The sequence below is a fragment of the Mycobacterium sp. ACS4331 genome (genome assembly GCF_001667265.1).
GTDB lineage: Bacteria > Actinomycetota > Actinomycetes > Mycobacteriales > Mycobacteriaceae > Mycobacterium.
Genome location: NZ_LZHW01000102.1, coordinates 57,672 through 115,342 on the forward strand (window position 1 = coordinate 57,672; position 57,671 = coordinate 115,342).

General features: G+C 68.6%; 44 protein-coding genes and 1 pseudogene (1 of these 45 only partly in view). 34 read left to right on the forward strand and 11 right to left on the reverse strand.

Annotated features, from left to right (window positions below):
• The first annotated feature begins 147 nt into the window (after positions 1–147).
• From A5727_RS23675 to A5727_RS23715, 9 genes are all read left to right on the forward strand, one after another.
• Positions 148–747, forward strand: a complete 600-nt coding sequence (locus A5727_RS23675; RefSeq protein WP_068256109.1) for an Rv1476 family membrane protein — start codon at positions 148–150, stop codon at positions 745–747.
• Between the two features lie 210 nt (positions 748–957).
• A complete protein-coding gene (gene ripA / locus A5727_RS23680; RefSeq protein WP_068256111.1) occupies positions 958–2,406 on the forward strand; it encodes an NlpC/P60 family peptidoglycan endopeptidase RipA in 1,449 nt (482 codons plus the stop codon).
• Between the two features lie 16 nt (positions 2,407–2,422).
• A complete protein-coding gene (ripB, locus tag A5727_RS23685) occupies positions 2,423–3,148 on the forward strand; it encodes an NlpC/P60 family peptidoglycan endopeptidase RipB (protein ID WP_068256114.1) in 726 nt (241 codons plus the stop codon).
• Between the two features lie 171 nt (positions 3,149–3,319).
• A complete protein-coding gene (moxR1, locus tag A5727_RS23690; protein ID WP_068256117.1) occupies positions 3,320–4,450 on the forward strand; it encodes a chaperone MoxR1 in 1,131 nt (376 codons plus the stop codon).
• On the forward strand, positions 4,447–5,391 hold the full coding sequence (locus tag A5727_RS23695; RefSeq protein WP_068256120.1) for a DUF58 domain-containing protein: 945 nt from the start codon (positions 4,447–4,449) through the stop codon (positions 5,389–5,391). Before moxR1 ends, A5727_RS23695 begins: the two co-directional genes overlap by 4 nt.
• 46 nt (positions 5,392–5,437) lie before the next feature.
• Entirely contained in the window at positions 5,438–6,445 is a 1,008-nt protein-coding gene (locus tag A5727_RS23700; RefSeq protein WP_068256124.1) for a VWA domain-containing protein, read from the forward strand.
• Between the two features lie 98 nt (positions 6,446–6,543).
• Positions 6,544–7,308 (forward strand): 3-oxoacyl-ACP reductase FabG1, encoded by a 765-nt coding sequence (gene fabG1 / locus A5727_RS23705; RefSeq protein WP_068256127.1) that lies wholly within the window; start codon positions 6,544–6,546, stop codon positions 7,306–7,308.
• A 49-nt stretch (positions 7,309–7,357) separates the two neighbouring features.
• Complete coding sequence (gene inhA, locus A5727_RS23710) at positions 7,358–8,167, forward strand: NADH-dependent enoyl-ACP reductase InhA (protein WP_068256130.1); 810 nt, start codon at positions 7,358–7,360, stop codon at positions 8,165–8,167.
• Positions 8,168–8,175: 8 nt separating this feature from the next.
• Positions 8,176–9,231: a ferrochelatase gene (locus A5727_RS23715; protein WP_068256133.1), complete on the forward strand. Its 1,056-nt coding sequence runs from the start codon at positions 8,176–8,178 to the stop codon at positions 9,229–9,231.
• On the opposite strand, the gene A5727_RS23720 is transcribed toward A5727_RS23715, so the two are convergent.
• Complete coding sequence (locus tag A5727_RS23720) at positions 9,197–10,060, reverse strand: Rv1486c family protein (RefSeq protein ID WP_068256136.1); 864 nt, start codon at positions 10,058–10,060, stop codon at positions 9,197–9,199. The two genes, A5727_RS23715 and A5727_RS23720, sit on opposite strands and share 35 nt — an antisense overlap.
• Positions 10,061–10,151: 91 nt before the next feature.
• Here A5727_RS23720 and A5727_RS23725 point away from each other — a divergent pair, with 91 nt between their 5' ends.
• The 4 genes from A5727_RS23725 to A5727_RS23740 are packed head-to-tail and all read left to right on the forward strand — an operon-like array spanning position 10,152 to position 13,040.
• Entirely contained in the window at positions 10,152–10,586 is a 435-nt protein-coding gene (locus A5727_RS23725) for an NfeD family protein (RefSeq protein WP_068256139.1), read from the forward strand.
• A gap of 12 nt (positions 10,587–10,598) precedes the next feature.
• Entirely contained in the window at positions 10,599–11,792 is a 1,194-nt protein-coding gene (locus A5727_RS23730; RefSeq protein ID WP_068256142.1) for an SPFH domain-containing protein, read from the forward strand.
• Entirely contained in the window at positions 11,789–12,148 is a 360-nt protein-coding gene (locus tag A5727_RS23735) for a DoxX family protein (RefSeq protein ID WP_068256144.1), read from the forward strand. The genes A5727_RS23730 and A5727_RS23735 overlap by 4 nt, the downstream gene beginning before the upstream one ends.
• Positions 12,149–12,179: 31 nt before the next feature.
• Positions 12,180–13,040, forward strand: coding sequence for a patatin-like phospholipase family protein (locus tag A5727_RS23740; RefSeq protein WP_068256149.1), 861 nt, complete (start codon positions 12,180–12,182; stop codon positions 13,038–13,040).
• Here the strand turns inward: A5727_RS23740 and A5727_RS23745 are convergent.
• Positions 12,965–13,738: a TVP38/TMEM64 family protein gene (locus tag A5727_RS23745; RefSeq protein ID WP_082949990.1), complete on the reverse strand. Its 774-nt coding sequence runs from the start codon at positions 13,736–13,738 to the stop codon at positions 12,965–12,967. The genes A5727_RS23740 and A5727_RS23745 overlap by 76 nt on opposite strands.
• Positions 13,739–13,951: 213 nt before the next feature.
• Between A5727_RS23745 and mutA the strand changes: the two genes are divergently transcribed.
• From mutA to A5727_RS23795, 10 genes are all read left to right on the forward strand, one after another.
• Positions 13,952–15,829 carry a methylmalonyl-CoA mutase small subunit gene (gene mutA, locus A5727_RS23750; protein WP_068256152.1) on the forward strand — a complete coding sequence of 626 codons (1,878 nt, stop codon included), beginning with the start codon at positions 13,952–13,954 and terminating at the stop codon, positions 15,827–15,829.
• A gap of 4 nt (positions 15,830–15,833) precedes the next feature.
• On the forward strand, positions 15,834–18,110 hold the full coding sequence (gene scpA, locus A5727_RS23755) for a methylmalonyl-CoA mutase (RefSeq protein WP_068256153.1): 2,277 nt from the start codon (positions 15,834–15,836) through the stop codon (positions 18,108–18,110).
• Positions 18,110–19,096 (forward strand): methylmalonyl Co-A mutase-associated GTPase MeaB, encoded by a 987-nt coding sequence (meaB, locus tag A5727_RS23760; protein ID WP_068256155.1) that lies wholly within the window; start codon positions 18,110–18,112, stop codon positions 19,094–19,096. The genes scpA and meaB overlap by 1 nt, the downstream gene beginning before the upstream one ends.
• A gap of 915 nt (positions 19,097–20,011) precedes the next feature.
• On the forward strand, positions 20,012–26,299 hold the full coding sequence (gene pks2, locus A5727_RS23765) for a sulfolipid-1 biosynthesis phthioceranic/hydroxyphthioceranic acid synthase (RefSeq protein ID WP_068256572.1): 6,288 nt from the start codon (positions 20,012–20,014) through the stop codon (positions 26,297–26,299).
• A gap of 28 nt (positions 26,300–26,327) precedes the next feature.
• Positions 26,328–27,788: a condensation domain-containing protein gene (locus A5727_RS23770; RefSeq protein WP_082949992.1), complete on the forward strand. Its 1,461-nt coding sequence runs from the start codon at positions 26,328–26,330 to the stop codon at positions 27,786–27,788.
• A 19-nt stretch (positions 27,789–27,807) separates the two neighbouring features.
• Positions 27,808–29,232, forward strand: a complete 1,425-nt coding sequence (locus A5727_RS23775) for a condensation domain-containing protein (RefSeq protein WP_068256160.1) — start codon at positions 27,808–27,810, stop codon at positions 29,230–29,232.
• Positions 29,225–30,607, forward strand: coding sequence for a non-ribosomal peptide synthetase family protein (locus tag A5727_RS23780; protein ID WP_231992205.1), 1,383 nt, complete (start codon positions 29,225–29,227; stop codon positions 30,605–30,607). Before A5727_RS23775 ends, A5727_RS23780 begins: the two co-directional genes overlap by 8 nt.
• Before the next feature lie 91 nt (positions 30,608–30,698).
• The gene (locus A5727_RS23785) at positions 30,699–32,465 is read left to right on the forward strand and encodes an AMP-binding protein (protein WP_157521542.1); all 1,767 of its coding nucleotides are present in this window, start codon (positions 30,699–30,701) and stop codon (positions 32,463–32,465) included.
• A 62-nt stretch (positions 32,466–32,527) separates the two neighbouring features.
• Entirely contained in the window at positions 32,528–33,796 is a 1,269-nt protein-coding gene (gene lipL / locus A5727_RS23790; protein ID WP_231992206.1) for an esterase/beta-lactamase LipL, read from the forward strand.
• Positions 33,797–33,828: 32 nt separating this feature from the next.
• Positions 33,829–35,064 (forward strand): Rv1490 family membrane protein, encoded by a 1,236-nt coding sequence (locus A5727_RS23795; RefSeq protein WP_157521543.1) that lies wholly within the window; start codon positions 33,829–33,831, stop codon positions 35,062–35,064.
• Positions 35,065–35,076: 12 nt separating this feature from the next.
• On the opposite strand, the gene A5727_RS23800 is transcribed toward A5727_RS23795, so the two are convergent.
• The 5 genes from A5727_RS23800 to A5727_RS23820 form a co-directional block, all read right to left on the reverse strand.
• Positions 35,077–35,595, reverse strand: a complete 519-nt coding sequence (locus tag A5727_RS23800; RefSeq protein WP_068256174.1) for a hypothetical protein — start codon at positions 35,593–35,595, stop codon at positions 35,077–35,079.
• A gap of 50 nt (positions 35,596–35,645) precedes the next feature.
• Positions 35,646–36,359, reverse strand: a complete 714-nt coding sequence (locus tag A5727_RS23805; RefSeq protein ID WP_068256176.1) for a GAP family protein — start codon at positions 36,357–36,359, stop codon at positions 35,646–35,648.
• A gap of 31 nt (positions 36,360–36,390) precedes the next feature.
• Positions 36,391–39,477 carry an MMPL/RND family transporter gene (locus A5727_RS23810; protein WP_231992207.1) on the reverse strand — a complete coding sequence of 1,029 codons (3,087 nt, stop codon included), beginning with the start codon at positions 39,475–39,477 and terminating at the stop codon, positions 36,391–36,393.
• A 155-nt stretch (positions 39,478–39,632) separates the two neighbouring features.
• Positions 39,633–40,367 carry a hypothetical protein gene (locus tag A5727_RS23815; RefSeq protein ID WP_068256179.1) on the reverse strand — a complete coding sequence of 245 codons (735 nt, stop codon included), beginning with the start codon at positions 40,365–40,367 and terminating at the stop codon, positions 39,633–39,635.
• A gap of 35 nt (positions 40,368–40,402) precedes the next feature.
• A complete protein-coding gene (locus tag A5727_RS23820; RefSeq protein WP_068256182.1) occupies positions 40,403–40,771 on the reverse strand; it encodes a DNA-binding protein in 369 nt (122 codons plus the stop codon).
• Between the two features lie 134 nt (positions 40,772–40,905).
• Here A5727_RS23820 and A5727_RS23825 point away from each other — a divergent pair, with 134 nt between their 5' ends.
• Together A5727_RS23825 and ileS are read left to right on the forward strand one after the other, a co-directional pair.
• On the forward strand, positions 40,906–41,460 hold the full coding sequence (locus tag A5727_RS23825; protein WP_068256185.1) for a hypothetical protein: 555 nt from the start codon (positions 40,906–40,908) through the stop codon (positions 41,458–41,460).
• Between the two features lie 257 nt (positions 41,461–41,717).
• Complete coding sequence (gene ileS, locus A5727_RS23830) at positions 41,718–44,900, forward strand: isoleucine--tRNA ligase (protein ID WP_068256188.1); 3,183 nt, start codon at positions 41,718–41,720, stop codon at positions 44,898–44,900.
• A gap of 3 nt (positions 44,901–44,903) precedes the next feature.
• Here ileS and A5727_RS23835 read toward each other — a convergent pair whose 3' ends face one another.
• On the reverse strand, positions 44,904–45,146 hold the full coding sequence (locus A5727_RS23835) for an RNA-binding S4 domain-containing protein (RefSeq protein WP_068256191.1): 243 nt from the start codon (positions 45,144–45,146) through the stop codon (positions 44,904–44,906).
• Between the two features lie 66 nt (positions 45,147–45,212).
• On the opposite strand from A5727_RS23835, the gene A5727_RS23840 reads away from it, so the two are divergent.
• Positions 45,213–46,538, forward strand: coding sequence for a DNA polymerase IV (locus A5727_RS23840; protein ID WP_068256582.1), 1,326 nt, complete (start codon positions 45,213–45,215; stop codon positions 46,536–46,538).
• Between the two features lie 3 nt (positions 46,539–46,541).
• On the opposite strand, the gene A5727_RS23845 is transcribed toward A5727_RS23840, so the two are convergent.
• A complete protein-coding gene (locus tag A5727_RS23845) occupies positions 46,542–47,444 on the reverse strand; it encodes an asparaginase (protein WP_068256195.1) in 903 nt (300 codons plus the stop codon).
• A gap of 76 nt (positions 47,445–47,520) precedes the next feature.
• Between A5727_RS23845 and lspA the strand changes: the two genes are divergently transcribed.
• The 3 genes from lspA to rarD are packed head-to-tail and all read left to right on the forward strand — an operon-like array spanning position 47,521 to position 50,101.
• Positions 47,521–48,183: a signal peptidase II gene (lspA, locus tag A5727_RS23850; RefSeq protein ID WP_502687708.1), complete on the forward strand. Its 663-nt coding sequence runs from the start codon at positions 47,521–47,523 to the stop codon at positions 48,181–48,183.
• Complete coding sequence (locus A5727_RS23855; protein WP_068256198.1) at positions 48,183–49,109, forward strand: RluA family pseudouridine synthase; 927 nt, start codon at positions 48,183–48,185, stop codon at positions 49,107–49,109. The genes lspA and A5727_RS23855 overlap by 1 nt, the downstream gene beginning before the upstream one ends.
• Positions 49,106–50,101, forward strand: a complete 996-nt coding sequence (gene rarD / locus A5727_RS23860; RefSeq protein ID WP_082949994.1) for an EamA family transporter RarD — start codon at positions 49,106–49,108, stop codon at positions 50,099–50,101. Before A5727_RS23855 ends, rarD begins: the two co-directional genes overlap by 4 nt.
• Here the strand turns inward: rarD and A5727_RS23865 are convergent.
• Positions 49,997–50,353: a hypothetical protein gene (locus A5727_RS23865; protein WP_068256201.1), complete on the reverse strand. Its 357-nt coding sequence runs from the start codon at positions 50,351–50,353 to the stop codon at positions 49,997–49,999. The two genes, rarD and A5727_RS23865, sit on opposite strands and share 105 nt — an antisense overlap.
• 89 nt (positions 50,354–50,442) lie before the next feature.
• Here A5727_RS23865 and A5727_RS23870 point away from each other — a divergent pair, with 89 nt between their 5' ends.
• The 5 genes and pseudogenes from A5727_RS23870 to A5727_RS28270 all read left to right on the forward strand — a co-directional run bounded on the left by A5727_RS23870 (position 50,443) and on the right by A5727_RS28270 (position 57,496).
• Positions 50,443–51,048, forward strand: a complete 606-nt coding sequence (locus A5727_RS23870; RefSeq protein ID WP_068256203.1) for a SecDF P1 head subdomain-containing protein — start codon at positions 50,443–50,445, stop codon at positions 51,046–51,048.
• 115 nt (positions 51,049–51,163) lie between these two features.
• Positions 51,164–54,703 carry a DNA polymerase III subunit alpha gene (dnaE, locus tag A5727_RS23875; RefSeq protein ID WP_068256206.1) on the forward strand — a complete coding sequence of 1,180 codons (3,540 nt, stop codon included), beginning with the start codon at positions 51,164–51,166 and terminating at the stop codon, positions 54,701–54,703.
• A gap of 7 nt (positions 54,704–54,710) precedes the next feature.
• Positions 54,711–55,880, forward strand: a complete 1,170-nt coding sequence (locus A5727_RS23880; protein WP_068256210.1) for an MFS transporter — start codon at positions 54,711–54,713, stop codon at positions 55,878–55,880.
• Positions 55,881–56,082: 202 nt separating this feature from the next.
• Positions 56,083–56,721, forward strand: a pseudogene (locus tag A5727_RS28265) (DUF222 domain-containing protein); the annotation flags it as partial.
• A gap of 436 nt (positions 56,722–57,157) precedes the next feature.
• On the forward strand, positions 57,158–57,496 hold the full coding sequence (locus A5727_RS28270) for a hypothetical protein (RefSeq protein ID WP_068256213.1): 339 nt from the start codon (positions 57,158–57,160) through the stop codon (positions 57,494–57,496).
• 100 nt (positions 57,497–57,596) lie between these two features.
• Here the strand turns inward: A5727_RS28270 and A5727_RS23890 are convergent, their stop codons facing one another.
• Positions 57,597–57,671: the end of a hypothetical protein gene (locus A5727_RS23890; RefSeq protein ID WP_068256589.1), read on the reverse strand. Its footprint extends 156 nt past the window's final position; 75 of the gene's 231 nt are visible here — the last part of the coding sequence; its start codon lies beyond the right edge, outside the window — the gene reads right to left on this strand; the stop codon is at positions 57,597–57,599.

The following is a 57,671-nucleotide window of genomic DNA, read 5'->3' on the forward strand; positions in this document are numbered from 1 at the left end:
AGTTGTCACGCCGACGGGCTGTGTCGGCGCTGTGGACCCAGCCTAACAGTACGCTTGTACTGAATAAGGCTGGGGGTGGTCTCCAGTCTCGTCGCTGCGCGGGCGTGCTGCCACCCCCGATTGGGAACATCGACTACCGTTCCGCACGTGACCGCACCGCACACCGTCCCGCACCTGCCGTCGTTCATCCCCTTCGAGGTGTGCACGACGGTCGATCTGGTCCCGGATCCGCCCGGTGCGGTCGACCAGTGTATGGCCGTGGTGCAGGCGGATGTCGCCAGGGACGGCGTCAGCGCCAGGGGAGTGACCGAGGAGCAGTTCGGCCAGCTGCAGCAGGTGGTCTCTGACGCGCGCGGCGACGGCATCGATCTGAAGATCGTGGTGATCGACGCCAACCCGTACATCGACACTCCGCTTCGCGACATCGCCACCGAGGTGGGTCAGGCCAACCCGGGTTCCACGGTGCTGGCGCTGAGTCCTTCGTTCGCGGGCACCTACAGTCCCACGTTCGACCGGGTGACCCTCGAGGCCGGCGAGGATCTGGCCAAGACCGGCAATCCGGTGCAATCCGCGCAGAATTTCGTGGGCGAGTTGCAAACGCCCGATTTTCCCTGGATGACGCTGACCATCGGGCTCACTGTCGGCGTATTTATCGCCGCAGTCGCGACGCGCCTGCTGCAACGCCGCGCGAGGGCCGCATACGCGCCAAATGTGCAGGCAGGCACCACTTCTGCCGACCCGTCCTGATCGGCAACCGGACTTCTGCCGCGCCAATTCCGCCATTTCCCAAGGTCACTGTTTGGTCACATTCGGCTAATTACATTTCTGTAATTTGTGACTAAAGTTTCATTAGCGACTGCTGTGACGTACGGTGCAGAGGATGCCTATTGATGTAGGTGTGCCTCCAGCGACTGGGGGTGCGGGGGCCGACCGGTTGAGCCGAGGAGACGGAGTCGCATGAGAAGAATGGTGCCTCTGGGGCGAAGGCTGCCCACGAGAGGCGCATCTCCCTTGGTCATTGCGTCGCTGGTGCTGGCGACACCTGGACTGTTCGCGCCGCTGGCCGGCGCGGACCCGGAGTCCAATCCCACCAGCCTCGCCGCGCTGATCGCCGAAGTGGCGGAGGCCAACCAGCGCCTCGACAGCCTGGGCGCGGAGATTCAGGCCCAGCAGGAGAGCGTCAACAAGGCCATCGTCGACGTGCAGACCGCGCGCGACAACGCGGTCGCCGCGCAGCGCAACGTCGAAACCAGCGCCGAGGCCGTGAAGGCGGCGAATGCCGCAATCGCCGACGCGCAGAAGCGTTTCAACAACTTCGCCGCGGCCAGCTATGTCGCCGGCCCGTCGGCCTCCTACCTGTCAGCGGCCACGCCCGAGGACATGATCGCCACGACCACCGTGAGCCGGACGCTGGCCGTCAGCTCCGAACAGGTCATGGCCAGCCTGCAGCGCGCCCGCACCGAGCAGGTGAACAAGGAGTCGATGGCCCGGCTGGCCAAGCAGCAGGCGGATGAGGCCGAAGCCAACGCCAAAGCCAGTCAGGACGGTGCGGTCGAGGCGCTCAAGGCCGCCCAGCAGAAGTTCGGTGACCAGCAGGCTCAGATCACGACGCTGGCCGCGGAGCGGGAAGCGGCCAAGGCCAAGCTCGCCGCCGCGCGGCCGGCACCCAGCGTGGCCGCGGGCCCGGTGGCCTCGGCTGCGCCCGGTGGGACGCCGGACGCCGTCGCCGGCCCCCCGGCGCCGGGCGGGGACTGGGATCGCGCTCCGGGTGCTGCCGCGGCGGTGCCCTACGGTGAGGCCAGCCAGTGGGACACCACGCTGCCGATGGTGCCCAGCGCCTTCGTCTCCGGCGATCCGATCGCGATCATCAACACGGTGCTGCAGATCTCGGCGACGTCGGCGCAGGTCACAGCCGATCTCGGGCGTAAATTCCTGGAGAAGCTCGGCATCCTCAAACCCGCCGACACCGGCATCACCAACGGCGCCATCCCGCAGGTGTACGGGGCGCAGGCCGCCGAGTACGTGATCCGGCGCGCGCAGTCGCAGATGGGCGTGCCGTACTCGTGGGGTGGCGGTAATGCCGCGGGTCCCAGCAGGGGCATCGACTCCGGGGCCAACACCGTGGGCTTCGACTGTTCAGGTCTGGTGCTGTACGCGTTCGCCGGAGTCGGCATCAAGCTGCCGCACTACTCGGGTTCGCAGTACAACATGGGCCGCAAGATCCCGTCGTCGCAGATGCGTCGCGGTGACGTCATCTTCTACGGGCCCGGCGGCAGCCAGCACGTCACGATCTACCTGGGCAACAACCAGATGATCGAAGCGCCCTACACCGGTTCCCACGTCAAGATCTCGCCGGTGCGCACGAGCGGTATGACGCCGTACGTCGTCCGCTACATCGAATACTGACGAAGGACGAGACTCTATGCGTGACAAGCTGTTTCGCCGCATGCGTCCGGTGATGCCGGCGCTCGCAGCGATCCTGCTGTCCTTGGCTCTGCTCGTCGGACTCACCCCGGCCACCTCGGGTCTGGCGGGTGCGGCGCCCGAAGACGGTCAGTGGGATCCCACGCTGCCGAAGCTGCTCAGCGCAGGCGCGCCCGGTGATCCGCTCGCGATCGCCAACGCCTCGCTTGCCGCCACCGCGCAGGCCACCCAGGCCACCATGGATCTGGGCCGCAAGTTCCTGTCCAGCATCGGTCTGGGTGGGCAGCAGCCCACCGGGGTGGCCGCCGGACGCGTGCGGGGGCCACAGGCCATCGAGTACGTGATTCGCCGCGGCGGCACGCAGATGGGTGTTCCCTACTCGTGGGGCGGCGGCAAACCGACCGGGCCGTCGACGGGCGTCGACTCCGGCGCCGGAACCGTCGGGTTCGACTGCTCGGGATTCACCCAGTTCTCCTACGCGGGCGTCGGGGTGCTGATCCCGAAGTACTCCGGGGACCAGTACAACACCGGGCGCAAGGTGCCCCTGTCGCAGGCCAAGCGTGGCGACCTGCTGTTCTGGGGTCCGGGCGGCAGCCAGCACGTCGCGATGTTCCTCGGCGGCGGCCGCATGCTGGAGGCCTCCGGGAGCGCCGGCAAGGTGACCGTCAGCCCCGTCCGGACCGCCGGACTGCAGCCCTACGTGGCCCGCATCATCGAGTCCTGAACACCCGCGCGCCGGTGGGGCACGTCGACGGATCCCGAAGTGCCTGGAATAGTTGACTCCGGGCAACGCACGTGCGCCCTCGGAACGGTCCGGGGAGCGCGTCGAGCCGTGAACGAAGTCGTGCGAAGAAGCTGCGCACCCGGGTGCGCAGGAATGTGGAGGACGTAGTCGATGACATCACCAGCTGGGCCGCCCAACTACTCGTCGGCGCCCGGCGCCCATGCGGCGGCACCTTCGGCGGGCGGTTCCGCGGCCGCGCCGCCGAGCACCAACGGGCTGGCTGCCGAGGTGCACACCATTGAGCGGGCCATCTACGAGGTCAAGCGGATCATCGTGGGGCAGGACCAGCTGGTCGAGCGAATCCTGGTCGGACTGCTGGCCAAGGGTCACGTCCTGCTCGAGGGTGTGCCGGGTGTGGCCAAGACGCTGGCCGTCGAGACGTTCGCCAAGGTGGTCGGCGGCACGTTCGCCCGCATCCAGTTCACCCCCGACCTGGTGCCCACGGACATCATCGGCACCCGCATCTACCGGCAGGGCCGCGAGGAGTTCGACATCGAACTCGGTCCCGTGGTGGTCAACTTCCTGCTCGCCGACGAGATCAACCGCGCACCGGCCAAGGTGCAGTCCGCGCTGCTGGAGGTCATGGCCGAGCGCAAGATCTCGATCGGCGGCAAGACCTACCCGCTGCCCAAGCCCTTCCTGGTGATGGCGACTCAGAACCCGATCGAGAACGAGGGCGTCTATCCGCTGCCCGAGGCGCAGCGCGACCGCTTCCTGTTCAAGATCAACGTCGACTACCCGACGCCCGAGGAGGAGCGCGAGATCATCTACCGGATGGGGGTCACCCCGCCGGAGCCCAAGGCGATCCTCAACCCGGGCGATCTTCTGCGCCTGCAGGAACTGGCGGCCAACAACTTCGTCCATCACGCGCTCGTGGACTACGTCGTCCGCGTCATCACCGCGACCCGTCAGCCCGAGCAGTTCGGTCTGAACGACGTCAAGTCGTGGGTGGCGTTCGGCGCCTCGCCGCGCGCCTCGCTCGGCGTGATCGCCGCGGCCCGCGCGCTGGCCCTGGTCCGCGGCCGTGACTACGTGATTCCGCAGGACGTCATCGAGGTGATCCCGGATGTGCTGCGGCACCGCCTGGTGCTCACCTACGACGCCCTGGCCGACGACATCGCGCCTGAGACCGTGATCAACCGCATCCTGCAGACCGTGGCCCTGCCCCAGGTGAATGCTGTTCCGCAGCAGGGTCATTCGGTGCCCACCGGGGTCGGTGCCGGGGCGGCCAACGGTCGGTGAGCGAGCGAAAGCCCGTCCATCCGCCGTCCTTCGGGCGCGGCGAGATCGGCGATCCGAAACTCTCGGCGGCGCTGCGCACGCTCGAGCTCACCGTCAAGCGCAAGCTCGACGGTGTGCTGCACGGTGACCACCTCGGTCTGATTCCGGGCCCGGGATCGGAACCGGGGGAGTCGCGGCTCTACCAGCCCGGTGACGACGTGCGCCGGATGGACTGGTCGGTGACCGCGCGAACCACGCATCCGCACGTGCGGCAGATGATCGCCGACCGGGAGCTGGAGACCTGGCTCGTGGTCGACATGTCGGCCAGCCTCGACTTCGGCACCACCGGGTGCGAGAAGCGCGACCTGGCGGTCGCCGCGGCCGCGGCGATCACCTACCTCAACAGCGGCGGTGGGAACCGGCTCGGCGCGGTGATCTCCAACGGCGACAAGATGGTTCGGGTTCCGGCTCTGTCCGGACGGATGCACGAACAGACCCTGCTGCGCACCATCGCGACCATGCCCCGGGCACCGCAGGGTGTCCGCGGAGATCTCGCGGCGGCCATCGACGCGCTTCGGCGGCCCGAGCGCCGCCGCGGGATGGCGGTGGTGATCAGCGACTTCCTGGGGCCGATCAACTGGATGCGCCCCCTGCGGGCGATCGCCGCGCGGCACGAGGTGCTCGGCATCGAGGTGCTCGATCCGCGTGACGTCGAACTGCCCGACGTCGGCGATGTGATCCTGCAGGACACCGAATCCGGTGTGACACGCGAGTTCACGATCGACGAGCGCCTGCGCGACGACTTCGAACGCGCCGCGGCCGCGCACCGGCAGGAGGTCGCCCGCACGCTGCGCCGTTGCGGCGCACCGCTGTTGACTCTGCGCACGGACCGCGACTGGATCGCCGACATCGTGCGGTTCGTCGCCTCGCGGCGCCGCGGTGCCCTGGCCGGACAGCAGTGAGGTGGCGGGGCCACACCACAGCCATGAGAAAGAAGACTGAGCGTTTATGACCCTGCCGCTGCTCGGGCCGATGTCGTTGACCGGGTTCTCTCACCCCTGGTTCTTCCTGTTCTTCTTCGTGGTGCTCGGACTGGTCGCGCTCTACGTCGTGGTGCAGTTGGCCCGCGAGAAGCGTGTGCTGCGGTTCGCCAACATGGAACTGCTCGAGACGGTCGCCCCCAAGCGGCCGACCCGGTGGCGCCACCTGCCCGCGATCCTGATGGTGGCGTCGATGGTGCTGTTCACCATCGCCATGGCCGGCCCCACCAACGACGTCCGGATTCCGCGGAACCGCGCCGTGGTCATGCTCGTGATCGACGTCTCGCAGTCGATGCGCGCCACCGACGTCGCACCCAGCCGGCTCGCGGCCGCGCAGGAGGCGGCCAAGCAGTTCGCCGATCAGTTGACGCCCGGCATCAACCTGGGCCTGATCGCCTACGCGGGAACCGCGACCGTCCTGGTGTCGCCGACCACCAACCGCGAGTCCACCAAGAGCGCGATCGACAAGCTTCAGTTGGCCGATCGCACGGCCACGGGTGAGGCGATCTTCACGGCACTGCAGTCCATCGCCACGGTCGGGGCGGTGATCGGTGGTGGTGACGAACCGCCGCCCGCCCGCATCGTGCTGATGTCGGACGGCAAGGAGACGGTGCCGTCCAACCCGGACAACCCCAAGGGAGCGTTCACCGCGGCGCGCACGGCCAAGGACCAGGGAGTGCCGATCTCGACGGTGTCCTTCGGCACGCCGTACGGCTACGTCGAGATCAACGATCAGCGCCAGCCCGTGCCGGTCGATGACGAGATGCTCAAGAAGATCGCGGACCTGTCCGGCGGCAACGCCTACACCGCCTCGAGCCTCGAGCAGCTCAAAGAGGTGTTCACCTCGCTGCAGGAGCAGATCGGCTACGAGACCATCAAGGGCGACGCCAGTGTCGGGTGGCTGCGGCTCGGTGCCCTGATCCTGGCGGCGGCCGCGCTCGCCGCGCTGCTGATCAACCGCCGCCTGCCGGGCTGACCCGCTTCCACCTCCGCGAGCAGACGCAGACTCGCACTCTTTCGCCCACGCGGGGGCGATTTTGTGTCTGCTCGCGCCGAAACGATAGGTTGACGACCATGACCGACACCCAGACCACCGGGGCCGAGGCGGCTCCGAGCGCAGGCAAGCCGGCTTTCGTCTCCCGTTCCGTCCTGGTGACGGGCGGAAACCGGGGCATCGGCCTGGCCATCGCGCGGCGCCTGGCGGCCGACGGGCACAAGGTCGCCGTCACGCACCGCGGGTCCGGTGCCCCCGAGGGCCTGTTCGGGGTCGTGTGCGATGTCACCGACAACGCCGCGGTGGACCGCGCCTTCAAAGAGGTCGAGGAGCACCAGGGTCCGGTGGAGGTGCTGGTGTCCAATGCCGGCATCTCCAAGGACGCCTTCCTCATGCGGATGACCGAGGACCGGTTCGAAGAGGTCATCAACGCCAACCTGACCGGCGCGTTCCGGGTGGCCCAGCGGGCGTCGCGCAGCATGCAGCGCAAGCGCTTCGGCCGGATCATCTTCATCGGGTCGGTGTCGGGGATGTGGGGCATCGGCAACCAGGCCAACTATGCGGCCGCCAAGGCCGGCCTGATCGGCATGGCGCGGTCCATCTCCCGGGAACTCTCGAAGGCCGGCGTCACCGCCAACGTGGTGGCCCCGGGATACATCGACACCGAGATGACGCGCGCGCTCGACGAGCGCATCCAAGAGGGTGCGCTGGAGTTCATCCCCGCCAAACGCGTGGGCACCGCCGAGGAGGTGGCCGGCGTGGTCAGCTTCCTGGCGTCGGAGGACGCCAGCTACATCGCCGGCGCGGTGATCCCGGTCGACGGCGGCATGGGCATGGGTCACTGACCCAAAAGCTTTGGCTTATCCGAACATTCGCTTATAAGGAGTCAGCACAATGGCAGGTCTGCTCGAGGGCAAGCGCATCCTCGTCACCGGCATCATCACGGACTCGTCCATCGCGTTCCACATCGCCAAGCAGGCGCAGGAGGCCGGCGCCGAACTGGTGCTGACCGGCTTCGACCGGCTCAAGCTGATCCAGCGCATCGCCGACCGGCTGCCCAAGCCCGCACCGCTGCTGGAACTCGACGTGCAGAACAACGAGCACCTCGACTCGCTGGCTGGGCGCATCACCGAGGCGATCGGCGAGGGCAACAAGCTCGACGGTGTCGTGCACTCGATCGGGTTCATGCCGCAGACCGGCATGGGTGTCAACCCGTTCTTCGACGCTCCGTACGAGGACGTCGCCAAGGGCATCCACATCTCGGCGTACTCCTACGCCTCGTTGGCCAAGGCCACGCTGCCGGTGATGAACTCCGGCGGCAGCATCGTCGGTATGGACTTCGACCCGACCCGCGCGATGCCCGCCTACAACTGGATGACGGTGGCCAAGAGCGCACTGGAGTCGGTCAACCGGTTCGTCGCCCGTGAGGCCGGCCCGTTCGGGGTCCGCTCGAACCTCGTGGCCGCGGGCCCCATCAGGACGCTCGCGATGAGCGCGATCGTCGGCGGTGCACTGGGTGCCGAGGCGGGCGACCAGATGCGCCTCCTCGAGGAGGGCTGGGATCAGCGCGCACCCGTCGGCTGGAACATGAAGGACCCGACCCCGGTCGCCAAGACCGTGTGCGCCCTGCTGTCGGACTGGCTGCCCGCGACCACCGGCACCATCATCTACGCCGACGGCGGCGCCAGCACCCAGCTTCTCTAGCGCGCGGTATGGAATTCGACGCGATTCTCCTGCTGTCCTTCGGCGGACCCGAAGGGCCCGAACAGGTTCGGCCGTTCCTGGAGAACGTGACGCGAGGTCGCAACATCCCGCCGGAGCGCCTCGACGACGTCGCCGAGCACTACCTGCACTTCGGCGGGGTGTCACCGATCAACGGCATCAACCGCGCCCTGATCGAACAGCTGCGCACCGTGACCGATCTGCCGATCTACTTCGGCAACCGGAACTGGGAGCCCTACGTCGAGGACACCGTCGCCGCGATGCGCGACGACGGCGTCACGCGGGCCGCGGTGTTCGTGACGTCGGCCTGGGGCGGCTACTCCGGATGCACGCAGTACGTCGAGGACATTGCCCGGGCGCGCCGGGCGGCCGGCGACGGTGCGCCCGAGCTGGTCAAACTGCGGCAGTACTTCGACCATCCGCTGTTGGTCGAGATGTTCGCCGACGCCATCGCCGAAGCGCGCCAGACGCTTCCAGAACACCTGCGGGAGTCCGCACGCCTGGTGTTCACGGCGCACTCCATCCCGATCGCGGCCGACGACGCGCGAGGCCCCCGCCTCTACAGTCGGCAGGTCCGCTGTGCGACCGAGTTGGTGGCCGCGGCAGCGGGATACACCGATTACGACCAGGTTTGGCAGTCGCGGTCGGGACCGCCGCACATCCCGTGGCTGGAGCCCGACATCGGCGATCATGTCGCGGCCCTGGCGGAGCAGGGCACCCAGGCGATCATCATCTGCCCGATCGGCTTCGTCGCCGACCACATCGAGGTGGTGTGGGACCTCGACAGCGAAGTGGCCGAGCAGGCCCGTGAACTCGGTGTGGCGCTGGCCCGCGCGACGACGCCCAACGACGACGTCCGGTACGCGCGGCTGGCCGCCGAACTCATCGACGAACTGCGTACCGGAGCCCCGCCACGGCGCGTGCCGCACACCGATTCCGTTGCGGGCTGCGGGATCAGCGTCGACGGTGCACCCTGCGAACCGCCGCACTGCGTGGCGGTCGGCGGTGCGGCTAGGCCTGCCAGGCCGAGTACAGAATCGCGGTGACGGCGGCCAGTCGGGCCTCGCGCACCACGCCGGCCAAGGGCCGCAGCGCATCTGAGGCAAGCTGAATCTCCGACGATGAATTCGCCGCGATCGGCATCAGCCCCGAACTGACCGTGATGATGGCGTCGACGTGCGCGGCGTTCTCCAGGACTCGCAGCGCGCGGCTCGGCGCGTGGTCGGGGGCCCGGTGCACGCCTGCCGCTGCCAGGACCTGCTCGACCATGCCACGCGGATCCTCGACGTCGACGCCCGATCCACCGGCCCGCAACGTGGTCAGTGCGTCGGCGGCCGCACGCACCGCGGAACGCAGCGCGAGTTCGGCCCCGCCGAGGTCGGGGTGTTCGGCCACGGGTGCCGAGGGCAGCGAGTATGCGGTCCAGGTCAGCAGGGGTGGATCAAGGTCGGCCTCGCCGTCGCGCAGCTCGAGTGGGTCACCGCCGAACTCGAATTCGGGTACGAGTCCGATCGGTGCGCCGCGATCCGCCGCGATCACGACGGCCTCGCCGGCGGACATCGCGTCGCGCGCGAAGGTGCTGCCGGCGGGCAGGCCACGCACGTCTCCGGGAACCGGAAGCGCAAGCGACAGCACCGGCCCCTCGGTCCGACGGGCGCCCGCGGCCGCGCGCACGGTCTGCAGCAGAGACACTGCCGTGGCGTTGTCGACGTCCGGCCACGGCAGACCGGTGACCCGCGCCGCCTCGGCGTCATAGGCGGCCACCGAATGCGTTGGCGCCCACAGTGACAACGCGTCGAGGACGTCGTCGGGCGCGGCCCGGCCGGCCAGCCAGGCATTGACCCACAACGTCAGCGACACACTCGGACACCACATGATGTTCGAGAGTGTAATGGCTGGCCGTGCACGTGGCGCGCGGGCTTGAAAGGGACCTCGCAATGACTGCGACACGGGCTATCCTGGCGCTATGCCCGCAGCCCTGATCTGGCTCATCGCAGCTCTCGGGTTGGCCGGTGCCGAGGTGCTGACCGGCGATCTCTTCCTGCTGATGCTCGGCGGAGGAGCGCTGGCCGCGGCGGGCACGAGCGCACTCTTCGGCTGGCCGGTCTGGGCCGACGGCGCGGTGTTCCTCATCGTCTCGGTACTGCTGCTGGTGTTGGTGCGGCCCGCCCTGCGGCGGCGCCTGCAGCCCGGGCACGCGGCGGAGACCGGAATCGAGGCGCTCGAGGGCAAGTCGGCGCTCGTGCTCGATCAGATCACTGCCCATCAGGGCCAGGTCAAGCTTGAGGGCGAGGTCTGGACCGCGCGCCCGCTCAACGGCGGTGACGTCTACAAACCGGGTGACCAGGTCACGGTGATGCGCATCGACGGCGCCACCGCGGTGGTCTGGAAGTCCGACTAGAAGGGGGTTCGCATGGACGGTGCCATTGCCGGACTGGTGCTGCTGGCGGTGCTGGTCATTCTGGCGATCATCATCGTGGCCAAATCCGTGGCGCTGATCCCGCAGGCCGAGGCCGCGGTGATAGAACGCCTGGGCAGATACAGCCGCACGGTCAGCGGCCAGCTGACGCTGCTGGTGCCGTTCATCGACCGCATCAGGGCCCGGGTCGATCTGCGTGAGCGGGTGGTGTCCTTCCCGCCGCAACCCGTCATCACCGAGGACAACCTCACCCTGCACATCGACACCGTGGTGTATTTCCAGGTGACCAACCCGCAGGCCGCGGTGTACGCGATCAGCAACTACATCGTCGGCGTCGAGCAGCTGACCACCACCACGCTGCGCAACGTCGTCGGCGGGATGACCCTCGAGCAGACGCTGACCTCGCGCGATTCGATCAACGCGCAGCTTCGTGGCGTGCTCGACGAGGCCACCGGCAAGTGGGGGCTGCGGGTGGCTCGAGTAGAGCTCAAGGCCATCGATCCGCCGCCGTCGATCCAGGAGTCGATGGAGAAGCAGATGAAGGCCGACCGCGAGAAGCGGGCCATGATCCTGACCGCCGAGGGTGTCCGCGAGTCGTCGATCAAACAGGCCGAGGGACAGAAGCAGTCCCAGATCCTGGCCGCCGAGGGCGCCAAGCAGGCCGCGATCCTGGCCGCCGAAGCCGACCGGCAGTCGCGCATGCTGCGCGCCCAGGGTGAACGCGCCGCGCAGTACCTGCAGGCGCAAGGCCAGGCCAAGGCCATCGAGAAGACCTTCGCCGCGATCAAGGCCGGCCGTCCCACCCCGGAACTGCTGGCCTACCAGTACCTGCAGACCCTGCCGCTGATGGCCAAGGGCGAGGCCAACAAGGTCTGGGTGGTGCCCAGCGACTTCGGTTCGGCGCTGCAGGGCTTCACGAAACTGCTCGGCGCACCGGGGGAGGACGGCGTGTTCCGCTACACGCCGTCGCCGGTCGAGCCCGAGACGGCGCCGGTGGACGACTCCGACGAGGTCGCGGACTGGTTCGACACCAAGACCGATCCGGCGATCGCTCAGGCGGTGGCGAAGGCGGAGGCCGACGCCCGCGAGACCCCTGAACAGACTCCTGGCGCGGCGCTTCCGGGGCCGGGCTTCCCCCAGGCGTCCTCGCTGCCGCCCGCGGGAGCGCATCACAGGGCGCAGCAGTGAGCGCGCTCACCTCGCCGAAGACGTATGGAGTGCTGGCCGCGGTCCAGGCCGCCGACGCGGTCGCGTGTGCGATCCCGCTTGCGGCCATCACCAAAGCACTCGACGACGTCGGGTTGCCGCAGAAGTACCGGCCGATCATCCCGGTCGTGAAGGCGGCCTCCGCCATCGGACTGGCAGCCGTCGGGCGTTACCCGGCGCTGGCACGGCTGACCACGTTCATGCTCACCATCTACTTCACCCTGGCGGTCGGCTCCCACCTGCGTGCCAAGGACTACAGCCCGGGACTGGTCGCGGCCTCGTCGTTCCTCGCGCTGTTCTCGACGCTGACGGTCAGGGGACCCGACACCCGTCGGTGAGGCGTGCCCGCCCGCCGAACCGGAGGTGGACATGAAGTTGGCCGACATGCCCCGGCCGGTTGGTTACGTCCTCGGTGGTGGCGGCAGTCTCGGTGCGATCCAGGTCGGCATGCTTCAAGCACTCAGCGAACGCGACATCGTCCCCGACCTTGTCGCGGGCACCTCCGTGGGTTCGCTCAACGGTGCCGTCGTCGCCGTCGACCCGAAGGGCGCCGCCAACCGCCTGTCGCACGTGTGGGCGCGGGTGAAGGGTGCCCAGGTCTTCCCAGGCAGTCTGCTGGCCCAGGCGCTCACGCTGCAGCGCACCAGGACTCACCTGTTTCCCAACAGCGGGCTGTCCGAGATGATCACCGACTTCATCGGCGAGTCCGCCACCTTCGCCGACCTTGCCCTGCCGCTCGCCGCCGTCACCATGGACGTCGCGACCGCACAACCGCATCCGGTGCGGCAGGGCCCCCTGCTGCCGGCCCTGCTGGCCAGCGCCGCGATTCCGGGCATCTTCCCTGCGGTCGTGCATGACGGCCTGAGCCTCTATGACGGCGGTCTGGTCGCCAACGTCCCGATCCGGCAGGCCGTCGCGATGGGGGCGCGGTCCGTGGTGGTGCTGGACTGCAACTTCCCAGGTCAGATGCCGGCGGCGCCCACCAACATCGCCGAGGTGCTGATGTACACGCTGATGGTGACGATGCGGTCCCAGACCGTGATCGAGACGCCGCTGGTGGCCGCCACGCTGCCGGTGGTGTACCTGCCCGGCCCCGCGCCTCGGCCGGTGTCGCCATTGGACTTCACCCACACCGCCGAACTCATCGAGGCGTCCTACGAGGCGGCGCGGTCGTTCCTGGATGCCCTCGACATCACCGGACCGGGTTTGTACGGGTCGCCATCCGGCTGAGCCGGGGCCTCGGCCGAGGCCGGACGGGCGGCACCGCGCGCGCGTCGATGATCCCGAATCTCGTAGATGATTCCCGCGATCCCGACGCTGGCCGTACACGCCGACACGAGCACCAGGGTGGGGCTGATGCTTCCGGTGAGCGCATCCCCGAGGATAACGACGGCCGAGGTGCCCGGCGCCAGGCCGATCACGGTGGCGCACAGGTAGGGCAGCGGCCGGACCGCAGACGCGCCCGCCGCGTAGTTGATCACCGAGAACGGCACCGCGGGGATCAGGCGCAGGGACATCACGGCCAGCCAGCCACGGCGCCGGAGGTGCGCATCGATGCTGTCGATCGACGGGTGGCTCACCAGGCTCGACATCTGCCACCCGAATGCGCGCACCGCGACCAGGGCGATCAGGGCGCTGATCGCGCTGGCGACGACGGCGAGCGTGATCCCCAGCGCCGCGCCGAACAGCAGACCGGCCGCGAGCGTGAACGCGGTCCGAGGGAACGGCAGCACCGTCACGACGCTGTGCAGGGCCAGGAACGCCAGCGGAAACCACGGGCCCAGCGAGCGGGCCCAGTCGCGAAGCTGGATCGCGGTCGGCACCGGCACGAGCAGCGCGACTGCGACGAGAATCACAATGACGAATGCGGTGAGCACGATGCGTCGCCGGGGGATCTGACGGACCGTGGAACGGACGGCCGCGGGCATGGCGCGGATACCGCGTCGCACGCTGGATGTCGTCCTGGCCACGGCAATCAAGGGTACGGGGTGCCGATGAACATCTGGTGCCTCGACGTCTCGGGAGGCGTTCGACGGTGCGGGCCGGGCGATGCATGGCCGCGCTGCGCCATCATCTAGCCTGAACCCCAATAGTCCGTACTGGCGGACTGCCGCACGCTGCGAAAACAGGGGAGCTTGCCGGTGTCATCAGAAGCCTCAGTCGTATCCGCCGATCGCGCGGAACTCGAACAGGCACGGGCCCGATGGCGAGATGCCGTCGCGGCCGTCCTGGCCAAGAGTTCCCGGCGCGACGTCGCCGATCTGCCCGCGGAGCCGGAGCAGCTTCTCGCGACGCCGACGTACGAGGGTTTCGCGGTCTCGGCGCTCTACACCGCTCTGGACGCTGTGCCCGAGCCCGCGCTGCCCGGCGAGTGGCCGTTCACGCGCGGTGCCGACGCGACCCGTGACGTCCTGTCGGGCTGGAAGGTCGCCGAGGCGTTCCCGGCCCCGGGTCAGGCCGTGGGCGACGGGAACGCGACGCTGCTGTCCGCGTTGTCGGACGGGGTCAGTGCCGTGGTGCTTCGCGTGGGTGCCGATTCGGTGCCGGCCTCTGACGTCGACCGCCTGCTCGAGGGGGTGTTCGTCGAACTGGTCCCGGTGATCCTGGAGACCGGCCCGGACGCGGCCGACCAGTGGGGCCAGGCCGCGCAGGCCCTGCTCGAACTCGTCTCGGCCGTGCCGGCCGATCAGCGCGCGAGCCTCTCAATCGATCTCGGCGCGGATCCCCTGACCGCGCCGATTTCGGGTGCTGCGGCACCTGCGATCGGCGAGGTGACCGAGGTCGCGGCGCGGTTGGCCGAGTTCGGTCCGGGCGTGCGGGCCATCACGGTGGACGGCCCGGCATTCCACAATCGCGGTGCCAACGCCGCCTGGGAGTTGGCCGGCCTGGTCGGGGCGGGCGTCAGCTACCTGCGGACGTTGACCGCGGCGGGCCTGAGCGTCCCCGATGCGCTGCGACAGATCAGCTTCCGGGTGGCCGCCGACGACGACCAGTTCATGACGATCGCCAAGCTGCGCGCCGCCCGCCAGCTGTGGGCACGCGTCGCCGAGGTGCTCGATGCGCCCGACGCGGGTGCGGTCACACTGCACGCGGTGAGCTCCCTGGCGATGATGGCGCAGCGCGATCCCTGGGTGAACATGCTGCGTTGCACGCTTGCGGCGTTCGGCGCGGGCGTCGGTGGTGCCGACACCGTGCAGGTGCATCCGTTCGACGTGGCCATTCCCGGTGGTGCCGAGGGGATCTCGGCGAGCTTCTCGCGCCGGATCGCCCGCAACACCCAACTGCTGCTTCTCGAGGAGTCGCATCTGGGCCGCGTGTGGGATCCCGCGGGCGGCTCGTGGTACGTCGAGGACCTCACGCAGCAGTTGGCCGACACGGCATGGCAGCACTTCCAGGCCATCGAGTCGAAGGGCGGGTTCGCGCAGGCCCAGGAGTTCGTCGTCGAGCAGATCGCTGCCGTCGGCGCCGCCCGAAGCGCGGACATCGCCCATCGCCGGACCGCCGTCACGGGCGTCAATGAGTTCCCGAATCTCGCCGAACCGGCTCTGGCGCACCATGATCCGCTGGACGGCGTGGTCCGGTACGCGCAGGCGTTCGAGGATCTGCGCAACCGCTCCGATGAGTTCCTGGCCAAGACGGGCGAGCGGCCGAAGGTGCTGCTGCTCCCGCTGGGGCCGCTGGCCGAGCACAACATCCGAACCACGTTCGCGGCCAACCTGTTGGCCTCGGGCGGCATCGAGGCCGTCAACCCGGGCACACTGACGGCGGCGGACATCGCGTCGGCCGTGCAGGACGCCGGATCTGCGGCGGCCGTGGTGATCTGCGGGTCGGACGCCCGCTACGGCGCCGAGGCCTCGGCCGCGGTGCAGGCCGCGCGGGCCGCGGGCGTGCAGAGGGTGTACCTGGCCGGTCCGGAGAAGGCCGTGGCCGAGGCCGAGCACCGACCCGATGAGTACCTGACCGCGAAAATCGATGCGGTCGAAGCGCTTTCCGCACTCCTGACCCGATTGGGGGCCTGAGCAGATGACTACGACGACACCGGCCGTCGGCAGCTTCTCCGACGTCCCGCTGCGCGGCGGGGCCGCTGGCCGTCCGGCAACCCCGGACGCGGCGGCCGAGGCCGTGAGCGCCGCCGCGGCCGCACACGGCTACACACCTGAACAGTTGGCCTGGGCCACACCCGAGGGCATCGACGTCAAACCGGTCTACATCGAGGCCGACCGGGCCGCTGCGGTCGCGGCGGGCTACCCGCTGGACTCGTTCCCGGGCGAGCCCCCGTTCGTCCGTGGCCCGTATCCGACGATGTACGTCAACCAGCCGTGGACGATTCGCCAGTACGCGGGCTTCTCCACCGCGGCTGAGTCCAACGCGTTCTACCGCCGCAATCTGGCCGCCGGCCAGAAGGGCCTGTCGGTGGCCTTCGATCTGGCCACGCACCGCGGCTACGACTCGGACCATCCGCGGGTGGCCGGCGACGTCGGCATGGCCGGCGTGGCGATCGACTCCATCCTGGACATGCGCCAGCTCTTCGACGGGATCGACCTGGGCGCGGTCAGTGTGTCGATGACGATGAACGGTGCTGTGCTGCCGATCCTGGCGTTGTACGTCGTGGCGGCCGAGGAGCAGGGTGTGCCGCCGGAGAAGCTCGCCGGGACCATCCAGAACGACATCCTCAAAGAGTTCATGGTCCGCAACACCTACATCTATCCGCCGAAGCCGTCGATGCGGATCATCTCCGACATCTTCGGCTACACCAGCGCGAAAATGCCCAAGTTCAACAGCATTTCGATCTCGGGTTACCACATCCAGGAGGCTGGAGCGACGGCCGACCTCGAGCTGGCCTACACGCTGGCCGACGGTGTCGAGTACATCAAGGCCGGCTTGGATGCGGGTCTGTCGATCGACAAGTTCGCACCGCGGCTGTCCTTCTTCTGGGGCATCGGGATGAACTTCTTCATGGAGGTCGCCAAGCTGCGGGCGGGGCGCCTGCTGTGGAGCGAGCTCGTGGCGCAGTTCGATCCCAAGAGCGCCAAGTCGCTGTCATTGCGCACGCACTCGCAGACCTCCGGCTGGTCGCTGACCGCGCAGGACGTGTTCAACAACGTCGCACGCACCTGCGTCGAGGCCATGGCCGCCACGCAGGGCCACACCCAGTCGCTGCACACCAACGCCCTCGACGAGGCGCTGGCGCTGCCCACCGACTTCTCGGCCCGGATCGCGCGCAACACCCAGCTGCTGCTGCAGCAGGAGTCGGGTACCACGCGCCCGATCGACCCCTGGGGCGGCTCCTACTACGTCGAGTGGCTGACCCATCAACTGGCCGAGCGGGCCCGCGCCCACATCGCCGAGGTCGCCGAGCACGGCGGCATGGCGCAGGCGATCGACGAGGGCATTCCGAAACTGCGCATCGAGGAGGCCGCGGCCCGCACGCAGGCCCGCATCGACTCCGGCGCCCAGCCGGTCATCGGCGTCAACAAGTATCAGGTGGACGAGGACCACGAGATCGAGGTCCTCAAGGTCGAGAACAGCCGGGTGCGCGCCGAGCAGTTGGCCAAGCTCGAGAAGCTGCGGGCCGAGCGCGACGAGTCGGCGACGCAGGCCGCGCTGGCCGAGCTGACCCGGGCCGCGGCGGCCACAGGCGTCTCCGGCGAGGACGGCCTGGGCAACAATCTGCTCGCGCTCGCGATCAACGCGGCGCGGGCCAAGGCGACCGTCGGCGAGATCTCGGACGCCCTGGAGAAGGTCTACGGCCGTCACCAGGCTGAGATCCGCACCATCGCAGGGGTTTACCGCGACGAGGTGGGGAACAGTGCGAACGTGAAGGGTATCGAGGCGGCCACCGCGCTGGTCGAGAAGTTCGCCGAGGCCGACGGCCGGCGTCCGCGCATCCTGGTGGCCAAGATGGGCCAGGACGGACACGACCGCGGACAGAAGGTCATCGCCACGGCGTTCGCCGACATCGGCTTCGACGTTGACGTGGGTTCGCTGTTCTCCACGCCGGACGAGGTGGCCAGGCAGGCCGCCGACAACGACGTCCACGTGGTCGGCGTGTCCTCACTGGCCGCGGGGCACCTGACCCTGGTGCCGGCGCTGCGCGACGCGCTGGCCGAGGTCGGCAGGCCCGACATCATGGTCGTCGTGGGCGGCGTGATCCCGCCGGGCGACTTCCAGGAGCTCTACGACGCCGGTGCCACGGCGATCTTCCCGCCGGGCACCGTGATCGCCGACGCCGCCGTCGGCCTGTTGACCAAGCTGGCCGAGCGGCTGGGCTACGACCTGAGCGCACCGTCCGCGAATTGATGGCGGCTCCGTCGAACGTGGGCACGGCCGAGCTGGCGGACCGGATCCGGTCCGGCGACCGGTCGGCGCTGGCGCGCGCGATCACCCTGGTGGAGTCCACCCGGGCCGACCACCGGCAGCAGGCCCAGGAGCTGCTTCTGGCCCTCATGCCCGAGGCGGGGTCGGCCATGCACATCGGGATCACCGGCGTGCCCGGCGTGGGCAAGTCCACGTCGATCGAGGCCCTCGGGATGCATCTGATCGAGCAGGGGCACCGGGTCGCTGTCCTGGCCGTCGACCCCTCGTCGACGCGCACCGGCGGTTCCATCCTGGGCGACAAGACTCGGATGTCCCGCCTGGCCGCGCATCCGGACGCCTACATCAGGCCGTCGCCCACTTCGGGAACGCTCGGGGGAGTCGCGCGGGCCACCCGCGAGACCATCGTGCTGCTCGAGGCCGGGGGATTCGACGTGATCCTGGTCGAAACCGTGGGTGTGGGACAGTCCGAGGTGACGGTCGCCGGCATGGTGGACACCTTTGTGTTCCTGACGCTGGCGCGGACGGGCGACCAGCTGCAGGGCATCAAGAAGGGTGTCCTGGAGCTCGCCGACATCGTGGTGGTGAACAAGGCCGACGGGGCTCACGCCGTCGAGGCCAAGAAGGCCGCGCGCGAGCTGTCCGGCGCGATCCGCCTGATCTACCCCCGCGACGTGCTCTGGCGACCGCCGGTGCTCACCATGAGCGCTCTGGAGGGCACCGGGCTGCAGGACCTGTGGGAGGCCGTCCTCAAGCACCGTCAGGTGCTGACCGAGGCGGGGGAGTTCGACGCACGGCGGCGGGCCCAACAGGTCGAATGGACCTGGGCGATGGTCCGGGACGCGGTGTTGGACCGTGTGCTGACCAACCCGGCGGTGCGGCGTATCCGCCCTGATGTGGAGCGCCAGGTGCGGGACGGCGAGCTGACCCCGGCGCTGGCCGCGCAGCGAATTCTGGACGCCGCAGACTGATTTTGGCCGATTTTTCGTCAGATTTGCTTTCCCACCCGTCCCAATAGGTGACATGCCTCACAATTGACACATGTCCGATCGGCCTCGGTGTGTGAAATCGGCGGATCCCACCTAAGTGACCGGGACGTAAATACGGGCAAGTTTGCTGGCGGCGTCTCAGGCAAGGGTGAGGCGGCCGTCACGCCGCCGGTCGGTCAGTGTCGAGCATCATTCGAATCCAGCCGATCCGGCACCTTGCCGAAACGGTTTCGGGGTTGCTGGTGGCGGCACAGTCCGGAGGTCTGTCCTGTTCATCCCGCATCGTTTGCGTAGGCAAAGGTTTACCATAAGTGGACTTTTCTCGATTCGTCTCATTAGGTGAGAAGTTAACCGTGATGTTGACACTGACTTAGAAGCGTGTAAGGCAACTGAATGAATTATTTGCGCCATTACTCAAAGCGAAATTCCATAACAATTTCTGGGCCAGCAACGAATGGCTGCGCCAGTAACTTTGACAACACCTAATGTCTCAGAATTGGCAGAGGCTGCCAATTTTGTTGACATCAATTAATGTCAGGGGCCTGAGCTACTTCGGGGAGCGTTGGGGTCGAGATCGTTACCGTCGGTGAATCAGTTGCCTGTTGACCTCGAAAATTACTGTAGTGCAACAGATTTCGAAATCCGCTGAGCGGTCGCCAAGCGCCTGGCGGTCGTCGTCGGCTGCCGGTGTGACGAGAAAACGCTGAACTGGCAATTTGGTGGACGGGGGGCTGAAACGGCACCCTGTTATAGGAGAGCGGCTACAGTACGCACTCACGTCGGCAACTTAGTCGAGCGGTATGGTCGCAGTGGCGTTCCTTCAGAACGTCGCCGCGAAGATTTCGCTCGGCGAACGTATTTTAATAGGAATCCGCAGTCCTAGAAGGGGTGGAGGAGTTGGGCGAGGCATCAGTCACCCCAGTGGCCGTGATTGGGATGGCCTGTCGGCTGCCCGGTGGCATCGCGTCACCGGAGGCGCTCTGGGATGCGCTGCTGCGCGGCGACGACCTGGTCACCGAGGTGCCCGCCGACAGGTGGGACGCCGACGAGTTCTTCGACCCCGAGCCGGGCGTTGCTGGCCGTTCCGTCTCCAAGTGGGGTGGCTTCATCGACGATGTCGGCGGATTCGACGCCGAGTTCTTCGGCATCAGTGAGCGCGAGGCCACGGCGATCGACCCGCAGCAGCGCCTGCTTCTTGAGACCTCGTGGGAGGCCCTCGAGCACGCCGGCCTCGACCCCAGCAGCCTGTCCGGCTCGCTGACCGGTGTCTTCGTCGGGATGACCTACGCCGACTACCAGCTGGTGGCCGCCGACGCGCAGGCTCTGGAGGGCCCGTACGGGTTCACCGGCAACAACTTCAGCCTCGCGTCGGGACGTATCGCCTACGCGCTCGGCGTCACCGGGCCCGCGTACACCGTGGACTCGGCGTGCTCGTCGGGCCTGCTGGCCGTCCACAACGCGTGCCGCAGCCTGCGTGACGGTGAGAGCGACCTTGCGCTGGCCGGCGGCGTCAACGTCCTGTTGGAGCCCCGCAAGATGGCGTCCGGATCCGCGCAGGGCATGTTGTCGCCCACCGGCAAGTGCCACGCGTTCGATGTCGACGCCGACGGTTTCGTCTCGGGCGAGGCCTGCGCGATGGTGCTGCTGAAGCGCCTCGAGGACGCCGAACGAGACGGCGACCGCATTCTTGCGGTCATCCGGGGGACCGCCGCCAACCAGGACGGGCACACCGTCAACATCGCCACCCCGTCGCGGGACGCTCAGGTTGCGGCCTACCGCGCCGCCCTGGCCGTGGCCGGCGTCGACGGGTCCTCGGTCGGCATGGTCGAAGCGCACGGCACCGGGACGCCCGTCGGCGACCCCATCGAGTACGCGAGCCTCGCCGCGGTGTACGGCATCGAATCGGCCTGTGCGCTCGGCTCCTCCAAGACCAACTTCGGCCACTCCCAGTCGGCCTCCGGCGCGGTCAGCCTGATCAAGGCCGTCCTGGCCCTGCAGCACGGCGTGATCCCGCAGAGCCTGCACTTCAACCGGCTGCCCGACGAGATGGCCAAGATCGACACCAACCTGTTCATTCCGCAGGCGAACGTGCCGTGGCCGATCGCAGGCCAGCCGCGCCGTGCCGCGGTGTCGTCCTACGGCCTTTCCGGCACCAACGTGCACGCCGTGGTGGAACAGGCCCCCACCGGATCCTCGCCCAAGGTTGTCGCGCACGACGCCGCGCCCGTGGGCGTCGACGGGCCGCTGCTGTTCCCGCTGTCGTCCACGTCGGCCGAGGGCCTGCGTCAGACCGCGGGCCGGCTCGCGGACTGGGCCGGCTCGCACCTGCGCGACGACGAGCTGCGCGACCTGGGCTACACCCTGGCCCGCCGCCGCGGGCATCGCAGCGTGCGCACCACGGTGCTCGCGGCCACACCCGAGGAACTGGTCACGGGGCTGCGCGAGGTTGCCGACGGCGAGCTGCCCCATGAGCCCGCGGTCGCCAACGCCGGACGAGGACCGGTGTGGGTGTTCTCCGGCCACGGCTCGCAGTGGGCCGGCATGGGTACGGCACTGCTGGCGTCGGAACCGGTGTTCGCCGCCACCATCGCAGAACTCGAACCCCTGATCGCCCGGGAGTCCGGCTTCTCCGTCACCGAGGCCATGACCTCACCGGACGTCGTCGCCACCATGGGCCGGGTCCAACCGACAATCTTCGCCATGCAGGTCGCGCTGGCCGCGACGCTGCGCTCCTACGGCGTCACGCCCGGCGCCGTCGTCGGCCACTCGATGGGCGAGGCCGCGGCAGCCGTGGTCGCCGGCGGCCTGACGCTGGAGGACGGCGTCAAGGTGATCTGCCGTCGCTCGCGGCTCATGGACACCGTCGCGGGTTCAGGCGCCATGGCGTCGGTCGAACTGCCCGCGTCCCAGGTGCTGTCCGAACTGACCGCGCAGGGCGTCACCGACGTCGTGTTGTCGGTCGTCGCCTCGCCGCAGTCCACCGTGGTCGGCGGCGCCAAGGACTCGGTGCGTCGCCTGATCGCCGCCTGGGAGCAGCGCGGCATCATGGCCCGGGAGGTCGCGGTCGAGGTGGCCTCGCACTCGCCTGAGGTCGACCCCATCCTCGACGACCTGGCCGACGCTCTCGAGGACATCTCGCCGACGGATCCCGAGATCCCGTACTACTCGTCGACGCTGTTCGACCCGCGCGACACACCGGTCTTCGACCTCGACTACTGGTCGGACAACCTGCGCTACACCGTGCGGTTCGCCGCCGCCGTCCAGGCCGCACTGGAGGACGGGTACCGCGTCTTCGGGGAGCTGTCGCCCCATCCGCTCCTGACCCACGCCGTCGACCAGACCGCACGCGGTCTCGACATGTCGATGGCCGTGCTGGCGAGCATGCGCCGTGAACAGGACATGCCCAACGGCCTGCGCGGCTTCGTCGGGGATCTGCACAGCGCGGGTGCGGCCGTGGACTTCGAAGCGCTCTATCCCGACGGCCGACTCATCGACGCGCCGCTGCCGGCCTGGACACACCAGACGCTGATGCTGACCCGCGTCGCCGAGGACGCCCGCGGAGGCCACAGCCTGGCCGTGCATCCGCTGCTGGGCGCACACGTCCGGCTCCCCGAGGCGCAGGAACGCCACGTCTGGCAGGCCGACATCGGAACCGCGGCGCAACCCTGGCTCGACGATCACCAGGTCAACAGCGTCACTGCACTGCCGGGCGCCGCTTTCTGCGAGATGGCGCTGTCGGCCGCCGCGTTGGTCCTCGGCGACGCCGCAGAGGTCTGCGACGTCACGTTCGACCAGATGCTCCTGCTCGACGAACACACCGAGGTCTGTGCCCAGGCCGAACGCCGCGGTGACGGTGCGGTCGACTTCGAGGTGGACACCGTCGCCGACGAGGATCGCGTCCGTCGCTCCGGCGCGCGGCTGAAGACGGCCGACGAGGCTTCGCCCGCGGTCCACGACATCACGCGCCTGCTCGACACCCACCCCGAGCGGATCGACGGCGCGCACCTGCGCGAACTGTTCGCCGAGCGCGGCATCGTCTATGGGCCCGCATTCTGCGGCCTGGTCGCGGCCCATGTCGGCACCGGCGGCCAGCGGTCGGTGTTCGCCGAGGTCGCGCTGCCGGGTGCGCTGCGTTCGGGGCAGTCCGCCTACACGGTGCACCCCGCGCTGCTCGATGCGTGCTTCCAGGCGGTCGCAGCCCATCCGGACATCCGCGACGACGCGGCGCCGACGCTGCTGCTGCCGTTGGGTGTGCGTCGGATCCGGGCCCACGCCAGCACCCGCCACGCGCAGTACTGCTACGCGCGGGTGCAGCGGGTGGACGCCACCACGGTCGAGGCCGACCTCGACATCCTCGACGACGACGGCACCGTCCTGGTCGCCGTGCAGGGGCTGCGCCTCGGCACCGGCACGACCGCGGAGTCCGAGCGTGACCGCACCCTCAACAGCCGGCTGCTGACGATCGGCTGGGTCCGGCAGGAGGCCCCGGCGGCCGCGAGCACCGACATCCGGTCCCTGCTGGTGATCGACGGCGGCCAGGCCGACGAACTGCCGGCCCAGCTGGCGGATGCGTTCGGTCAGCGTGGCGTGGACGTGCACCGCCTGAGCTGGCCGCTGCACGGCCACGACGAGCAGGCGCAGGCCGAGTTGGTGGCCCAGCTGTCCGGTGGGGGCATCGGCGCGGTCGTGGTGGTGCTCGAGTCGGCAACCGGCGCCCCCGGCGCCGAGTCGGTGGCCACGGGCGCCGATCAGGTCCGCCGCCTCGTGCACATCGCCCGTGAGCTTCCCGAGGTCGCCGGCGCCCCCCGGCTCTACGTGCTCACCCGCGGCACCCAGACGGTCGTCGACGGCGATGTGGCCAACCTGGAACAGGGCGGCCTGCGCGGACTGCTGCGTGTCGTCGGCGTCGAACATCCTCACCTCAATCCGACGTCGATCGACCTCGACGCCACTCCGGGATCCGTCGCGGAGGCCGAGCGGGTGGCCGCTCAGGTGCTCGCGGGCGGCGACGAGGACGAGACGGCCTGGCGCGACGGGCAGTGGTACGTGGCGCGGCTCAACCTGACCCCGTTGGGAGCCGACGACCTGCGGACGACGACAGTCGACCACGAGCGCGACGGCGTCCGGCTGCAGATCCGCACGCCGGGCGACCTGCAGTCGCTCGAACTGGCCGCGGTGGACCGGGTGGAGCCTGGACCCGGGCAGATCGAGGTGGCCGTCACGGCCTCCAACCTGAACTTCGCCGACGTCCTCGTCGCGCTCGGCCGCTACCCGTCGTTCGAGGGCCGGATGCCCTCGCTCGGCGCCGACTACGCCGGTGTGGTCACCGCGGTGGGACCCGGCGTCACCGAACACCAGGTCGGCGACCAGGTCGCCGGGATCTCGACCTCGGGTGCCTGGGCGACCTACATCACCTCGGACGCCAACCTCGCGGTCACGCTGCCGCCCGCGCTGTCGGCCAGTCAGGCCGCCGCGGTCCCGAGCGCGCACGCCACCGCGTGGTACAGCCTGCACAACCTGGCCCGAATCTCGGCCAAGGACAAGGTGCTGATCCACTCGGGCACCGGAGGTGTCGGGCAGGCGGCCATCGCCATCGCGCGCGCCGCGGGCGCTGAGATATACGCGACCGCGGGCAGCGAGGAACGCCGAGATGTCCTGCGGGCCATGGGCATCAAGCACGTGTACGACTCGCGGAGCACGGCGTTCGCCGAGGAGATCAGGCGTGACACCGCCGGCTACGGCGTCGACATTGTGCTGAACTCCCTGCCGGGTGCCGCGCAGCGGGCGGGTCTGGAACTGCTGTCCTTCGGTGGACGTTTCGTCGAGATCGGCAAGCGCGACATCTACGGCGACACCCGGCTCGGGCTGTTCCCGTTCCGGCGCAACCTGGCGTTCTACGCCGTGGACCTCGCGCTGTTGGCGCTGACTGATCCCGCCACCATGCGAGACCTGCTCACGACGGTGTTCGCCCAGATCGCCGAGGGTGTGCTGCCGCCTCCGCAGACCACGCACTTCCCGCTGGCCGAGGGCGCCACGGCGATCCGCGTCATGGGTGCGGCCGGGCACACCGGCAAGCTCGTGCTCGACATCCCGCACAGCGGCCAGGACACCGCGGTGGTTCCGCCGTCGGAGGCCAAGCCGTTCCGCCGTGACGGCGCGTACGTCGTGACAGGCGGCATGGGCGGGCTGGGGCTGTTCCTGGCCGAGAAGATGGCTGCCGCGGGCGCCGGTCGGATCGTGCTCAACGGCCGGTCGTCGCCGGGCGCACACGCGCAGGCCGTGATCGACCGCATCCGCGCCGCCGGGACTCAGGTCGACGTGTGCCGCGGCGACATCGCCGAGCCGGGGACCGCCCACCGTCTTGTCACCGCCGCGACGGCCACGGGTCTGGCCCTGCGTGGTGTGCTGCACGCCGCCGCGGTGGTCGAGGACGCGACACTGGCCGCGATCACCGACGATCTGGTCCAGCGCGACTGGGCGCCGAAGGTCGTCGGGGCGTGGAATCTGCACGAGGCCACCGTGGATCAGCCGCTGGACTGGTTCTGCTCGTTCTCCTCGGCGGCCGCGCTGGTCGGGTCGCCCGGTCAGGGCGCCTACGCCGCCGCCAACAGCTGGCTCGACGCGTTCACGCATTGGCGCCGGGCCCAGGGTCTTCCGGCCACGGCGATCGCGTGGGGCGCATGGTCGGAGATCGGCGCTGGACAGGGGATGGCGGCGGACGAGAGCATGGCGATCTCGCCGAGCGACGGCGCGTACGCCTTCGACGCGCTGCTGCGGCACGACCGGGCGCACACCGGGTACGCGCCGGTGGCGGGCGCGCCGTGGTTGATGTCGTTCGCTCAGGCGCGGCCGTTCGCCGAGGCGTTCCGCAACGCCGACCAGAATCGCGGCGGCTCCAGTCAGTTCCTGACCGAACTGCGCGCGCTTCCGCACGACGAGTGGGCTGGCCGCCTGCGCAGGCTGATCTCCGACTCGATCAGCCTGATCCTGCGGCGAGCGGTCGATCCGGACCGACCGCTCTCCGAGTACGGACTGGACTCTCTCGGCAATCTCGAGTTGCGGACGCGAATCGAGACCGAGACCGGCATTCGGATCAGCCCGATGGGCATCACGACGATCCGGGCGTTGGCCGAGAGCCTCAGCGAAACCCTCGCTGCCGATACGGCGGTGTCGAGTCCATCATGACGATCCGACAGTGGAGTAAGGGGCAGTAGTGGTCGCATTCCAAGCAATCCACGAGTGGGACGACGCCCCCGGCGTGGTCACGTCATGGGAGCCTTCAGCGTCAACATTGGCCAAAGTGGCTGCCGCTCCGGTCAATTCGGTGCCGGTCAGTTATCAGCAGGCGCAGCATCTGCACGCCTATCGGGACCACGCCGCGCACGGCCGCAACATGGCCAGGCTCAACATCCCGTCGTGGAACATTCAGGGCCAGTGCGACGTTCGAGCCATGACCCATGTGATCAACGCCTACCTGCGCAGGCACGACACCTTTCACAGCTGGTTCGAACACGACGGCGGCGACGGTTTCATTCGGCACACGCTGGAGAACCCCCGCGACATCAGGTTCGCGGCTAAGAACTACGGCGAGATGACGGCGGAGGCTTGGCGCGCGCACGCGCTGGCCACCCCGAACCCGTTGCAGTGGGACTGCTTCCGGTTCGGCGTGATCCAGCGTACGGATCACTTCACGTTCTTCCTCAGTGTCGACCACGTGCATGCCGACGCGATGTTCATGGGCGCGCTGTTCGTCGAGATCCACATGATGTACGCCGCACTGGTCGGCGGCGGCGCGCCACTGCAGCTTCCCGAACCGGGCAGCTACCACGACTACTGCACGCGGCAGCACGAGTACACCTCGGCGCTGACGTTGGACTCACCCGAAGTGCGGGCGTGGATCGAGTACGCCGAGGAGAACGGCGGATCCATGCCGAAGTTCTCCCTGCCGCTCGGCACCATGGCCGAGTCCCGCGGCGGTGCACTGCTGACGGTGGAACTGCTCGACGAGGAGCAGACCGACCGCTTCGAGGCGGCATGCATGGCGGAGGGCACCCGGTTCAGCGGCGGGGTCTTCGCCTGCGCGGCCCTGGCTGAGCGCGCGTTGACGGGCAACGACACCTACCACGTGGTCACGCCCACGACGACGCGGAACTCGCAGTCGGAGTTCATGACCACGGGCTGGTTCACCGGACTGGTCCCCATCACCGTGCCGGTGGGCGGCCTGTCATTCGGCGCCATCGCCCGCGCAGCGCAGGCGTCGTTCGACTCGCGGGTGGATCTGGCCCACGTGCCGTTCGAGCGAGTGGTCGAGTTGGCCTCCGAAGTCGGCGTGCACAAACCGGATTCAGGTGTGCCCATGCTGTCGTACCTCGATGCGGGGCTGCCGCCGCTGTCGCCGGCGATCATCGCGGAGTGGAACCAGTTGAACGGCCGAGTCTTCAGCGATGCCGGTGACGCGCACCAGTTCGGCATGTGGGTGAACCGACTGGGGCGCGGCACCACGATCACCGTCGCCTTCCCGAACAATTCGACCGCCCGGGTGTCGGCCCTGCGTTATGTCGAGGCGATGAGGGCCGAATACCTCGCGGTGGTGCAGGACGGAACGGCGGCGCCGGCGGTCACGCCGGAGCAGAATGTGCCCGCCCTTGCGGCCGCGGGCTCCGTCGCCAACTGACACGGGGGAGGCACGGGTGATGGCGGTGGTGGATCGGGCACGTCGGCAGCGGTTTCGCCGACGTGCGGTGGACCAGGATGCCGGTCCGGACAATCGACTCTCCTACACCGATCAGGCGATGTTCCTCGCGCTGCGCGCCACCGGCGAGGAGTCGTTGGCGCAGTTCGTCTGGGTGTACGACAACGGGATCGACCTCGATGCGGTGCACCGCTTCCACGCCGACCTCGGATACGGTCTGTTCGGCCGGCTCATCGAGCCGTCGCCACTGCCGTTCGGACGCCATCGCTGGGTCGCTGCGACCGGGCCGGTGACACCGTTCGACATCGAGCAGAACCCGCGTCCGCGAACGGAACTCACCGACTGGGCCGATGAGCGTGCGGGTCTGCCGATCGATCCGGAGACGGGGCCGGGCTGGCGCATGGGTGCCCTGCCGATGACCGACGGTTCGACCGCGGTCAGCCTGGAGATCTCGCACTGCCTCACCGACGGTATGGGCGCCGTGATCACGATCACCGACGCACTCAAGGGCATTCGCCGGGACCTGAACCTTCCGCCCGCCGGAGCGCGGCCGACATGGCGGGGAGTGCGCGAGGACGCGCGCGACACGGTTCGCGAGGTGCCCGCGCTGGCCAGGACTCTGGTCGCCGCGGCCCGGTTGGCCTACCGCCGGCGCGGGGACATCAAACGGTCAGCACCCCCGCCGATCGTGACATCCGCGGGTGATTCGGCGGCCGAGGTTCAGGTGCCCGCCATCTCGGTGTTCGTGAATGCCGCGGACTGGGATTCGAGTGCGGAGGCGCTGGGCGGCAACTACTTCTCGCTGGCGGCGGGATTCGCGGCCCGGCTCGGCGCCCGGATGGGCCGTCAGCGCGCCGCGGACGGTGCGGTGAGCCTGCTGGTCCCCATCAGTGAGCGCACCGAGGACGATTCACGGGCCAACGCCGTCTCGCTTGACACGATCGCCGTCGACCCGGCGTCGGTCACCACAGATCTGACGGCGGCGCGCACCGCACTGCGTGAGGGCTTCAAACGCCGCCGCGAAGAGCCCGACGAGTCGTTGGAACTGCTGCCCCTGATTCCGTTCGTCCCGAAGTTCACCGTCAAGCGCGGCGCCGACGTGCTGTTCGACTTCGCCGATCTGCCGGTGTCGTGCACCAACCTCGGTGATCTCGATCCGATTCTGAGCCGGCTCGACGGCACCGACTGCGACTACCTGCTGCTGCGCGGGATCAACGGACGCATCCCGCGCAGGCTCCTCGAGCAGCGCCGCGGCCTGCTGACCGTCGTCTCGAGCCGGTTCTGCGGAAGGGTCTCGCTCACCGTCGTGGGTTATCAACCCGGTGCCGAGAACACCAAGGACAGCCTGCGCGCCGTCGTGTCCAGCGTGCTGGCTGAGTTCGGACTCGCCGATGTCGACCATCCGGAAGGTGAGATTGGTGGCTGACACCGCGAACAACGCTGCGCCGATGGACAACCGGCTGGTCTACCTGGACCAGGCGATGTTCGACGCCATGCGGGCGGGGAATCGCTCGCAGCTGATGCAGTGCCTGTGGATCTACGAACATCCGGTCGACTTCGAAGCGCTCGCGCGGTTCCACGACAACCTCGGCTACGGGCTCGGGGGCCGACTGATCCAGCGCTCGGTGCTGCCCTTCGGCAGGCACCGGTGGGTGTCGGCGCTCGGCCCGGCGTCCGATCTGGACATCGAGACTTCTGCCCGGCCCCGCGAAGAGTTCAGCGACTGGGCCGACGAGCAGGCCGCCCGTCCGATCGACCCCGAGTTCGGGCCCTGCTGGCGACTGTCGGTGCTGCCGATGACCGACGGGTCCACCGGGCTGAGCCTGGTGGCCTCCCACGCGGTCGGCGATGGTGTGGCCGGTCTGGTGACGATCTTCGCCGCCATCAAGGGCGAGCGGCCCGACCTGGGCTATCCGGCCCGCCGCGGTACGACCCGCAGGGCCAGGCTGAGGTCGGCCCGGGAGGATGCGCGCGCGACCCTGCGCGACCTGCCGGAGGTGCGCCGCACGCTGGCCACGGCGATCAAGCTGACCCTGCGGCGCCGTCACGACATCGCGCGGACGGCCCCCGCTCGGCGGGCGCAGATCGTGGGAGCCGACCGCGTCGTATCGGTGCCCGCGGTGTCGGTCTTCGTCGACATCGACGAATGGGACGCGCGCGCCGCCTCGCTCGGCGGGAACACCTACTCCCTGCTGGCCGGTGTCGCCGCCCGCCTCGGCGCGCGGATGGGCCGCACCGTGACCACCGGTGACGACGGCGCCAAGGTGAATCTGCTTCTGGCGCTCAGCGATCGCTCCTTCGACGACTACCGCGCCAACGCGATGTCGATCGGCAGCGTGGGCGTGGACCCGGACGCGGTCACCACCGACCTCACCGCGGCCCGCGCCGCCATCAGGTCGGCGCTGCAGGCACGCAAGGACACCCCGGACGAGTCGCTGCAGTTCCTGCCGCTGATCCCGTTCGTCCCGCAGCGTGCCATGAAGCGTCTGTCCGACGTCTTCGTCGGTGCGGCCGATCTGCCGGTGTCGTGTTCGAACATGGGTGATCTCGAACCCACGGTGGGCCGCCCCGACGGATCCGACGCCGAGTACATGGTCATGCGCGGCATCGACCAGAACGTCATCGAACGCGACATCGTCGCCGCGGGTGGACATCTGGTGCTCGTGTCCGGCCGGCTCGGCGGCAAGGTGTCCATCTCGGTGGTCGGTTACCAGCCGGGGGCGCAGAACACCAAGGCCTGGCTTACGGATCTGGTGCACCAGACCCTGGCGGAGTACGACCTGACCGGGCAGATGATCTGATGCCCGCCTCCACCCTCGACGTTCGCGGCACGAGCCGCACAACTTCGGCCGAGTTCACCATCTCTGCGCCGAGCACGAAAGGTATCTGACAGTGATCGCATCCTCGCTTACTGGTGTTCTTCGCGAACGGGCCGGCCTGCAGCCCGGCGACCCGGCGTTCACCTTCATCGACTACGAATCCGACTGGGACGGCGTCGAGGAGACGCTCAGCTGGGCGCAGATGTACCTTCGCGTCAAGAATCTCGCGGTGAAGCTGCGCGAGGTCGCGGCAGTGGGGGACCGTGCCGTCATCCTGGCACCCCAGAGCATGGAGTATGTCGTCGCGTTCCTCGGGGCCATCGAGGCCGGTCTGATCGCGGTGCCGCTCTCGACACCGATGGTCGGGGCCCACGACGATCGCGTCAACGCGGTACTGGCCGACGCCGCGCCGACCGTCATCCTGACCACCTCGGCGGTCAACGAGACGGTCACGCCCTACGCCACATCCGCCGAGGGGCGCCCCGCACCGACGGTGCTGGCCGTCGACACGCTCGATCTGGACACCCGCTCGGGCGGCCGGCTCAAGCGCGAGACCCCGCCGGAGACCGCCTACCTGCAGTACACCTCGGGATCGACGCGCACCCCGGCCGGCGTCATGGTCTCGAACCGCAACCTGGCGGTCAACTTCGAGCAGATGATGGGCGGTTTCTACCCCGACTACAACCGGGTGCCGCCGGCCGACAGCACCGTGGTGTCGTGGTTGCCGTTCTACCACGACATGGGTCTGCTGCTCGGCATCGTCGCGCCGATCCTGGGCGGTTGGCACTCGGTGCTGATGAGCCCGCTGTCCTTCCTGGCCCGGCCGGCACGGTGGATGCGGCTGCTGGGAACGCACACCCATGCGCTGACCGCGGCACCCAACTTCGCGTTCGACCTGGCGGCTGCGCGCACCACCGACGAGGACCTGCAGGGGTGCGACTTCGGCAACGTCCTGAGCATCATGAGCGGCGCCGAGCGGGTCCACGAGGTGACCGTGCGCAGGTACACGGAGCGTTTCGCGCGCTTCAACCTGCCGCCCAAGGTGATCCGGCCCTCCTACGGCCTGGCCGAGGCGACGCTGTACGTGCAGACCCGCAGCCCAGGCGAGCCTCCTCAGGTGGTGCACTTCGAACCGGAGAAGCTCTCGGCCGGGCATGCCGAGCGCGCAGCCTCCGGCACGGCGCTGATCAGCTACGGCGCCCCGGAGTCGCCGTTGGTGCGCATCGTCGATCCCGACCACGGGACCGAGAGCCCCGCAGGCGATATCGGCGAGATCTGGGTGCACGGTGAGAACGTCTGTGCCGGTTACTGGAACAAGCCCGCGGAGACCGAGCGCACGTTCGGCGGCAGGCTGGTCAACGCGCCGGCCGACGCACCGGCCGAGAATTGGCTGCGTACGGGCGATCTCGGATTCATGTCCGAGGGGGAGTTGTTCATCATCGGCCGAATGAAGGATCTGCTCATCATTCGGGGACGCAACCTCTATCCCGACGACATCGAGGCCTCGGTGTCGGTGATCACCCGCGGGCGGGTCGCGGCGGTGGCCGTGCCCGACGACACCACCGAGAAGCTGGTGGTGATCGCCGAGGTCAAGGACAAGGGCCTCGGCCCCGCGGAGCTGACCGAACGTCTCGAGACCATCAAAGGCGAGGCCGCGTCGGTCATCTCGACGGCCCACGGCGTCGCGGTGGCCGACATCGTGCTGGTCGCGCAGGGCTCGATTCCGATCACCACGAGCGGCAAGACCCGGCGCTCGGCCAGCCTTGAGAAGTACCTGGCGGGGGAGTTCACGCGCCTGGACGCCACGGCGCTGGCGGGGGCGCCCGCGGGAAGCCGATAACGGACAGGTAACACCGCTTATGTGCGTCGTTTAGGGGCGCTCTGGTGGGTAAAGTGCACAGTGTGAGCCATGTAACATCAGCGGGGCGCAGCGCGGCGCTCCCGGAGGGCGTCCACGGTGCTGCGGACCCCAACTTCTCGTGCGCTGTCCGTGCGTTCTCCGCGATGTTCGGTCATCCCAGGTTCGGCGGTGGCGCGCTCGCGGTGTACCTGCACGGGGAACCCGTCGTCGACGTGTGGGCGGGTTATGCCGATCGCCGCGGTCAGCAGCCCTGGACCGCGGACACGGGCAGCATGGTGTTCTCCGCGACCAAGGGGGTGGCGTCGACCGTCATCCATCGGCTGGTCGACCGCGGGCTGATCGACTACGACACCCCGGTCGCGGAATACTGGCGCGACTTCGGTGCCAACGGGAAAGCCGACATCACGGTGCGGGAGATGATGCGGCACCGCGCCGGCCTGTCGCACCTGAACGGTGTCACCAAGGCGGAACTGCTGGACCACACGGCCATGGAGGCGCGGATGGCGCAGGCCCCCGCGTCACGTCTGCGGGGAAAGCCGGCCTATCACGCGCTGACCTACGGGTGGCTGCTGTCGGGGCTGGCCCGCTCGGTGACGGGTAAGGGTATGCGCCAACTGTTTCGGGAGGAGGTGGCCGCGCCGCTGGGCACCGACGGTGTGCACCTGGGTCGCCCACCGGCGACCGCACCCACCCGTGCGGCGCAGATCATTCATCCGCAGTCGAACCTGCCGAACCCGGTGTTCAATCTGCTGGCACCCCGCGCGGCCCTGCACCCCTTGACCGCCGGTTTCGGCTCGCTGTACTTCCCAGGGATGAAATCCGTTGTCCAGGGCGAAATTCCGATGCTGGACGCCGAGATGCCCGCCGCCAACTGCGTGGCCACCGCGCGGGGTCTGGCGCGGATGTACGGCGCCATCGCCAACGGCGGCTCCATCGACGGCATCCAATACCTGTCGACGCGAGTCGCCTCCGGTCTGGCGGGTCGTCCGAGCCTGCGTCCGGACCGCAGCGTGGGCATGCCGATGTCGTTCCACCTCGGGTACCACGGACTGCCGTTCCCCGGGGTGCTGCCCGGTTTCGGCCATGTGGGCCTTGGAGGTTCGATGGGCTGGGCGATCCCGGAGAGTGGACTGGCCATCGGGTTCGTGCACAATCGCCTGCTGACCCCGTTCGTGGTGACCGACCAGGCCGGATTCGTCGCGACCGCGGCGCTGATCCGTCGCGGGGCCGCCTCGGCGCGTTCGCGGGGGTACCGCCCGATCGCCGAATTCGGTTCGCGTTACGACGAACTGACGCCAGTGGCGGGCTGAGTCCTGGCTCACAGTAGGGTGACCGGGTGCAGGTGACTTCTGTTCCCACCCGTCGCCGTTCTGGCGTCTTCGTCGCTGTCGCGCTGGCGATCCTGGTCTGGTCGGCCGCGTTCGTCTACCTGGCAGCGGCGGTGATTCCCGTTGACCACTATCTGATCTCGTACTACATCGCCGACTACCAGTTCGGGTTTGTGCGTCGCGGACTCGCGGGTGAGCTCGTCGGCGGCGTCGCCGGCGACAGCTTCTTCCGCAACGCCTACCTGATGCGGTGGCTGACCACCGGCGTCTACCTGGCGGGACTGGCGGCGCTGGCGTTCACCCTGCTGCGCAGGGTTCGTACGCCGGGCCGCATCATGCTCGCGCTGCTGCTGCCCGTGCTGCCGTTCGGGGTGCCGTACGCGGTCTACTCGGGTCGCCCGGATCTGCTGGGGGCCACGGCCCTGATCGCGTTGTGCCTGGCACTCAGTGTCGTCCAGCACCGACGCCCGGCCCTGATCTGCTGCGGTGTGTTCGGCGTCGTCGTCGCGGTTCTGGCGTTGATGCACGAGGGCATGGCATTGGAGTTCGGCCTCGGCGCGATCCTGGCCATCATGGTGCTCGCCAAGGGGCTGGCACGGTGGGATCGGCGATGGGCGGCGGCACTGGCCATCGCGCCCGGTCTCCTGACGGCCCTGGCGGTCGCGGCATTCGCCAACCACGACGTGAGCGGCAGGGTGTGTGCGCAGGTCCCGCACCGCATGATCGAGACCCCGTTCGCGTCGATCAAGGCGCCGGGGGATCTGGTGGCGTACCTGACGACTGACACTCCCGTGCTGTCGGACTATCACGACTGGGTGTGTGGGTGGTATCTGGCGACCTACGACCACAGCGTGGCCGATGGACTCAAGGAGGTGGCGGCGGTCGGTGTTCCGGCGCTGATCGGGTCGATACTGCTGGGACTGGCGGGCCTGTCCGCGACGCTGTGGTCGGTTGCGCGGTTCTCGGGTGTGCCGATGCGCCCGTTCTTCGCAGAGCTGAAGTCCGACATCCTGCTTCCGGCATTCGGTCTGCTGCTGATCATCCCGCTGTTCATCACCGGCGTCGACTGGACTCGATGGCTGCTGGTGGTCGCGTTCGACATCGTCGTGGTGTTCGTGCTCTACGCACAGCGCAGACCTGAGATCGATGACGTGCCACCACGCCGGACGCTGCTGCTCTTCCCGCTCGTGGTGCTCGGGTTCATGCTGATTCCGCTGGGCGTGGCGCCCGGCGGCGGATCGACGCGCTGAGGCCCGCAGACCTCAGCCGAACGGCCAGGGCGGCGGCGGCAGTCCCGGCGGGGGCGGAGGCGGTGGAAGCCGCGGCGGCTCGGGTGGCGGCGGCAGAAGAACTGGCGGCGGCGGGGGTGGAAGCTCGGGCGGCGCCGGAAGCGTGGCCGGCCCCGCAAGCAGTTGCGGTGACGGCAACTCCGGCAGGACGGCTTCGGCGGCCGGGCTCAACACCAGCGGTGGCAGTGGGGGTGCCGGCACGCCCACCGAGACCGGCACGCTGACCTCGGCCGCGGGCCATTCGACAGGCGGCAGCGGACCCGGTTCGGGCATCGGTCCCAGCTGGGCGAGCGCCTGCTGGATCTCGGGCGGGCAGATCGGGCACTGCACCGTCTGGCTCTCGTCTCGGTCTCGGTCCTGGTCCTCGGCCGCGACGTCACTGCGCTGCTCATCGACCGGTTCGGCGTGCGCGGGCACACTGCCGACAAACAGGACTCCGAAACCCAGGGCGGCGACGACCGCTGACCGTGTCAGTCCAGAGCGATGGCGCACCGCAGACTCCTCTGTTGGGGGTTGTCGTTCATCATAGGGCCCCGCGGCGCTCACAATCCGCTGATGCCAAGGACTGTCAGCGCAACTCCCGCGATGGCCAGCACCAGCGCGACGTCGCGGCGCGTGCGCGCGGCCACCCAGAGTCGCAGGGACTCCAGGCGCATTCGGGTGGACTCGGGCGCGATGAGGAAGCTGACCAGCGGGAGCGCGACGACGGCATTGGCCACCGTGATGAAGGTGAACAACAGTCCGGCCTGGGTCGCCGGTGCGCCGCCCGCCGTGGCGATCAACACGAGCAGTGCCAGGTAGTCGATCGACGGTATCGCGATGCCCAGTCCCATCGCTCCGGAGAACCACGGGGAACTGCCGCGGGCGAGACCACGCGCCCGGGTCAGCACCGCCCGAACCGCGCGGGGCGCATGGTCATTCGCGAACTCGGCATCAGGGGAGGCCGTGGCGACCGTGGAATCGACGGCGCTGCGACGTGGTCCTGCCCGCACCGCCAGCACCGCGGCCAACGCGAGAGCCAGCACCCCCAGCACCAGATGCACCGTGGCACGGTCGAACTGCAGCGGGCCGACGAGACCCGGACGCACCACGAACAGCACGATCAACCCGGCCGTCGCGCTCATCACGAAGCTTCCGGTCAGGAATGCCAGAAGTTGCAGAACGGGTTTGGGCCTGCTGAGCGCCACCGTGATGAGCCCCAGCCTCATGGGTTCGAAGTTCACCGCGAGGGCAAGTCCCAGCACGGTGATCCACATACGAGCCGACCTTACTCAACGAGTCCGAGCGTCAGTCGACGCCCGCGGCCACAGGTTCGGCCTCGCGCGGTGGATGCGAGGGTCTGGAGACCGGCTGCCACCGAGACGGCCACCAGTTGAACCGGCCGACCAGCACCGCCATGGCGGGCACGGTCGTGGTGCGCACCAGGAACGTGTCGAGCAGGATGCCCACCCCGATGATGAAACCGGCCTGGACCAGCGTGCTGATGCTGGCGAACAGGAGTCCGAACATCGACGCCGTGAAGATCAGCCCCGCGGTGGTGATCACTCCACCTGTCGCGCCGACCGTGCGGATGACCGCGGTGCGCAGTCCGTGGCTGGCCTCCTCCCGTATTCGGGAGATGAGCAGCAGGTTGTAGTCGGCGCCGACGGCCACCAGGATGATGAACGTCAGGCCGGGCACACTCCAGTGCAACTCCTGACCCAGGATCTTCTGGAACAGAAGAACGCCGATACCCAGCGCTGACATATACGAGATCACCACGGAGGCAATGAGATACAGCGGTGCGACCAACGCGCGCAGCAGGACCACCAGGATCAGGAACACCACCGCGACGGTCACGATGATGATGAACCGGATGTCGCCGTTGTAGTAGTCGCGGGTGTCGCGCAGGGACACCGTGTACCCGGTCATCGACACCGTGGCGTCCGAGAGCGTGGTGTTGGGCTGTGCGCCGCGGGCGACGTTGATGATCGCGTCGATCTGGTCCATGGCCTCGGTGCTGAACGGATTCAACTTGGTCTGGATCATGTAGCGCACGGTGTGACCATCGGGGGAGAAGAACAGCTCAGCGGCTTTCTTGAAGTCGTCCCCGGCCAGGAACTGCGGCGGGATGTAGAACCCCGACATCGACGGCGTGGTGGCGTCGTTCTTCATGGCCAGCAGGAACGCCGAGGCGTCTTCGAGCCCGCCGCCCATCTTCTTGGTCTCGTTGACCAGAAGCTGCACGCCGTCGGCGACCTGGCGGCTGGCCTCGGCAAGCGTCTTGGCGCCCTGCTGCAGCGTGGCCCACTGCTTGCGCATGCTGTTGGAGTCGCTGACGCCCGCAGAGCGCAGTGCCTTGGTGGCGGTGTCCAACGCGCTGCGCAGGCCGCTGGCCGTTCCGCCGAGCGTCTGGCTGGACTGCGTCGTCCGCAACTGCTTGGCCAGTTGGGCGATGCTGGCCAGGGTGCCGTCGTCGCCGGCGTCGACCAGGCGCTGCAGTTGGCGCCTGGTGTTGACGCAGGACGGATCGGCGTCGCAGATCGGGCTCGCGTTGAGCGCGTTCACCACGGGGCGGGCCTGCTCAATGGAGCCCGCGGTGTCGTCGAGGCTCACCCCGAGGGACTCACCAAGGGCCTGCATCGAGGTCACGAGCTTGGCCGCGCTGTCGAACTCCTGGAGCGTCTTGTCTCCGCCGAACTGCTTCTCCATCGAGGTCAGGGCATCGATCAGCCCGCTGACCGTCGCGGCGGCCTGGGAGAGCTGGCCGCGCACCCCGCCGAGTGCGTCGGCGACCTGGTCGGCGCCACCGGCCAGCGTGTCCAGTTCCGCGGTGCGGCCGGAGATCATCGACGACGCGTCGTTGAGCTTTGAGCCGACCTCGCCGGCCTGGAACGACAACCTGGCCTGCTCAAGCGATTCGCCGGTGGGCCGCGTGATGCCCCGGACCGCCTCGATGTCGGGCAGCTGGCTGATCCGCTGTGCCATCTGCTCGAGGTCGGCCAGTGCCTTCGGGCTGCGCAGATCCTGCGGTGAGGTCACCAGGAGGTACTGCGGCAGGCTCGAGTTCACCGGGAAGTGCTTTCCGATCGCCTCGTAGCCCTGCAGGCTCTCCACCGTGGACGGCAGCGCCTTGCGGTCGTCGTAGTTGAACGTCGCGAATCCCGCGCTCGATGCGAGCACGATCAGCAGGATCAGGCTGACCGCCAGGTTGGACCTCGGCTTGCGCACGATCCGCACGCCCGAGCGGCGCCACATTCGCGTGGTCATGCTGCGCCGCGGCGAAACCCACCCTCGTCGCCCGGTGAGCACCAGCACCGCGGGCAGGAAGGTCACGGCGGCCGTGCAGCAGACCGCGATCGCGACGGCCAGCGCGACACCGACCGAGGAGAAGATGGTCAGGTCGGTGAAGATCATGCCCAGGAACGTGATCGCCACCGTGGCCGCCGAGGCGACGATCACCTTTCCGATCGAGGTCAAGGCGCTGCACACCGCGCGATCGGAGTCCTCGCCGAGGCGGATGAAGTCGTGATACCGGCTGATCAGGAAGACCGCGTAGTCGGTGCCCGCGCCGCACAGCATCGCGGTCAGGAACACGATCGTCTGGCCCGAGATGCTCAGGCCCATGTCACCGAGGAACGCCACCAGTCCGTTGGCCGTCAGCAGCGACACCCCGATGGTCAACAGGGGAAGCAGCATCGTCAGCGGGTTGCGGTAGATGATCAGCAGGATCGTCAACAGCATGCCGACGGTGGCGATCTCGATGATCACGCGGTCGTGTTCGCCGACCTCGGCGATATCGGCCAGGGTCGCGGCGGGCCCCGTGACATGCACGGTGACACCGGTGTCCTTGGCGGTGTCCTTGACCATCGCGATGACGTTCGTGGTGGCGGTGTAGGACTGCGGCGAACCCAACTCGCCGGTCAAGCTCACCGGCAGCAGCCAGGCCTTGTTGTCCTCGCTGGTCATCACCTGCCGCAGCGGCGGCGTGGTGATGAAGTCCTGGATCGTGACGACGTCCTGGGTGTTGGCGTGCAGCTTGTCGACCAGCCTGCGGTAGACCGCCTCATCGTCCTCGCCCAGCCCGTCCTCGTCGGACAGGACCACCAACAGCATGTTGTCGTTGCCGGCTTCGTCGAAGGCCTCGGCCATCGTGCGGGCCGCAACGGAGCCTGGGGCATCGGCGGGGACCATCGCCGACGGCGTCTTCTGGGACAACTCGGTCAGCGACGGGAACATCGGCGGCAGCCCGGCCGCCATCAGCAGCCACAGGCCGATCACGAGCCAGGGCCAGCGGACGACCACGGAACCGAGCCAGCGGAAGATGCCGCCCTCGCCCGGCTCTGTGAAGCGCTCCAGACGCTGCAGCAGCTGAGTTGCCCTACTGATGCTCAAAAACCCCTGTTGATCCGGTGTCTGTCTGATCCAACCGCTGCGGCGGAACACTGGTGGCGGACGCGGGTCCGTGGGACGGCGGGTCCGTTCAGCCCCGTCAGTCTATGCGGAGCGCCGAGGGGCCAGGGTCAGGTCGCCGGACGTGCCGCGGGGGGTCACCGCCTGACGGTTGTGGGGCCGCGCAGCTTCTGCCGCCACGACTGTGCGGCCGTCAGCGCGAAGACCGCTCCGCACATGCACGCGAAGAACCAGACCATGCGGCCGTTCTCGAGTGGCTGCAGCTCGGGGAGCAGCGCCGTCGCGATCCGGATCCCGCAGGCCAGGATCCCGCTGGCGGTCGCGATCAGATACACGGTCGCGATGAGCCGGGATCGAGGATCGCGGCGCAGGACCAGCAGCGCCCGACCGCCGTAGCCGAGCAGGTAGATCAACATTCCGCACAGCACGATCCAGTACAGCGCGAGCCAGACGTCCGTCGGCACGGTGAAGAAGTCGGCGCGGTACACGTGTGAGCCGTTGCCCATCCAGAAGGTCGCGAGCAGCACGGGAATGCACAGTGTTGCCGGCCGCTCGACGTACTGCTTGAACGACAGGCGCATCGCGTCGTCGTCCTGCAGGCGCCCGAGCGCGTTGTAGACGATCGCGGACGCCGCGACGATGTACAGGTCGTGGCCCAGGTAGTCCTCGAGGTTCCACTTCCCGGTGTAGCGGTGCAGCACAGGCCCCAGCCGCTCCGAGGCCATCGGCGACATCAGCAGCACCGCGGCGCCCTGCAGAGCAATGTTGAGCGTCGCGGCGACCTCCCACCGGCATGACCACGTGACACGACGAATCCACAGGCTCCACCCGATGCACACCAAGGTGATCGTGATGAGGACAGTGAGGGCCATCTGCGGGGCTTTCGGCGAACGGAGGTCAGTGGGGATTACAGCGGCGGGGCGTCAGGTCGAGGGGTCAGGTCCGACAGGCGTTTGCGGTGCGTCGGGCGCACCTGCGTGTGGTGCCGGTCGGTGACCGTCAGAACCTCGACTGGTGCGGCCTGCAGATAGTTATAGACCTCTTGACGGCTCATGAGGCCGAATCGGATCTGCAGATCGGGATAGCTGAGTGCAAACCGGTCGGCCACCTGGCGCAATTCCTCCGCGCTGGGGTAGTCGGCTTCTTTGATGCGCCGGTAGTAGGTGCTGCTGGACACCCCGAGGGCCGTGTAGATGGCCTTGGCATCGACGTCGCCGTCGAGGAGGTAGTCGAGCAGGGCCTTGAGCTGCCTGCCATTCTCATCGGTCCGTGGCACCCACCCACCATAAGCGCCCGACCTTGTATTTCGCACGTAGTGCGTTGCGAAATTCCGCGGCCGTTATTGACACATATGTCAGACTTCTGACACATCTCTCCCAAATCTGGGACAGTCGCCGGTACGGTGGACGAATGGCTGCCCCCTTCCTTGTCCGTTCGCCGGAGTCCGCCTCCTGGGTCACCGACCACCACGCGGAGGCATTGCCCTCCCGCCAGGACATGGCAAAGAGGGCCAGCCGACTGAGCCGTTTGCTGACTGAGGAACTGCTCGCGGAGTCGCAGCGCGCAGACGTGCCGGTCGAACATCTGGTGACCGCCGCCCTGGGGCGCACGATCGGCCGGGCCATCGGCGCGGGTGAGCTGGTGGTGCGGCTCGACGGGGAATCCGGCCCACCGGCAACCGTCACTCTTGCGTGCACCGCCGAGTGGGGGCTCGGCGGCGCGGACGCGATCTCCAGGGTTCAGCCCGCCGGCCGGGCGGTGACGCCGATGACGCTGGTGTCCTACCGTTCGTCCGTTGAGGGAACGTCTCCGGAAGCGGGGTGTCTGCTGGTCCTGCACACTCGGCTGGGCGCCGACGTGCTCTACCTCGACTGGTGGTACGACACGCGCAGCTTCGACGCAGCGACGATCGCCGAACTCGACGAGCAGTTCCCACTTGCGATGGTCGCCACCACCTCGGGGTGAACGGCCACGGGCAGCTGATTTGCGTGCCCGACTAGAATCAACTCTCAGCGGCGTCGATCCGGCCATCACCGGGGAGCCTTCGGAAGAACGGTCGGCCACCAGCGCCGGCCCAGTAGAACCGAACGGGGCTGGCCCGTCACAGCCACAGAGTTGAGCGGCGTGCCCCGTGGGCACGCAAGCGGGGTGGTACCGCGGCGCTCGCACACAGTGCGGGTGATCGTCCCCGTGCCCTGATCAAGGCACAGGAGAGGCACCCAGTGGTTTCGAGTCCCGACGCGTATCCCAAGCTGCCCGGCGGCGCGCCGAACTTTCCGGCTCTGGAGGCCGAGGTCCTCAAGTTCTGGGAGGACGACGACACGTTCCGGGCCAGCATCGCCCGCCGTGAGGGTGCCCCCGAGTACGTCTTCTATGACGGCCCGCCGTTCGCCAACGGCCTGCCGCACTACGGCCATCTCCTGACCGGTTACGTCAAGGACATCGTGCCTCGTTACCGCACCATGCGCGGATACAAGGTCGACCGCCGCTTCGGCTGGGACACCCACGGACTGCCCGCCGAACTCGAGGTGCAGCGTCAGCTCGGCATCACCGACAAGGCGCAGATCGAGGAGATGGGCATCGAGAAGTTCAACGATGCCTGCCGCGCATCGGTGCTCAAGTACACCGACGAGTGGCGCGCCTACGTCACCCGACAGGCCCGTTGGGTCGACTTCGACAACGACTACAAGACCCTGGACCTGTCCTTCATGGAATCGGTGATCTGGGCCTTCAAGCAGTTGTGGGACAAGGGCCTGGCCTATGAGGGCTTCCGCGTTCTGCCGTACTGCTGGAACGACGAGACGCCGCTGTCGAGCCATGAACTGCGCATGGACGACGACGTCTACCAGAGCCGGCAGGACCCGGCGCTGACCGTGGGCTTCGCGATCCCGGACGGTCCGCTCGCGGGCTCGCACCTGCTGGTCTGGACGACGACGCCGTGGACCCTGCCGTCGAACCAGGCGGTCGCGGTCAACCCCGACGTCACCTACGTCGACGTGCGCGGCCTCGACGGGAATCGCTACGTCCTGGCGGAGGCCCGACTGGCCTCCTACGCAAAGGAATTGGGGGAGGAGCCGGAGGTCCTTGCGACGTTCACCGGCGCCGAACTGCTCGGCACCCGCTACCTGCCGCCATTCCCGTACTTCATGGACACGGACAAGGCGGACAACGCCTTTGTGGTGCTGCGCGGGGAGTTCGTCACCACCGACGACGGCACCGGGATCGTGCACATGGCCCCGGCCTACGGTGAGGACGACAAGGCGACCGCCGACACCGCGGGCATCGTGCCCGCCACGCCCGTGGACTCCAAGGGGCGCTTCGACGCCTCCGTCGCCGACTACCAGGGGCAGCAGGTCTTCGACGCCAACCCGCAGATCATCCGTGACCTCAAGAACGGCACGGGTGCCGCGGGTCGCAACGGGGCGGTGCTCCTGCGGCACGAGACCTACGAGCACTCCTACCCGCACTGCTGGCGCTGCCGTAACCCACTGATCTACCGCGCCGTGTCGTCCTGGTTCGTCAAGGTGACCGAGTTCCGGGACCGGATGGTCGAGCTGAACCAGGAGATCACCTGGTATCCCGAGCACGTCAAGGACGGTCAGTTCGGCAAATGGCTGCAGGGTGCGCGCGACTGGTCCATCTCGCGAAATCGCTACTGGGGCACCCCGATCCCGGTGTGGACGTCCGAGGATCCGGCGTATCCCAGGATCGACGTCTACGGCAGTCTCGACGAACTCGAGCGCGACTTCGGCGTGCGCCCCGACAACCTGCATCGCCCCTTCATCGATGAGTTGACCAGGCCGAACCCCGACGATCCGACCGGAAAGTCGACCATGCGCCGGATCGAGGACGTGTTCGACGTCTGGTTCGACTCGGGCTCGATGCCGTATGCGCAGGTGCACTATCCGTTCGAGAACCAGGCCTGGTTCGACGGAGTCGACAGCACCGATCCCACCGAGACGGTCGCGGGCCATTTCCCCGGTGACTTCATCGTGGAGTACATCGGTCAGACCCGCGGGTGGTTCTACACGCTGCACGTGCTGTCCACTGCGCTGTTCGACAAGCCGGCCTTCAGAACCTGTGTGTCGCACGGCATCGTGCTGGGCAACGACGGGCAGAAGATGAGCAAGTCGCTGCGGAACTACCCGGATGTGTCGGAGGTGTTCGACCGCGACGGATCCGATGCCATGCGCTGGTTCCTGATGGCCTCGCCGATTCTGCGCGGCGGCAACCTCATCGTCACCGAGCAGGGCATCCGCGAGGGGGTGCGGCAGGTGCTGCTGCCGTTGTCCAACGCCTACAGCTTCCTGGCGCTCTACGCGCCGAAAGTCGGTCAGTGGCGTACGGATTCGCAGCATGTGCTGGATCGCTACATCCTGGCCAAGCTCGCGGTGCTGCGCGACGATCTCACCGAATCGCTGGACACCTGCGACATCTCCGTCGCCTGCGATCAACTGCGCCAGTTCACCGAGGCACTGACCAACTGGTACGTGCGCAGGTCCCGAAACCGGTTCTGGGAAGAGGATCGCGACGCGATCGACACGCTGCACACGGTGCTCGAGGTCACCGCACGGCTGGCGGCGCCGCTGCTGCCCCTGGCGACCGAGGTGGTCTGGCGTGGGCTCACCGGCGGGCGTTCGGTGCACCTGACCGACTGGCCCGAGGCTGACCTGCCCAAGGATCCGGCGTTGGTTGCCGCCATGGACCAGGTCCGCGAGGTGTGCTCGGTCGGGTCGTCGCTGCGCAAGTCCAAGAAGTTGCGCGTACGTCTGCCGCTGCCGAAACTGACTGTCGCGGTGGAGGATCCTGCGCAGCTCGCGACGTTCACCGATCTGATCGCCGACGAGCTGAACGTCAAGGCCGTCGAACTGACCGACGACATCGCCAGCTACGGTCGCTTCGAGTTGACCGTCAACGCGCGCGCAGCGGGTCCGCGGATCGGTAAGGACGTGCAGGCCGCGATCAAGGCCGTCAAGGCCGGCGAGGGCGTCGTCAACGCCGACGGGACACTGACCGCGGGGCCGGCGACACTGCTGCCCGAGGAGTACAGCTCGAAACTCGTCGCCGCCGATCCCGAGTACACCGCGGCCCTGCCCGGTGGCGCCGGACTTGTGGTGCTCGACGCGGCCGTCACCCCGGAGCTGGAGGCCGAGGGGTGGGCCAAGGACCGCATCCGCGAACTGCAGGATCTGCGCAAGTCCACGGGACTGGAGGTGTCAGACCGGATCGCGGTGCGGATCGCCGTGCCGCAGGACGGCACCGACAAGCAGCAGTGGGCGCACACTCACCGCGATCTGATCGCGGGCGAGATCCTGGCCACCAGTTTCGATTTCGTGTCGCCGGATGATCTGTCGGATGCCCAGGACATCGGCGACGGAGTGCGGGTGTCGATCGTCAAGGCGTGAACTTCACCCGGCGGCGACCCGCGCGCCCGAGTCGCCGTGCACCACGACGTCGCCGACATGCAGTTGCCTGCCGCGCCGGTGCTCGACCTCGCCGTTGACCGTGACGCCGCCGTTGGCGATCACCACCTTGGCGTCGGCGCCTGTGTCGATCAGGCCGGCCAGTTTGAGGAACTGGCCCAGCCTGATCGAGTCGTCGCGGATCGGCACGTCCTGGACTCCGCCGGCGGGACCGGCCTGCTGGCTCATGGCGTCAGCCTAACGACCTAGCATCGGCACGTGGACGTCTCGGCCCGGTGGGTGCTGCACCTCGACATGGACGCGTTCTTCGCGTCCGTCGAGCAGCTCACCAGGCCCACACTGCGCGGCCGCCCCGTGCTGGTCGGCGGGCTCGGCGGCCGGGGAGTGGTGGCCGGCGCCAGCTATGAGGCCCGCGTCTTCGGCGCGCACTCGGCGATGCCGATGCATCAGGCACGCCGCCAGGTCGGGGCCGGCGCCGTTGTGCTGCCACCGCGCGGCGCCGTCTACTCGGTGGCCAGTCGGCGCGTCTTCGACACGATCCGCGCGGTTGTCCCAGTGCTCGAGCAGTTGTCGTTCGACGAGGCGTTCGGCGAGCCGGCCGAACTCGCGGGCGCCGCGGGCGATCAGGTCGAACAGTTCTGTGAGCGGCTTCGGCGGCGCGTCCTCGACGAGACCGGACTGGTGGCCTCTGTCGGGGCCGGATCCGGTAAGCAGATCGCCAAGATCGCCTCGGGACTGGCCAAACCCGACGGCGTTCGGGTGGTCCGCAGAAGTGAGGAGCGTGAGCTGCTCGACGGCCTGCCGGTGCGCAGGCTGTGGGGGATCGGGCCGGTGGCTGAGGAGAAGCTGCACCGTCTGGGGATCGAGACCGTGGGCGAGTTGGCCGCGCTGGACGACACCGAGGTGGCCAGCATCCTGGGCGCCACGATCGGACCCGCACTGCACCGGCTGGCACGGGGAATCGACGATCGCCCCGTCGCCGAACGGGCCGAGGCCAAACAGATCAGCGCCGAGTCGACGTTCCCGGCCGATCTGACCACGCTGGCGCAGTTGATCGAGGCCACCGGGCCGATCGCCGAACACGCGCACCGCCGCCTGCAGCGCGACGGCCGGGGCGCACGCACCGTGACGGTCAAGCTCAAGAAGGCCGACATGTCCACCCTGACGCGATCAGCCACCCTGCCGTACGCGACCGCCGACGCCGCGACGCTGAGCGCGACGGCGCGCAGGCTGCTGCTCGATCCGATCGAGGTCGGCCCCATCCGCCTTCTGGGCGTGGGCTTTTCGGGTCTGTCAGATGTGCGGCAGGAGTCCCTGTTCCCGGAGTTGGAGCAGGAGCAGACCGAGATGGGCACCGCCCGCGCACCCGATACGGCACCCGAACCCCAGGCCGACGGTTGGCGCATCGGTGACGACGTGCGCCATCCGGAATACGGGCACGGGTGGGTACAGGGCGCCGGGCACGGCGTCATGACCGTGCGGTTCGAAACCAGATCCAGCGGGCCCGGTCTGGTCCGCAACTTCGCGGTGGACGATCCCGGCGTGGTGCGGGCCGACCCGGTCGACAGCCTGGACTGGCCGGACTTCATCGACCCGTCGAGCGACGAGCCCGATCAGTGAGCGTCAACCCCACCGTGCCAGCACCTCCGGCACCGGGGCGCCCGCCGCGAGGGCGGCCATCAGCAGCACCCGCGCCTGCGACGGGCGCAGCGTCGGCACCATCAGTGCCCCGGCCTCCACAAGCGCGGCGCCGGGCCCGTATCCGGGGCTGACGTGTCCACCCGGCACTCGGGTCGAGACCGCGACGGCGACACCCGCGGCGGCGTGCCGCCGCACCGCGGCCACCACCGGTTGGCCGGCGTTGCCCGACCCCAGTGCCTCCAGCACGATCGCCTGCGCGCCCGCGGCCACGCACGCGTCGATCGCCGCGCCGTCAGCGCCCGGATAGGCCCCGACGATGTCCACCCGCGGTGCCCGAACCGCGGACACCGCACCCAGGAACGGCCGGGTCCGGCCGGTCGGCAGCAGCACCTCGGCGCCGACGAACCCCGCCCCCGTCTTGTACAGACCGCGCGGTGCGAACAGGCGCCCCGCCATGCACACCAGGACACCCGCACCCCGGGCACCGGGGTCGGCCGCCACGGCAAGGGCTTGGCGCAGGTTGGCCGGACCGTCGGCGTCCGGTGCATCGGCGCTGTGCATCGCTCCGGTGAGCACGACCGGCGCCGCGCCGTCGTAGGTCAGCTCACACCACAGTGCGGTCTCCTCGAGTGTGTCGGTGCCGTGCGTCACCACGACGCCGTCCGCGCTGGCGGCGGCCTCGGCGACAGACTGGGCGATGGCGTCCCAGTCCGCCGGCGTCAGCTCGGAACTGTCCCGCGACATCAGGTCCACCACCGTGACCTCGGCATCCGGGCTGACCTGCGACAACAGCTCAGAACCAGTGTGCGTGGGGCGTCTGACGCCGTCGGCGCCGGTGCTGGTGGCGATGGTGCCGCCGGTCGTGATCACGACGAGCCGAGTCATGGCCAGATCATGCCTGCTGATACTGCGCGGTGGTGCGGTGTCCGGCATCGGCGCGCGACTGAGGGATGATGGGGGAGTGACTGACGAATCTCCCGGCGCGGTCGAACCAGGGACGTCCGCGGCAGACGAGGTGCGCGAGGACGCCGAGGACGCTGCCCCGGCCGACACCGAGTCGACCGCCGAACCGGCTGAGACCGCCCCCGTGGCGACCGCAGCGGCTCCGGCGCCGCAGGGACGTCTGCGTCTGCTGCTGTCGGTCGCGGCGGTGGTTCTGCTGCTCGACATCGTCACCAAGGTTCTCGCGGTCCGGCTCCTGACTCCCGGCCAGCCCGTCTCGATCATCGGCGACACGGTCACCTGGACGCTGGTGCGCAACTCAGGTGCGGCGTTCTCGATGGCCACGGGCTACACATGGGTGCTCACGCTGGTTGCCACCGGTGTGGTGATCGGCATCATCTGGATGGGGCGGCGGCTTGTGTCGCCGTGGTGGGCGCTGGGCCTGGGGATGATCCTCGGCGGGGCGCTCGGCAACCTCGTGGACCGGTTCTTCCGGTCACCCGGCCCGCTTCGGGGACACGTGGTCGACTTCCTTCAGATCGGCTGGTGGCCGGTCTTCAACGTGGCTGACCCGGCGGTGGTCGGTGGGGCGATCCTGCTGGTCACGCTGTCGCTGTTCGGGTTCGACTACGACGTGGCCGGCAGGCGGATGGCCGAATCCGCGTCCGCCGACGAGCAGTGATGGCCGACCGGTCGATGCCCGTCCCGGAGGGACTGGCGGGTATGCGGGTCGACGCCGGCCTGGCGCGGCTTCTGGGACTGTCCCGGACCGCGGCCGCGGCACTGGCCGAGGACGGTGGGGTCGACATCGACGGCGTCCGGGCGGGCAAGTCCGATCGGCTGACCGCGGGCGCGTGGCTGGAGGTCCGGCTGCCCGAACCGGCCGCGCCCCCGACCAATACGCCCGAGGACATCGAGGGCATGTCGATCCTGTACTCCGACGACGACATCGTGGCGGTCGACAAGCCGCCCGGTGTGGCGGCACACGCGACTGTCGGCTGGCACGGCCCGACCGTGCTGGGCGGCCTGGCGGCCGCCGGATACCGGATCAGCACGTCCGGAATCCACGAGCGGCAGGGCATCGTGCACCGCCTGGACGTCGGCACCTCAGGTGTGATGGTCGTGGCGCTGTCCGAACGCGCCTACACCGTCCTGAAGCGGGCCTTCAAGCAGCGCACCGTCGACAAGCGCTATCACGCCCTGGTTCAGGGTCATCCGGACCCGTCCAGCGGCACCATCGATGCGCCCATCGGCCGGCATCGGGGCCACGACTGGAAATTCGCGGTCACCGAGAACGGGCGGCACAGCATCACGCACTACGACACGGTCGAGGCCTTCGTCGCGGCCAGCCTGCTCGACGTGCACCTCGAGACCGGACGCACTCATCAGATCCGTGTGCACTTCGCGGCGCTGCACCATCCGTGCTGCGGCGACATCACCTACGGTGCCGACCCCACTCTGGCGAAAAAGCTGGGGCTGGAACGGCAGTGGCTGCATGCGCGCTCTCTGGCGTTCGCACATCCCGCCGACGGACGGCGGATCGAGATCACCAGCCCGTATCCGGCCGACCTGCAGCACGCGCTCGACGTGCTGCGCCAGCACGAGTGAGTCTGGACGCCACACAGCGCACTTCGCGCGCCGGCCTGCTCTTCGGGTTGGGCGCCTACGGCAGCTGGGGCCTGTTCCCGGCGTTCTTCCCGCTGCTGAAGCCCGCGGGCGCCTTCGAGGTGTTGGCGCACCGGATCGTGTGGACGCTGGTCTTCATGCTGGCCGTCGTCGCAGCGGTGCGGCGACTGGGCGACCTGTGTCGAATCAGCGGACGGGTCTGGCTGCTGCTGGCCGCCGCGTCGGCGCTGATCTCGATGAACTGGGTCATCTACATCTACGCCGTGAGCAACGGCCACGTCGTCGACGCGGCACTCGGATACTTCATCAACCCCCTGGTCAGTGTGCTGTTGGGAATGCTGCTCTTTCGGGAGCGGCTCAACCGCATGCAGGTGCTGGCCCTGGTCATCGCCGTGGCCGCCGTGGCGGGCGTGGTGGTGCAGGTCGGTGCGCCACCGTGGATCGGGTTGGGGCTGGCGTTCTCGTTCGGCCTCTACGGCGTGGTCAAGAAGATCGTCCCGACCGACCCACGGGTCAGCGTCGGCGTGGAGGCCGGGCTCGCGGCGCCTTTCGCGCTGGCCTACCTTGCCGTGCTCGGATGGACCGGCTCCGGTCACTTCCTGTCCAGCGGCGGGTGGCACATCGCGCTGTCGGTCGTGGCGGGCCCACTGACCGCCATACCGCTGCTGTTCTTCGCGGCCGCCGCCCAACGCCTGGCACTGGTGACCCTCGGCCTGCTGATGTACCTGAATCCCGCGATGCAGATGACCTGGGGAGTCCTGGTCGGGCACGAACCCATGCCGACCGCCCGCTGGGTCGGCTTCGCTCTGATCTGGGTGGCGCTGGCGGTGTTCACCACCGATGCCGTCCGGCGCGCGCGCCGCGCGCCGTCAGTCGCGGAGCCTGCGCAGGTAACCGTCGTCGAGCACCAGGGCGTAGCCGAGGTCGTCGGTGAGGGTGACCCGGCTGGGACTCCACGCGATGGTGACCGCTGACAGGAACGGGTCGGGCAGGTACAGACTGCGGGCGGGGTTGCCCGCGTGGTGCACCTCGACGGTGCGACGCTCCTCCCGCAGCAGCGGAATGGCCGACAGCACGCGGCGTTCGACACAGTATCCGGCGAGCGGAGCCGGGGCGCACGACCGCTGGAGCACCTCCCCGGTGCGCATCTCGACGGCCGTCCGCAGCACGCCGATGCCGGCGACGGTGAGGGCGATCGCGAGCAGTCCCGTCCAGAGCGGCCTCATGCTGAGTTATTGTCCCGCAGCGACGGTGGTGTGCTCGGCACCAGATCTTCGTCACGCCCAGGGGCGGTGCGAATGCGAAAGGTGAACAGATGACGGACCCAGCGGGCCGCGACGCGGCACGCACTCGCCGCAAACGCTGGATTGCGGTGACCGCGGCACTGGTCGGGCTGACCATGATCGTGCCGATCACCGCGGTGCTGATCCAGCAGGGATTCGACTCACCGGAGTCGGCCGCGGGTTCGGAGACCACGGCCCCCACCCCGGATGTGCCGAAGATCAAACCGCTGACCGTGCGCCCGGTGGTCAAGGCCGTGATGACCACACCGGAGGAGTGCCCGCAGGGAATGATGGGGCCACCCACCGAGACCGTGCAGTTGTGCGACATCGAGAAGACCGCGCTGTTCACGCTCAGTTCCGAGGCGGTGCAGCTTCAGCTGACCCAGGCCGAGGCGCTGCTGTCGCCGCTGAACAACTCCTATTACGTGCAGGTCGCGCTGACGCCCGAGTCGGCCCAGACGTTCTCCGACTTCACCGCGGCCAACATCGGCAAGCAGGTGGCGTTCGTGCGCGGCGGGGTCGTGGTCTCGGCCCCGCAGATCGGCCAGCGCCTCGACGGCGACACCCTGCAGCTGTCCGGCGAGATGACCGCCGAGGAGTCCGAGGGGATGGCGCGCCTGCTGCGCGACGAGGCCTGAAAACGTCGTCTCGGACGCGCCCGGCGGCGACACGCCGGGCGGCACGCCGAGACACCCAGCACCGTCCGCGAGTCACCCCGGCGGTGTCGGACGGGGGTTCTAGACTGACGGGCCTATGGGTAATCGCGGCTTCGTTCACCTGCACAACCACACCGAGTACTCGATGCTGGACGGTGCCGCCAAGATCAAGCCCATGCTGGCCGAGGCGCAGCGCCTCGAGATGACCGCGGTCGGCATGACCGACCACGGCAACATGTTCGGCGCCAGCCAGTTCTACAACGAGGCCAAGAGCGCCGGCATCACGCCGATCATCGGGGTCGAGGCCTACATCGCGCCCGGATCGCGCTTCGACACCCGCCGGATCACCTGGGGTGACCCCAGCCAGAAGGCCGACGACGTGTCGGCCAGCGGCGCTTACCTGCACATGACGATGGTCGCGCAGAACGCGACCGGCCTGCGCAACCTGTTCAAGCTGTCGTCGCTGGCATCGTTCGAGGGCCAGCTCGGCAAGTGGCCCCGGATGGACGCCGAGATCATCGCCGAGCACGCCGAGGGCATCATCGCCACCACCGGATGCCCCTCGGGTGAGGTGCAGACCCGGCTGCGCCTGGGCCACACGCAGGAGGCGCTGGAGGCCGCCGCCAAGTGGCGGGAGATCTTCGGTCCGGAGAACTTCTTCCTCGAACTGATGGACCACGGGCTGTCCATCGAGCGGCGGGTGCGCGACGGGCTGCTGGAGATCGGCCGCAAGCTCGCCATCCCGCCGCTGGCCACCAACGACTGCCACTACGTCACGCGTGAGCATTCGCACAACCACGAGGCGCTGCTGTGCATCCAGACCGGCAAGACGCTCTCGGATCCCAACCGGTTCAAGTTCGACGGCGACGGCTACTACCTGAAGTCGGCCGCCGAGATGCGCGCTATCTGGGACGACGAGGTGCCGGGCGCGTGTGACTCGACGCTGCTGATCGCCGAACGGGTCACGCCGTACGACGAGGTGTGGGCACCCGTCGACCGGATGCCGGTGTTCCCCGTGCCGGAGGGCCACGATCAGGGCTCATGGCTGAAGCATGAAGTCCACGCGGGCCTGCGGCGGCGGTTCCCCGACAATGTGCCGCAGGAGTACATCGATCGCGCGGAGTACGAGATCGACGTCATCTGCGGCAAGGGCTTCCCGTCCTACTTCCTGATCGTCGCCGACCTGATCAACTACGCGAAGTCGATCGACATCCGGGTGGGGCCGGGCCGCGGCTCGGCCGCGGGCTCGCTGGTGGCCTACGCGTTGGGCATCACCAACATCGACCCGATTCCGCACGGCCTGCTGTTCGAGCGCTTCCTCAACCCCGAACGTCCGTCGGCGCCCGATATCGACATCGACTTCGACGACCGCCGTCGTGGTGAGATGGTGCGGTATGCCGCCGAGAAGTGGGGCAGTGACCGGGTGGCCCAGGTCATCACCTTCGGCACCATCAAGACCAAAGCGGCGCTGAAGGATTCGGCCCGCGTGCACTACGGGCAGCCCGGCTTCGCGATCGCCGACCGGATCACCAAGGCGCTGCCCCCGCCGATCATGGCCAAGGACATTCCGCTCTCGGGCATCACCGACCCGAATCACGAGCGGTACAAGGAGGCCGCCGAGGTCCGCGGTCTGATCGACACCGACCCGGACGTCCGGACCATCTACGAGACCGCGCGCGGCCTCGAGGGCCTGGTCCGCAACGCAGGTGTGCACGCCTGCGCGGTCATCATGAGCTCCGAACCGCTGATCGATGCGATCCCGCTGTGGAAGCGTCCTCAGGACGGTGCGGTCATCACCGGGTGGGACTACCCGTCGTGTGAGGCCATCGGCCTGCTGAAGATGGACTTCCTGGGGCTGCGAAACCTCACGATCATGGGGGACGCGCTCGAGAACATCAAGGCCAACCGCGGCATCGAACTCGACCTCGACTCGGTGCCGTTCGATGACCCGGCCACCTACGAGCTGCTCTCCCGCGGTGACACTCTGGGCGTGTTCCAGCTCGACGGCGGGCCCATGCGGGACCTGCTGCGGCGCATGCAGCCCACCGAGTTCAACGACATCGTCGCGGTGCTGGCGCTGTACCGGCCCGGCCCGATGGGCATGAACGCCCACAATGACTACGCCGACCGCAAGAACGGCCGGCAGCCGATCAAGCCGATCCACCCCGAGCTCGAGGAACCGCTCAAGGACATCCTGTCGGAGACCTACGGCCTGATCGTCTACCAAGAGCAGATCATGTTCATCGCCCAGAAGGTCGCCTCCTACACGATGGGTAAGGCCGATGCGCTCCGAAAGGCGATGGGCAAGAAGAAGCTTGAGGTGCTCGAGGCCGAGTACAAGGGCTTCTACGAGGGGATGACCGCCAACGGCTTCTCCGAGAAGGCCGTCAAGGCGCTGTGGGACACGATCCTGCCGTTCGCCGGGTACGCGTTCAACAAGTCGCACGCGGCCGGGTACGGCCTGGTGTCGTACTGGACGGCCTACCTCAAGGCCAACTATCCCTCGGAGTACATGGCCGGCCTGCTGACGTCCGTGGGCGATGACAAGGACAAGGCCGCGGTCTACCTGTCCGACTGCCGCCGCCTGGGCATCACGGTGCTGCCGCCCGACGTCAACGAGTCCGTGCAGAACTTCGCCTCGGTCGGCGACGACATCCGGTTCGGTCTGGGCGCGGTCCGCAACGTCGGCGCCAATGTCGTGGCCTCGTTGATCGAAACCCGGAGGCAGAAGGGTAATTTCACCGACTTCTCGGATTACCTCAACAAGATCGACGTCGCGGCCTGCAACAAGAAGGTCACCGAGTCGCTGATCAAGGCCGGCGCGTTCGACTCCCTCAAGCATGCGCGCAAGGGCCTGTTCCTGGTGCACACCGACGCCGTCGACTCGGTGTTGGGCACCAAGAAGGCCGAGGCCATGGGCCAGTTCGACCTGTTCGGCGGTGCCGATGAGGGCGGCGGCACGGACTCGGTGTTCACCATCAAGGTGCCCGACGAGGAGTGGGACGACAAGCACAAACTCGCGCTGGAACGCGAGATGCTCGGTCTGTACGTGTCGGGGCACCCCCTCGACGGTGTGGCGCACCTGCTGGCCAATCAGGTCGACACCCAGATCCCCGCCATCCTCGACGGCGACGTCGCCCACGATGCCCAGGTTCAGGTCGGCGGCATCCTCGCCTCGGTCAACCGCAGGGTGAACAAGAACGGACTGCCTTGGGCCTCAGCGCAACTCGAGGACCTCAGCGGTGGCATCGAGGTGCTGTTCTTCCCGCAGACCTACTCGGTGTACGGCGCCGAGGTCGCCGACGACACCGTCGTGATCCTCAAAGCCAAGGTGGCCGTGCGCGACGACCGTCGTTCGCTGATCGTGCACGACCTCGTGGTGCCCGACTTCTCCAACGCACAGCCCGACCGTCCGCTGGCGGTGAGCCTGCCCACCCGGCAGTGCACCATGGACAAGGTCACCGCGCTCAAGCAGGTGCTGGCCCGGCATCCGGGGACCTCGCAGGTGCACCTGCGGTTGATCAGCGGTGAGCGCATCACGACGCTGGAGTTGGATCAGTCGCTGCGCGTGACGCCATCCTCGGCGCTGATGGGCGATCTGAAGGCCCTGCTGGGCCCGGGCTGCCTCGGCGGTTAGCACTCCGATGCTGAGCGCGTGGCGGTTCGTCGCCACGTTCGGGGTCGTGAGCCTGTTGGCCGACGTCGTCTATGAAGGCGCCCGGTCCATCACGGGTCCGCTGCTGGCGTCGCTGGGTGCGACCGCGGCGGTCGTCGGCGTCATCAGCGGTGTGGGGGAGGCCGCCGCGCTGATCCTGCGCCTGGCCTCGGGCCCGCTGACCGACCGCACGGGCCGGTTCTGGGCCTGGGCGATCGGAGGATATCTGCTCACGGTGTGCACCGTGCCGTTCCTGGGTATCGCGGGCGTGCTGTGGGCGGCGGGCGCGCTGATCATCGCGGAGCGGGTGGGCAAGGCCGTGCGAAGTCCGGCCAAGGACACGCTGCTCTCGCATGCCGCCGCGGTCACCGGGCGGGGGCGCGGATTCGCGGTGCACAAGGCGCTCGACCAAGTCGGGGCGTTCGCCGGGCCGCTCGCGGTGGCCGGCCTGCTGGTGGTGTTCGGCGGGGCGTACGGGCCGACGTTGGCGTTCCTGGCTCTGCCGGGTGCGGCTGCGATCGCCCTGCTGCTGTGGCTGCGCGCCCGCGTCCCTGAACCGTCCCGCTACGAAGCTTCGGTGACGGCCGCCGATGTCACATCTGGTCCAGGGCAACGCTTTCCGACGTCGTTCTGGGTGTACTCAGGATTCTCAGCGGCGACGATGCTGGGGTTCACCACGTTCGCGGTGCTGTCCTTCCATCAGGTCTCGCGCGGAATCGTGGGTGCGGGCTGGGTGCCCGTCATCTATGCCGCGGCGATGGGGGCCGCGGCCATCGCCGCGCTGGCGACGGGCTGGACCTACGACCGGATCGGTGGCCGGGTGCTGGCGGTGTTGCCCGTGTTGGCCGCCGCGGTTCCGGCGCTGGGGTTCAGCGCGGATCTGCCACTGGTGGTCGCCGGGGCGGTGGCGTGGGGTGCTGCCGTCGGCATTCAGGACTCGACCTTGAAGGCCGTCGTCGCCGATCTGGTGCCGCCGCCGCGGCGGGCCACGGCGTACGGCGTGTACGCCGCGGTGATCGGGTCGGCATTGGCCGGTGGGGGTGCACTGACCGGTGTGCTGTACGAGCGCTCCATTCCGCTGCTGATCACCGTGGTGATCGCCATCCAAGTGGTCGCCATGGCGGCGCTGCCGTGTGTGCTGCGCGTTGGGCGACGCTGAAGGTCATTGTCCACAATCACGGTTTCGTCCACAGGTTGGCGCTTCGGTATGGCGGCGGGCGTGGACGACGACGACAATCGAACGTATGTGCGATACGGGGTTTGATTCGGAGGACGACGTGTCGGTCGTGTCCGCGATCAGCGCTTTCGCACGCGCGGAGGCTGCCGCGGCGGCGCATCGGCTGGCGGCGATCCATGCGCTGATGGAGTTGAGGGTCTGCGATGACGGTGAGCGCGCACGCTGGGTATGTGACACCTGGGATGCGTGCGCCGCCGAGATCGGCGCCGCATTGGGCATCAGTGGGCGCAAAGCTTCCGGTCAGATGCATGTCGCGCTGGCCATGCACGTGCGCCTGCCCCGAGTCTTCGGGTTGCTTCAGGCTGGGGTGATCAGTGCGCGGACGGCATCGATCATCTGCTGGCGCACCCGGATGGTGATCGACGACGACGCCAACGCCGCCATCGACGGTGATATCGCCAGGCAGGCGTCTGGGTGGGGGGCGTTGTCGGAGGCCAAACTCGACGTGGAGATCGACAAGGTGCTGGCCGAGCATGATCCGGATGCGGTGGCAGCGTTTGAGGCGGCGGCCCGGGGGCGGGATGTGCAGTTCGGCAAGCCCGAGGATGAGACGGGCACCTGCTCGATGTGGGGTCGGATCTACAGCACCGACGCCGCGCTGATCAGGAAACGGGTGGTCCAGTTGACTCGTCACCTGTGCAGTGATGACCCCCGCAGCGCGGGGGAGCGCCGTTCCGACGCCCTGGGGGCGATGGTCTCCGAGTCCGGGCCGCTGGCGTGCCGCTGCGGAAGGCCCGAATGTGTCGGCGCCACGGTGAAACCCAGCCGCAGCCCCGCAGTCATCCATGTCCTGGCCGACGAGCGGGCCGTGGCTGCGGCCCGGGTGGGGATCGCCGAGGAAACGCGGCAGGCCGCGCAAGGCTCGTCTGAGTGCGTGGCAGTGCCCGACCCCGCCGCCCGGGCCGCTGGCGCCTCGGCGCAGGACTCGTCGCCCTCACCCGCAGCCACCCCCACGTCGGCGCGGCGGCCGGCAGCGGTGTTGCAGGGCGGCGGTATCGTGCCCCAGCCGCTGTTGGCCGAGCTCCTCAAGGCCGGCGCCGCCGTCAAACCGCTCAAACCACCCCCACAAACCGCAGAGCCTGGGTATCACCCCTCGGCGGCGCTGGCGGCGTTCGTCCGTGCCCGGGATATGTTCTGCCGCTTCCCGGGGTGCAGCACCCCGGCAGTTCTGCGACATCGACCATGCGATTCCCTATCCAGTGGGGCCGACGCACCCGTCGAATCTGCGCTGCCTCTGCCGAAAGAACCATCTGCTCAAGACTTTCTACACCGGTCCCGAGGGCTGGTCGGATGTTCAGCACCCCGACGGCAGCATCACCTGGACCGCCCCGACCGGCCACATCTACACCACCCACCCCGGCAGCCGCATCGTCTTCCCGCACTGGGACACCACCAACGCGGCCCTTCCGGAGGTTCAACTCCGGCCGGGGACGCCTGCCAGCAACCGCGGCCTGCAGATGCCGAAACGCCGTCGCACCCGCCGGGCCGAACAGGAGCAACGAATCAAAAGGCTACGGGCACAATGGGATACGAGCTGACGCGTGGTGAAAGAGGGCGGATGCACTGGTGTCGAAAAGCTTGCTTCGTCTCTCGACAACGGGGGAGTGCCCAAGGCGGCACTGCGGTGGGCGCCGCGAATCAGCGCATGCGGTGCGTGATACCGAAGCCCACCCATGCGACGGTGCCCACGGCGGCGCCGCTCAGAACGCCTGC

Coding starts and splice junctions, on each gene's coding strand:
- ripA (WP_068256111.1), top strand. CDS start 958: ATGAGAAGAATGGTGCCTCTGGGGCGAAGGCTGCCCACGAGAGGCGCA.
- ripB (WP_068256114.1), top strand. CDS start 2,423: ATGCGTGACAAGCTGTTTCGCCGCATGCGTCCGGTGATGCCGGCGCTC.
- moxR1 (WP_068256117.1), top strand. CDS start 3,320: ATGACATCACCAGCTGGGCCGCCCAACTACTCGTCGGCGCCCGGCGCC.
- A5727_RS23700 (WP_068256124.1), top strand. CDS start 5,438: ATGACCCTGCCGCTGCTCGGGCCGATGTCGTTGACCGGGTTCTCTCAC.
- fabG1 (WP_068256127.1), top strand. CDS start 6,544: ATGACCGACACCCAGACCACCGGGGCCGAGGCGGCTCCGAGCGCAGGC.
- inhA (WP_068256130.1), top strand. CDS start 7,358: ATGGCAGGTCTGCTCGAGGGCAAGCGCATCCTCGTCACCGGCATCATC.
- A5727_RS23715 (WP_068256133.1), top strand. CDS start 8,176: ATGGAATTCGACGCGATTCTCCTGCTGTCCTTCGGCGGACCCGAAGGG.
- A5727_RS23720 (WP_068256136.1), bottom strand. CDS start 10,060: ATGTGGTGTCCGAGTGTGTCGCTGACGTTGTGGGTCAATGCCTGGCTG.
- A5727_RS23725 (WP_068256139.1), top strand. CDS start 10,152: ATGCCCGCAGCCCTGATCTGGCTCATCGCAGCTCTCGGGTTGGCCGGT.
- A5727_RS23730 (WP_068256142.1), top strand. CDS start 10,599: ATGGACGGTGCCATTGCCGGACTGGTGCTGCTGGCGGTGCTGGTCATT.
- A5727_RS23740 (WP_068256149.1), top strand. CDS start 12,180: ATGAAGTTGGCCGACATGCCCCGGCCGGTTGGTTACGTCCTCGGTGGT.
- A5727_RS23745 (WP_082949990.1), bottom strand. CDS start 13,738: ATGCCCGCGGCCGTCCGTTCCACGGTCCGTCAGATCCCCCGGCGACGC.
- scpA (WP_068256153.1), top strand. CDS start 15,834: ATGACTACGACGACACCGGCCGTCGGCAGCTTCTCCGACGTCCCGCTG.
- meaB (WP_068256155.1), top strand. CDS start 18,110: ATGGCGGCTCCGTCGAACGTGGGCACGGCCGAGCTGGCGGACCGGATC.
- A5727_RS23775 (WP_068256160.1), top strand. CDS start 27,808: ATGGCGGTGGTGGATCGGGCACGTCGGCAGCGGTTTCGCCGACGTGCG.
- A5727_RS23805 (WP_068256176.1), bottom strand. CDS start 36,359: ATGTGGATCACCGTGCTGGGACTTGCCCTCGCGGTGAACTTCGAACCC.
- A5727_RS23815 (WP_068256179.1), bottom strand. CDS start 40,367: ATGGCCCTCACTGTCCTCATCACGATCACCTTGGTGTGCATCGGGTGG.
- A5727_RS23825 (WP_068256185.1), top strand. CDS start 40,906: ATGGCTGCCCCCTTCCTTGTCCGTTCGCCGGAGTCCGCCTCCTGGGTC.
- A5727_RS23835 (WP_068256191.1), bottom strand. CDS start 45,146: ATGAGCCAGCAGGCCGGTCCCGCCGGCGGAGTCCAGGACGTGCCGATC.
- A5727_RS23840 (WP_068256582.1), top strand. CDS start 45,213: ATGGACGCGTTCTTCGCGTCCGTCGAGCAGCTCACCAGGCCCACACTG.
- A5727_RS23845 (WP_068256195.1), bottom strand. CDS start 47,444: ATGACTCGGCTCGTCGTGATCACGACCGGCGGCACCATCGCCACCAGC.
- A5727_RS23855 (WP_068256198.1), top strand. CDS start 48,183: ATGGCCGACCGGTCGATGCCCGTCCCGGAGGGACTGGCGGGTATGCGG.
- A5727_RS23865 (WP_068256201.1), bottom strand. CDS start 50,353: ATGAGGCCGCTCTGGACGGGACTGCTCGCGATCGCCCTCACCGTCGCC.
- A5727_RS23870 (WP_068256203.1), top strand. CDS start 50,443: ATGACGGACCCAGCGGGCCGCGACGCGGCACGCACTCGCCGCAAACGC.
- dnaE (WP_068256206.1), top strand. CDS start 51,164: ATGGGTAATCGCGGCTTCGTTCACCTGCACAACCACACCGAGTACTCG.
- A5727_RS23880 (WP_068256210.1), top strand. CDS start 54,711: ATGCTGAGCGCGTGGCGGTTCGTCGCCACGTTCGGGGTCGTGAGCCTG.